The organism is Actinophytocola oryzae (assembly GCF_004364325.1).
Lineage (GTDB): Bacteria > Actinomycetota > Actinomycetes > Mycobacteriales > Pseudonocardiaceae > Actinophytocola > Actinophytocola oryzae.
This window is the reverse complement of sequence record NZ_SOCP01000011.1, coordinates 55260-110745: the sequence shown is the minus strand read 5'-3', so window position 1 is coordinate 110745 and position 55486 is coordinate 55260. Positions and strand designations below refer to the sequence as shown.

Below are 55486 nucleotides of genomic sequence, written 5' to 3'. Positions count from 1 at the left end.
CGGCGACGGTCGAAGGCCGCCTCGACCCCGAGCAGTGGACGCGGGTCAGGGCCGTGCTCGCCGAGGTCATCCGCACCAGGACCCGCGACGAGTGGGCGAGCAGGGCAGAGGGGACGGACGCCTGCCTCACCCCGGTCCTCGACCCGTCCGAGGCCCCCTCGCACCCGCACAACGTGGCGCGGGGGACTTTCGTGACACTCGACGGTGACCCGCAGCCGGCACCCGCGCCCCGGTTCTCGCGCACCGTGCCTGCCGAACCGACCGCGCCCGTGGAGCCGAGGTCGTCCACGAGTGAGGTGCTGACCGGGCTGGGCTACAAGCAGTCGGATATCGACCGTCTGCGTACTGACGGCGTCGTGGCGTAGTCAGGGAAGACCCCGAGGTGTTACCGGTGTGTATCCACATAGTCTCTGCCTCATGACCTCCACAGGGCCTGAGAAATCCTCGCCGGTGACGATCCTCATCGACGGCGCGTCGGGAATCAGCGTCACCGGCATCCTGGACGCCACGACCCTCCCCGAGCTCAACCGGGCGGTGCTCGAGTTCTTCGACCGTGCCGCGGGCTCCGAGATCGACGTGCTGACCCTGGACCTGAGCACCGTCTCGGCCTGCGACGGTGCCGCTTCGGCCGCGGTGCGCCACGCGCAGTCCGTGTGCGCGGACCGGGCGATGGCCCTGCGAGTCGTCCCCAGCGAGGCGGTACGCCAGGTGATGGCCCCCCGCCGCTGACCCCGCGCCTACTCGAACGACCCGTGCCGACCCGCTCCCGCTGTGAAGCGGGTCGCGCCGGCCTCTACTCCCGCCAGAGCTTTTCCGCCGTGCGCGAACTCCGTCGCGAGCGGGTCCGACGCGTCCCACTGCTCGTACACCGACGCCCGGTCGGTCCGCATGCACGTCTGCGGGAACGCGGCCAGCTCCGCCGCGAGCGTTTGCGCGGCCGTCAACGCCGTCCCCTCCGGCACGACACGGTTGGCCAACCCGATCGCCAGTGCCTCCTCCGCCGCCACCGGCCTGCCCGTCAGGATCATGTCCATCGCCCGGCTCTGGCCGATCAACCTGGGCAGCCGGACCGTCCCGCCGTCGATCAGCGGCACGCCCCAGCGTCGACAGAACACCCCGAACACAGCCGTCGTGTCCGTGACACGCAGGTCACACCACAACGCCAGCTCCAAACCGCCTGCCACCGCGTGCCCGTGGACCGCCGCGATCACAGGCTTCGACATTGTCATCCTGGTGGGACCCATCGGGCCGTCACCGTCAGCCACAGGGGTGAGCTGGTTCCCTCTATCGGTACCCACGGCCTTGAGATCCGCCCCCGCGCAGAACGCCGGGCCGATCCCACCGAGCACGGCCACGGACGAGGAGTCGTCCGACTCGAAGGCGCGGAACGCGGCGGCGAGCAGAGCGGCCGTCGGCCCGTCGACGGCGTTGCGCGCGGCGGGCCGGTTGATCAGCACCGTCGTCACGGGACCCGATTTCGTCACAAGAACCGCTTCATCCATGTGTGTCTCCCCTGGGTGATTCGAGTGACGAAGTCGTAGGCTGCTGTGCCTGGAGATGCACGCACCGTAAGCTAGGTGCAGCCATCTGCGTGAACGGAGATAGCGATGAAGGCGAAAAAGGTCCTGATGCTCGTGGCCGTTGCGTTGATCCTGTTCTACGTGATCACGCAACCCGGGCCGGCTGCGGACGCGGTGCAGGGGATCCTCGGGGCGCTCCGCGAGGGCGCGGAGGCGATCATCACCTTCGTGCAGAACCTTTTCGTATAGCACCGCTGACGTCGTGAGGCGCCGCCCGGCAGCTCGCCTGGCGGCGCTTCGCTGTGTGTCCGACCGACGCCTCACGGAGCGTCACCATCGTCCCACGATCCAGCCGCCACATTGGACCGTACGGGTGGATTCTGGCCCCTTAGCCCCAGTTGGCAGGCTTTCCGCGAGATCAGGTCTGGCGAACTGTCGGTGTCGGCCTTTACGGTTCCCGCATCGAAGTGCAGCGGCGTGGTCCGCAGTTCTCGAAGGAGGCAGGATGCTCGACGATCCCGGCGTGGATGACCTGGTGCGGCAGTGGACCGAGGACCACTCGAAGGCCGCCGAGTCGGACGAGATCAACCGCATCGCGTCTGAGTGGCTCGCGGAAGTGCCGGTTCAGCCGCAGGGGATCCCCGGTCAGCGCGCTCGCGGTGGCAACTCGCCGTGGGCCGCCGTCGAGGCGACCGACCCGCGCTTCTTCGCCGCCATGCGTGAGCGGCTCCCGGACGTCCCGGCCGAGCTGATCTCGGCGGCGGCGGGCTGGTGGCAGATGGTCGGCGGTCTCGCCGAGGCCAAGGAGTGGTGGGACGCGGGCATCAGTCCGCTCGACCAGCGCGCGCTCGACTACCGCGCCGCGGGGCTCGCACCGTCGGACCTCAAGCGCAGACTCGGGCCCCTCACCGTCCTCGACCACCTCCGCAGGGGCAGTGCGCCCGCGTGGTGCGTGAACCGGCTCCAGCGCCAGAACGAGCGCCGGTCCGCCTGATACCTACTCGATCGTAACGTCGTGGCCCGGCCGTCGTTGACCTCGTGTGACCGACGGCCAGAAGCCTGATTTACGAGGCGTTTTCCTCCGCATCGGACTTGTGCTGCTGGTCATCGCGGTAGCGGGTAGCGGAGTCTGGCTGCTGCGCTCGGCCTCCGAGCCGGAACAGAGCCCTCTCGAGGTCCCAGCGGCCTCGGTTCCCGTCGCTCACGTCACTCCCGGCGCCGTCGCCCCACCGCAGCCGCAGGCAGGCGCGGTAGGGGAGGACCCGCTGCGCACCTGGGCAGACCGGGTGGCCGGGATCGTCGACGTCCCCGCGCGAGCACTCATGGCGTACGGCAACGCCGAGCTCGTCCTGCGCGCCACCCAGCCGGGCTGCCACATCTCGTGGGCGACCATCGCGGGCATCGGCCGCGTCGAGTCCGACCACGGCCGCTTCGGCGGCGCGCAGCTGCGCGAGGACGGCCGCCCGTCGAGGCCCATCATCGGCGTCCCGCTGGACGGTTCCGAGGGCGTGCGGGCCATCGGGGACACCGACGACGGCCGCTACGACGGCGACGCGCAGGTCGACCGGGCCGTCGGTCCCATGCAGTTCATCCCGTCGACGTGGCGGAAGTGGGCGTCGGACGCCAACCTCGACGGCGTCGGCGACCCCCAGCAGATCGACGACGCGGCGCTGGCCGCCGGCCGCTACCTGTGCGCGGGCGGACGCGATCTGGCCACGCCGAAGGACTGGTGGGCCGCGGTCTTCTCGTACAACAACTCGGTGCCGTACGGGCAGAAGGTCTTCGGTCTGGCCGACGACTACGCCCGCGCCGCGGCAGGCTGACCTCCGGTGGCGCGCCCTCCGCTGTTCGCCTATGATCCGAACAGTTGTTTGATAACCCGGGCTGCCCCACTGGTCAGCCCTTCACAGTGTAGGTAGACAGACGGAGAGGCTCTCCATAATCTCGCTGTCATGGCGGGTACTCCCTCGGACGTTGTCGGCGAGCTGATGGACCGGGTCGGCGAAGGCAGGTGGACCGAGCTGGCCGGTCTCTACGCGGAGGACGCGCTCGTCGAGCACCCGTTGCGCCGCACGTGGGTGGCCGGGCGGACGGCCATCGGGCAGCGGTTCGCGGCACTGGGGAAGGCGGCGCTGAAGTCCTACGACGTCGTGCTGCACGCGACCACCGACCCGGAGGTGGTCGTCGCGGAGTACGGCACCAGGGGACCGGGTTTCACGGCGGCGACCGTGCAGGTCGTGCGGGTCCGGGATGGACTGATCACCCATTCCCGCGACTACCACGACCACCTGCGGATGGCTGTGGCACGCGGCGACGTGGACGAGCTGGCCGAGCGGATCGCCAAGGGCGTGGCCGAGGAGTCGTTCGGTGCCACGCCGGCCACGGCTCCGCCCGCCCGGCCCGTGGCGCCGGGCCCGCCCGTGTCGGAGCCACAGGAAGGCAGCCGGTGCGCGGTCCTGATCCGGCTGCTGGACAGCATCTCGGCACCGAACCCGGCAAGCCGCGCGGACCTCTACGCGGACGATGCCTACGTGACGCACCCCTTCCACCCGACGGCGCCCGCGCTCACGGGCAGGGAGGAACTGCGACAGCACTTCGCCCGTGGTGGCGGCGAAGGCCTGCGGCCGAGGAACGTCGTGTTCCACGAAGGTGTCGATCCCGAGCTGATCATCGCCGAGTTCGAGTACGTCGGCACCGCGGGTACGGGAAACCCCGTACTGGCAACGAACGTCTTCGTGACGAGGGTCCGCGCCGGCCTGATCGTCGAGTCCCGCGACTACGCGGACCACGTCGCGCTGGCGGTGGCGACGGGCCAGCTCCCGGCCCTCGTCGAGGCGACCCGCTCGGTGATGGGCCAGGCCTGACCGGGATTCCCAACCGATGTCCTCCCGGCTGCGATCATCCTCGGTGATCATCTGGGCACGGGAGGTAACCGGGGTGGCGCACACGGGCCCCACGTCCCGACGTCGGAAACTGGCACGACGGCTGCGGGAGCTGCGGGACCGAGCAGGCATGACGCTCGAAGAGGCGGCGCGCATGCTGGACAAGACCCGCAGTTCACTCGGTCGGGTGGAGATGGGCCAGTCGAGGGCGGATGTCCATCTCGTCCGATCGAGGATGGACCTCTACCACCCGGACCTGGTCGACCTGGCGAGGGAAGCGGCCTTCCCCGACTGTTCCGGCAGCGGCGCCTCACCGACGAGGAGTTCCCGCTGGCGTTGACCGCATCGTGTATGAGTCGGCCCTTCGCAAGAAGGTCGGCGATGGAGAGGTCATGGCTGCTCCAGCTCCGGCACCTCGTCGAGGTTGCCGAGTTGCCCTCCGTGACCCTGCAGGTCCTACCGGACGAAGCGAGCCCCATGTAAGCCCGAACGGCGCCTACATCATTCTCAGTTTCCTCGACGGATATCCCAGCCTGCTGTACGTCGCGTATGTGACCGGCGCGCTGCACACCGAGAAGCCGGAGGAGGTTGAGCAGGCTGAACTCTTTAGAACCGGTCCGGCACTCCTCTCGCGTTCGAGGCCACCACGTGGCGGGCGTTCGCGGATGCCCTGAAGCCAAGGCCCTGGCCTCGCTGATGTTCCCGCCACGCCCGCTCTCCTCGGCGGGCGGACCTGACAATCGAGGGCGCGCCGACCGCCGTCCTACTGATGCGGCCGCTGCCCGACCGCGTCCACGATCGCGTGCACGAAGATGGCGGTGTCCTCGGTCCCGAGGAGGACATGGGTCTCCGGGTCGAAGACCAGCGTCACCTCCTCCTGGTCGATCGGCTGTGCCCAGGTGAGACCGATCCCGTGCCGTCCGGCACCGTCGGTGGCGTCCTCGACGATCTCCAGACCGGGGAAGTCGGCCATGACCTCGAACAACGCGGCCATCGACCGGGGCGACACGTACTTCTCCTGGATCGCGAAGTGAAGCAGGACGTCGAAGTCGTTCGGCGTGCTCATCAGGTACTCACGCATCCCGGCGGTGTCGGCTGGTAGGCGGCGGTAGGCGGGGTCCGGCTCGCAGGGCTCGGTCATGCCCATGTCGTAGTCGCCTCGCAGGACCCGTCGGCGACCCTCCTTGCAGCCGGCTGTCGGGATGTCCATGCCCTCCTGCCGGATCATCCCGTCGTGCTCGCCGTCGGCCGAAAGCCAGGCTTCACGGGCCCCCTCGGTCGTCACACCGCGGCTGTAGACGAACTGCTCGGGCAGCGGAGGTGTGGCGGGGAGTTCACGAACGACGTCGGCGGCCCGGTGGAGGAACGCCACAGCCTCGGCCTCGGGCGGCGCGACCCCTATGGGCTCCAGACCACCGAACGCGACAACTCCCGTGATGGCCGCGGCGAGCCCGAGGACGGTGGCACCAGAAAGGACCAGCCTTGTGTTACTCCTCCTCGGCTGCTCGGCAGTCAAGCTGGCGACCAGGCGCTCCCGGGCAGGGGCGAGGTCGGTCGCCTGCGGCAGCGGAGCCTGGGCGACCACGTCCCCAAGGAGGGTCATCTCATCCACGGTTGACGGACTCCTTCACGACGAGCGCGGCACGGACCTGCCTGCGAGCACGACTGAGACGAGAACGAACGGTGCCGACGGGGATGTCGAGAGCCTGCGCGACCTCGTCGTAGGTGAGGTGCTCCCAGGCCACGAGGAGCAGGACGTCCCGATCTCCGCTCGACAGTTCGGCGAGCACCGCACCGAGCAGCTGGTTCATCGCCGCGGCCGTCACCTGTTCGACGACCCGATCGGCATGCCCGTCGACGTTCGGCTCTGGCACGATCGCGGCACGCAGCCGGTACTCCCGCCCATCGTCCCGCTGCCGCCGCCGCACCAGGTTCGTGGCGATGCCGTACAGCCAGGGCCGAGCGTCCGGGCGGTCGAGGTCGTACCTGCTCCTGGTGCCGAACGCCACCAGGAAGGTCTCCGCAACCAGGTCGTCGGCCACCTGCCGGCCCAACCGGTGCACCAGGTACCGCATGATGTGGGGGGCGTGCCGATCAAAGATCACCGCGAACCGCTCTGGCTCCCGCAGGGACCGCCTGATGATCACCGCGTCGTCCTCGTCGGGTGGGGACATGAGCTCCTCTTCCGCCGGCAGCAGGTTCACCCGCTATTCGCGACCCACGGGAAACGAGTTCACACGCCCGGTGAACGATCGGCACAGATCAACACTGCGGTGGGTAGTCCGGAGAACCGGTGCGGCGCTCCTCTCGCGTTCGAGGTCACCGCGTGGCGGCCGTTCGCGAGGGCTTCGGAGGCCGGGTGTTAGCGTCTCGGGTGTGAATGGCGGAGTGATGGCTCGCCGCGTGGGGATTGTCCTGCTCTGCGTGTTGTCCCTCGTCGCGTGTGTCGGGTTGGCCCTGTGGCAGTGGCAGCGCTTCGAGAACGGTGGCACCTGGCAGAACCTCGGCTACGTCCTGCAGTGGCCCCTGTTCGGCCTGTTCCCCGGCTTCATGTTCTGGCGGATGCGCAAGCTGCGGTCCGAACAGGCCAGAGCCGAGACGCGCCCGGCGCCGGTGCCCGCCACGGCCAACGCCGCCGCCGTCGAGCGAGCCGAGTCACACGCGCCACCCCCGACCACAACGGTCACACCGTCAGTCCGGCACCATGCCGTCGACGACGACCCCGAGCTGGCGGCGTACAACAGCTACCTCGCCAGGCTCAACGCACTCGACCAGCAGGAGACGCGATGACCCCCGAGTCCCCCGTCACCGACGAGGAGAACCCCGCACAGGCCGTGGGCGACGCGGGCGTCAAGGGCGCCCTCGCCCGGTTCCGCGTGATGGCCTACATCGTCGGCGTCGGGCTGCTCGCCCTGTGCGTCGCGCTCGTCCTGAACCGCTTCTTCGACCAGGGCCAGTACAGCGCGGTCATCGGGCCGGTGCACGGCTTCTTGTACATCGTCTACCTGGTCATGATCGTCGACCTCGGGCTCAAGGCACGCTGGTCCCTGAAGGGCACGATCCTCGTGATGCTGTCGGGCGTCGTCCCGGTCGGGTCGTTCTTCGCCGAGCGGATGGTCACTCGTCGGGTGCGCGAGGGCATCAAGCTCTAGGGTCACCCGGGTGACGAAGCTGACAGGACAGCAGATCGCCGACGCCGGCCTCCGCGGCTGGGCCAACCTGCTCGGCGGCCTGCAGACACGCGTGCACACGAACGACTTCGCGACCGGTCTGTCCGTGGTGACCGCCATCGGCGCGGTCGCCGAGGACATGAACCACCATCCGGACCTCGACCTGCGCTACACCCACGTCGACGTCCGGCTGACCAGCCACGACGAACACGGCGTGACCGAGCGGGACGTCCGCCTCGCCCACGCCGTCACCAGGATCGCCGAGGCGGCGAGCCTCGAGCAGGAGTCCGCGAGCGTCTCACGGCTCGAACTGGCCCTGGACACCCCGAACAAGGACGCCGTGCTCCCGTTCTGGGCAGCCGTGCTGGCGATGGAACCCCGCGAGGACGACGTCAGCGACCCGGCCGACGCCCTGCCCGTGGTGTGGTTCCAGCCTTCCGGTGACGAGGAGCCCCGTCAGCGGTGGCACCCCGACATCTGGGTGGAGCCAGCCCAGGTGCGACCCCGCATCGACGCCGCGCTCGCCGCGGGCGGCACGCTGGTCAGCGACGACGAGGCGCCCAGCTTCTGGGTGCTCGCCGACCAGGAGGGCAACCGGGTGTGCCTGTGCACCTGGCAGGAACGCGCCTAGTTTCCCGGGGATACTAGCCCTTCTCCGCCATGGGGAACGCCTTCCACGTGCGGTCCAGGCGCTCGTAGGCCTCGTCGAACCACGAGTCGGACAGCGGGACGGAGATCGTCACCGAGGTCAGGGTGCTCTCGTCGTCCCTGACGGTGACGTGCACGCGCTCGTTGTCCGGGTCGTGGGCGACGAGCACCGCGGGGATGCCGCCCTCCTCGCGCCAGGAGATGTCGTAGCCGGCGTCCAGCTCGTCGAGGGCCTCCTGCCACTCCCGCAGGTCCTCCGGGAAGAGCTTGGTCTCCAGGCGCCCGCTCACGAAGTTCGAGGTGACCACCAGCTGGGCCGTCAACAGCTCGTCGTCGGGATCGCCCGCGACCCGCACCACGAGGCTGTTGCCCTCACCCTCAAGGCGGATCAGCTCGATCCACTCGTCGGCCACCAGTGCCCTCCCCAGTCCGCGAAACGTCGACGAACAATAGCGGTCGGTCGGGAAAGCTCTGACGTCAGAGCCCGACGCGCCGCAGCGCCAACGTCACGAACCCACGCATCGACCGGTCCCATCCCGGCGGTGCTGGCGGCGGCTTCTCGTCCACCAGCAGGTCCAGTGCCTGCCCCGGCAGCTCGGCACCCAGCCGGAACGCCAGCGCGACGGCCGCGGTCATCCGCACGTCCAGCGCGGGCGCGTCCAGCAGCTCCGTCAGGTGCTTGTCGACGGACGGGAACCCGTCCAGGTAACCGAGGGTCAGGTTCGCGCTGGCAGGCGCGACAGACCCGAGGAGCGCGTCGACCGTGCGGTCGTCAGCGGGGAAGTAGGCCAGGAACTCGGCGGCCTGCGCGGCCACGAGCGGGTCGGACAGCCAGCCCGCGTAGGACGAGACGTGTGCCTCTCCCGCCCGGTACGCGTCGCCTGCCCATCTGGCGGCCGCCGCGAGGAAGTACTCGGCGGGCGCCTCGTCGAACGGGTTCTTCGACTCGGACAGCAGGCGGGCCACCTCGGCGAGGTCCTCGGTGGACAGCGCGTCCCCCGCGGAGAAGTCCGGTGTGAACGGCAGCGCCGCGTCGCCGAGCACGATCGGGTGCAGCAGGCTGACGATGGACTCGCGGTCCGGCGTGTCCGGATCGTCCACAAGGGCCACCAGGATCGGCACCACGGCGGCGCTTGCCGACCACCGCGACCCCTGCTGGTACAGCGCACCCGACAACCAGGACAGGGCGGTGCCCCGAGTGGTCGCACTGGGGGAGCGAAGCATCCGCAGGCGGTCGGGCACGTCCACAGCCACGCCATGAGCATGATGCAACTGCCGCCATGGCACGTCTGCCAGGTCCGCGAGAGGGTCACGCACACCTTGTTTCTACCCGATCCCCGCCCCGGTTCGCCTCGCAACCTCCGGTTCTCTTCGAGATTCGGCCGCCCAGCGCAACGAAGGCCGCCTTCGTGACGTCGGGCGTCACGAAGGCGGCCATCAGTGCGGACGCGCCTAGTGACCCGAGCCGATGCCGGTCAGGGCGCGCACGGCCATCTCCTTCTGGCGGGCCGGGTCGGCCTTCTCCCTGCTGAGCACCGTGCCGAGGTAACCGGCCAGGAACGACACCGGGATGGACACGATGCCCGGGTTCGTCAGCGGGAACAGGTGGAAGTCGGACCCCGAGAAGATGGACGTCGGCGCCCCGGACACCACCGGGGAGAAGGACACCAGCAGCAGGCAGGACGCCAGCCCGCCGTACATGCCCCAGAGGGTCCCGCGCGTGTTGAACCGCTTCCAGAACAGCGAGTACAGCAGCGTCGACAGGTTCGCCGACGCCGCGAAGGCGAACGCCAGCGCCACGAGGAACGCCACGTTCTGGCCGTTCGCGAGGATGCCGCCGACCATCGCGAGCACGCCGATCACCACGGCGGTCATGCGGGCCACCCTGACCTCGGTCGCGGGCTCGGCCTTGCCGTCGCGGAAGATGTTGTTGAACACGTCGTGGGCGAACGACGCCGACGCCGTCAGGGTCAGGCCGGCCACCACGGCGACGATCGTCGCGAAGGCGACCGCCGCGACGATGCCCAGCAGCAGGGTGCCGCCGATCTCGAACGCCAGGAGCGGGGCGGCCGAGTTCTCCTTGCCCGTGGACGCGAGGATCCGGTCCGACCCGACGAGCGCGGACGCGCCGTAGCCGATCACCAGCGTGGCCAGGTAGAACACGCCCATGCAGCCGATCGCCCACACCACCGAGCGGCGGGCCTGCCGCGCGTTGGGCACGGTGTAGAAGCGCATCAGCACGTGCGGGAGGCCGGCCGCGCCGAGGATCAGCGCCAGGGACAGCGAGATGAAGTCCAGCTGGCTGGTCGCGCTCTTGCCGTACTGGGCACCCGGCTCCAGCACCCGCTGCCCGTTCTTGTTGTGCGCTGCCGCCTCGTCGAGCAGCGAGGTCACGCTGAACCCGAACTTGCCGAGCAGGAACACGGTCATCAGCACGACGCACATCACGAGCAGTGCCGCCTTGATGATCTGCACCCACGTGGTGCCCTTCATGCCGCCGACCAGCACGTAGAAGATCATGATCAGGCCGACGACGCAGATCACCACCGCCTGCCCGCCCTTGCCGTGCACGTTGAGCAGCAACGCGATGAGGCCGCCCGCACCCGCCATCTGGGCGACCATGTAGAAGAACGAGATCACGAGCGTCGACGTGGCCGCCGCGGCGCGCACGGGGCGCTGGCGCATGCGGTAGGCCAGCACGTCGCCCATGGTGAACCGGCCCGTGTTGCGCACAGCCTCCGCGACCAGCAGCAGCGCCACCAGCCACGCGACGAGGAAGCCGATCGAGTACAGGAAGCCGTCGTAGCCGTGCACGGCGATCGCGCCCGCGATGCCGAGGAACGACGCGGCGGAGAGGTAGTCACCGGTGATCGCGACGCCGTTCTTGCGGCCGGTGAAGGCGCTCCCCGCGGCGTAGTAGTCGGCGGTCGAGGCGTTGCGGCTGCTCACCCGGTAGACCAGGAACAGCGTGACGGCGACGAAGCCGCCGAACACGGCGAAGTTGAGCAGCGGGCTGCCGACCTGTTCCGGCTGTGCGGTGATCATGATCATTTCTTGTCGACTCCAGCGGCTGCGCGGATCGCGGCGACCCTCGGGTCGAGCTGGCGCCTGGCGTAGCGCACGTAGCCGTAGGTGATGGCGGCGGTCGAGACGAACTGGAGCAGCCCGAGCACCAGACCGACGGTCACGAGGCCGAACAGCCGGTGGCTCATGAACTCGCGCGCGTACGCGGCGAGCAGCACGTAGGTCAGGTACCAGAGGAAGAACAGCGCGGACACCGGGAAGACGAACCGCCGGAAGCGGCGGCGCAGCGCGGTGAACTCGGGGCTGTCGTGGATCGCGACGAAGTCCGGCGCGCCCGCGTGTGCCGGGGGAGCGGCCGGTTCGCTGGTGATTCCGCCGAAACCCGCGCCCGGTCGGGCTCGTTCCGGCGGGCGGGCCGTAATCGGGGTGTGGACCACCTGGGTCATGTGTTCCTCCGCTGAAGACGGCCGGGGAAATCTGTATGCGCACACGGCCGGGGATTCATATCTGGAGACGGGGCCGGTGGGGATCCGGTGGGCGCCATAGTAACCACGACGCGGGTCAACTCCTAACGGCTCTCGATCCGGGGATCGCGCGAACAGTGGTGAACCTGGCGGCGCCGGTGCACGTTAACACGAGTGTTCCCGATAAATTGCGTGCGTCGTCCGGTGGCCGGGGTAGAGACTACCGATCCGGTAGTTGTCAAACGTTCACTCCTATCAGTGAATCTGTGCGTGACTTTGCGTTGCTTAAGTCGCTCACCGCAGGATCGCCGTCACGCACCGTGTTCGTGCCGAGTGTTCGGACGATGTGGACGGACCCGCGGAAACCCCTTCCAGGCAAGCGATCCGGCGCCCGTGTACCCCTTGGTCACGACTCGTTTCCGCAGCTGAGAGTGATCGTGGCAGGTTCGGGATCGCGCCTGGGTCACCCGTGTCGTCCTGCTCGGCGGCCGACGGGAATGGTGGCTTCGTGGTTCTTGTCGGAGCTTGACCCGATCGTGGTATCAAGTCGTTCCTATCCGGACTCACAGTAGAACATCCATGATCAAAAGGTCGGCATGCGGGGTCGTCTGACCCTCATTCGACAGTTCGCGAGGCGGTTTCCGCAGGTCAACGGCTCCGCTTCGGAATGATTTCCCGGCTTTTCCCCTGCGGTACGATCAACGCTCAGTTCTCCCCGCCGAGACACCCCCGTGCGGCGAACTCGACTGGAATTGTCGTCCCCTCATTCTGAAATGAGGCGCTGCCTTGAAAGCTGCGACGGAACCCGCGTCCCGGTCGTCGGCGCTGCTGAGCGTGCTCGCGAACTGGCGGGACTGGAACATCCCCGTCAAGCTCGCCGCCGTCACGTTCGTGCCCGTCGTCTTCGCGGTCGTGCTCGGCACCATGCAGATCTCCGACCAGGTCGACAAGGCGAGTGACTACCGGCGGGTCGACCGCCTCGTGGTTGTCAACGAGAAGCTGCGGGACCTGGTCGCCGAGCTGCAGACCGAGCGCGACGCCGCGGGCGTGCTGCTCACCACCGACGCGGGCGACGTACCCAGGCGGCTCGCCGCCGAGCAACGCGACACCGACCACGCACGCGCCGAGTTCCTCCGCGCCACGGGCCGGGTCACCCTGGACCACGAGGCGGGCGCCGCGCGCTACGCGGATGTCCTCACCTGGCTCGACGAGCTGACCGACGTGCGCAGGCAGGCCGCACAGCCGGGCTTCGACGCATCCAGTGCCGTGACCCGCTACTCGGCGGTGATCGACGCGCTGCTGCGCTTCGACAGGACCATGGCCGCCGAGGTGATGGACCCGACCCTGGCCTCGACCGCCTCCGCCCTCTACGACCTCGAGGAGATCAAGGAGGAGGTCTCGTTCCAGCAGTCGGTCATCGCGGTCGGCATCGCGCGCGGCAGCCTCGCGGGCCCCGAGGTCGACTCGGTCGCCGCGTCCGTCGGCAGGCAGGCCGACCGGCTCGCCGACTTCTTCTCCGTGGCGGGCGCGAGTCGGAGCCAGCTCTACGACGACTACGTGAGCGGCACCGGCATCGCCGGCCGCAACAACATCGCGGCGGCCGTCGCCGGGCTGCCGGGCGGCGACCCCGTCCCCGCCACCGCCCAGGCCTGGCAGGACAGCTCCGAGCTGACCGTCAACCGCATCGGCCAGGTCGCGGGCGTGCTCGGGCAGGACCTGCACGACCGCTCCACCACCCTCCAGGACGAGGCGAGCGACGGCGCGGGACTCGCGGCCGTGATCCTGCTCGTCGCGCTGGTGGTCGCCATGGCGGTCATGTTCGTCGTCGGCCGCCACCTGCTCTGGTCGCTGGCCTCTCTGCGCCGCGGCGCGCTCGACGTCGCGGAGAAGGCGCTGCCGGACGCGGTCAGCCGGATTCGCGACCGCGGCGAGGAAGCGGGCGACATCGAGCTGGCGCCCATGCCCGTGACCTCCATGGACGAGGTCGGGCAGGTGGCACGCGCGTTCGACGCCGTGCAGAGCCAGGCGCTGCGGCTCGCGACCGAGCAGGCGGGCCTGCGTGCCAAGTACTCGGGTGTCTTCGTCAACCTCTCGCGCCGCAGCCAGGGCCTCGTGCAACGCCAGCTACAGCTGCTCGAACGCCTCGAGCGCGACGAGGAGGACCCGGAGCAGCTCGCGACGCTGTTCCAGCTGGACCACCTCGCGACGCGGATGCGCCGCAACAACGAGAACCTCATGGTCCTGTCCGGCGGCGAGGTCGGCAGGCGCTCCCAGCGGCCGACCGCGCTCGCCGACCTGCTCCGCGCCTCGGTGTCGGAGATCGAGCAGTACCAGCGGGTGGTGCTCCAGCCGCCGCCCTCGGTCGACGTGGTCGGCTACGCGGTGGGCGACCTCGTCCGCCTCGTCGCGGAGCTGCTCGACAACGCGACCGCGTTCTCCGCGCCGGACACCCAGGTCACGATCGCGAGCCACGTCTTCGAGGACGGCACGCTGTGCGTGGTGGTGCACGACGACGGCATCGGCATGAACGCCGAGGAGCTGGAGGAGGCCAACGAGAAGCTGGCCGAGGCGGGCGCGGTCGACGTGTCGACCACCCGCCGGATGGGCCTGTTCGTGGTGGGCCGCCTCGCCGGCCGCCACGGCATCGAGGTCCGGCTCAGCAGCGGCGGCCACGACGGCAGGGGCGTCCAGGCGACCGTGACCGTGCCGCACGAGGTGGTCATCCCGACCAACCGGCCCGCGGAGCCGGAGCGGACACGGCCGCCCCGGAACGGGCGCGGGCCCAACGGCGGGCACCCCGGCGGCCGGTCCCAGGGCGGGACGAGCATGCTCGCGCCGTTCTCGCTGGGCAACCAGGCGAACGGCATCCGCGCCAACGGCGACACCGGCCTGTCCAACAAGCACACCAACGGTCTCATCAAGAGCGGGCTCACCCCGTCCCCTCTGCCCCGCCCCGACCGGCCGCCCGCCCCGGAGCGCGGCGAGAACGACGGCGGCCACCTGCCGCTGCCGCGTCGCTCGCCCGGCGGCAAGGTGCCCGCCGAGCGGCCGCCGGACTCGCAGCGCGGGTTGTTCACCCCGGCACGCCCCGCGGAGGGCACCGGCTTCCGGACCGACCGGGCAGCCATCGAGGAGACCACGCCGATCTTCGACGAGATGGTGTCGGCCTGGTTCCGCGCGGTCAGCGGCGCGCCCCTGATGCCGGACCGTGCCCTTCCCCCGCCACCCGGCGGACCCCGGCACAGCGTGCGGCAGGCCGGCGAGACGAGGAAACCCCCGGAACACCAGCCCCCGAGCAAGGACGAGTCCCGCAACGGCGTCGAAGCGTGGAACTTCGCCGCCGACACCGGCTTCGACGCTGCCCGTGCCGTGTCGAAGGTCGAGCCGTCCACCTACACCTCGGGAGGGCTGCCGCGCCGCAGCCCGAGGCAGCACCTCCTTCCCGGCAGTGCCGCTCCCGGCACTGTTGCCGGGCGGCCTCGGCACGAGCGCGACGCGGACGTCGTACGGAACCGGTTGAGTGACTACCGGAAGGGCGTCCGCAAGGCACGGGATCACCGGCACGGCGTCGAACCCCCTTCGACCCCTCGCGCCGCGCCGGTGACCCCGTCCCGTCTGTCCTCGGCGGACACACAGCGGCTCGACATGCCCGTGGGTGGCTGGCGGTTCGCCGCCGACCTCGGCTGGCAGGCCGCGAACCAGGCGTCCACGTCGACCCCGGTGGACTACACCTCCGGCGGGTTGCCGAGGCGCAGCCCGCGGCAGAACCTCGTGCCGGGCAGTGTCTCCCACTCCGGCAACGGAAACGGCGCAGCTCCCCCGCCCGCCCGGCGGGCGGAGGAGATGCGTGGCCGGCTTGGCAGCTTCCAGAAAGGACTTTCACGCGGGCGCAGGAACCTGGCCGACCGCGCGACGACCGGTGCACACGACTACCCGCAGCAACAGGAGAACGAATGACATCGCCGCAGGCACAACCACATCAGTTCGGTTGGTTGGTCAACGACTTCGCCGAACGCGTCCCTGGTGTGGCACACGCGGTCGTCGTGTCCGCGGACGGGCTCCTGCTCACCGCGTCCGCGCGGCTGCCCATCGACCGCGCCGACCAGCTCGCCGCGGTGGCGTCGGGGCTCATCAGCCTGACCCAGGGGGCCGCACGCTGCTTCGAGGCGGGCGGGGTCAAGGAGACGATCGTCGAGATGGACGGCGGCATCATGCTGCTGATGGCGATCAGCGACGGTTCCGCGCTGGCCGTGCTCGCCTCCCCGCTGTGTGACATCGGGCAGGTCGCCTACGAGATGACCCTGCTCGTCGACCGTGTCGGACAGATCCTCACGCCGGAGCTTCGCGCACAGCTCAAAGGTGCCGGCGGGAGGATGGTTGGGCTGCCGGCGTGAGTATCTCCGACGAAGGGTTCGCCGATGTCCTCAACGGGCTTGCCGGTGGCGGGCGGCGCAAGCGCAAGGACAGACCGGAACCGCAGCCACAGCCGCCGCAGCCTGTCGAGGAGCCGGACCATGACGTCGACCGGTCGATCTGGTCGTGGACCATCCCGTCCTCGGCGCCGGTCGTCACCCCGGCGGCCGCGCCCGTGACCGAGTACGATCTCGGCGACGCGGCTATCGTGCGCCCCTACGCGTGGACCGGGGGCCGCACGAAGTCCACAGTGGACTTCCAGATCGAGACGATGGTGTCCACCAGTGAACACGGCGAGAACATCGACGCGTTGACGCAGACCGAACACCGCTTCGTCGCGGAGCTGTGCGCCGAGCCGAGGTCGGTCGCCGAGGTCGCCACCCTCCTGTCGGTGCCACTCGGCGTCGCCAAGGTGCTGCTGGGCGACATGGCGGGTCTCGGTCTGGTCATCGTGCACAAGACGATCGCGGGTGGCGCCAACAAAGCACATCTCATGTTGATGGAAAGGGTTTTGAGTGGACTCCGTCGGCTTTGACGCGGGCAGTGCCGCTGGGCCATCGATGACGTCGGTGAAAATCGTCGTCGGTGGTGGTTTCGGGGCCGGCAAGACGACTTTCGTCGGTTCGGTCTCGGAGATCATGCCGCTGACCACCGAGGCGGTCATGACCGAGGCCAGCGTCGGCATCGACAACATCGACGCGACGCCGCGCAAACAGACCACCACGGTCGCGATGGACTTCGGCCGCGTGCACCTCGACCGCGACCTGGTGCTGTACCTGTTCGGCACCCCCGGTCAGGAACGCTTCTGGTTCATGTGGGACGACCTGGTCCGCGGGGCGATCGGCGCCGTGGTGCTGACCGACACCCGCCGCCTCGCGGACTCGTTCGCCCCGATCGACTTCTTCGAGGATCGCGGCCTGCCCTACGTCGTCGGGCTGAACTGCTTCGACGGCAAGCAGACCCACGCCGTCGACGAGGTCCGCGACGCGCTCGCGGTCCCCGAGTCGGTCCCGATCGTCGGCTGCGACGCCCGCGACCGCGACTCGGTGAAGAACACCCTGATCACGATGGTCGAGTACTCGATGGAACGGTGGGTGGCGACGCACGGCGCGGGGGTGAGGTAGCCGACGCACTGAAGGACTCCTTCCTGACGCTGGGCGTACCGAAGGACGCCTTCAGTGCGTTTACCGGGTCAGTCGAACGCGGCGAACATGCCAGCCTCGTAGGAACCGCCCTTCTGGTGCAGGACCACGGCGAGCCGGTTGGCCGCGTTGATCAGAGCGACCAGGGAGACCAGCGCGACGATCTGGTCGTCGTCGTAGTGCTTGCGCACCTGGGCCCAGGTCTCGTCGGACACGCCCTGGTAGGCGTCGGCGAGCCGGGTTCCCTCCTCGGCGAGGGCAAGCGCGGCCTGCTCCGCCTCGGTGAACACGGTCGACTCGCGCCAGGCCGCGACCAGGTTGAGCCGGACCGCGGTCTCGCCCGAGGCGGCGGCCTCCTTGGTGTGCATGTCGATGCACCAGCCGCAGCCGTTGATCTGGCTGGCACGCAGGTTCACCAGCTCCTGGGTCGCCTTCGGCAGCGACGCCTGGTCGATCACCATGGCGGCGTTGGCGAACCGCTTGGCGAACTTGGCGCCGATCTCGTTGGCGAACAGGTCGATGCGGGGTTCCATGACTTCGTCCTCCCTCGTGGTGTCACTGGACGACCACGAGATGCCGGTGACCCCGCCGGTGTGACAGCGCGGCTACGTGACGCGCGCCATAGTGACCCGATGTCACAGGAGCGCGGGGCGCGGTGTCTCGTGGGGGACACGGCCGAGCGTGCAGAGGAGTCGCCCATGGCTGCCACCAACCCCGCCACCGAGGTGTTCCTCACCCACCGCAACCTCCTGTTCACGATCGCCTACGAGATGCTCGGCTCGGCCGCCGACACCGAGGACGTCCTCCAGGAGACGTGGCTGCGCTGGGTGGGCGTCGACCTGGACACGGTGCACAACCAGCGCGCCTACCTGGTCCGGATCACCACCCGCCAGGCCCTCACCCGGCTGCGGACCCTGGGCCGCCGCAGGGAGTCCTACGTCGGATCCTGGCTGCCCGAGCCACTGCTCACCGCGCCGGACGTGGCCGAGGACGTCGAGCTGGCCGACAGCGTCTCGATGGCGATGATGCTGGTGCTGGAGACCCTCACGCCGACCGAGCGGGCGGTGTTCGTGCTGCGTGAGGTGTTCGACCTCGACTACGACGAGATCGCCGAGGCCGTCGACAAGAACCCGGCCGCGGTCCGCCAGATCGCCCACCGGGCACGGGCACACGTCGCCGCACGCAGGCCGCGAGGCGAGATCTCCCCGGCCGACACCAGGGACGCGCTCGACGCGTTCCAGCGGGCGGCCGAGACCGGTGACCTGCAACAGCTGCTCGACATCCTCGCGCCGGACGTCGTCTTCCTCGGTGACGGCGGCGGGATCAAACAGGCCGTGCCCCGGCCGGTCGTCGGCGCGGACAAGGTGGGCCGCCTGCTGGCGCTCGGGATGGGCAGGATCGGCGAAGGGTCGCTGCGGCGGGTGCAGGTCAACGGCTACCCGGCGCTGGCGCTCCGGTTCGACGACGAGCTCGACACCGTCATAGCGTTGCGTGTCGACGAGGGCCTCATCACCGGCTTCTACGCCGTGCGCAACCCCGAGAAGCTCTCGCACATGGCGCGGGAGACCGCGCTGCGCCGGTGAGTGCTCACGCCCACGTGAGCAGCCGGCGCAGGTGTGGGTCCGGTTCGCCGGTGACGATCCGGGGCGAGCCGACGACCACGTCGCCGGACGTGCCGTCGATCGCGATCAGCGTGCCTTCAGGCAGCTCCCGTCCGCCCGCGCGGATCGACGTGCCCTCGACGACCAGGTCGGCAGCCACCACCGCCGGTTTGCCCATGGCCCTGGCCACGACCGCCGCGTGGCTCGCGAGGCCGCCGGTCGCGGTCACGATGCCGGTCGCCGCCGCCAGGCCGTGCATGTCCAGGGGCGACGTGTGCGGGCGCACCAGGATCACCGGCGGCGGCATCCGCACGGCCGCGTCGGCGGTCGTCGCCACCGCGCCGACGGCGACGCCCGGTACCGCGCCGAAACCCCGGGCGAACACCTCCGCGGCGTCGATCCGCGCCACGTCGGCGACGTCGTGGTGTGCGCGCCGCACGGCCTCGGCGCGGGTGATCACGCCTGCGTCGGCCAGGTCCACCGCCACGCGGACCGCGGCCCTGCCGGTGAGGCCGCCTGCCCGCACCTGCAGCAGCCACAGCCTGCCCGACTCGAACGTGAACTCCACCGAGCACGCGTCCCGGTAGTGCTCCTCGATCCGGTCCAGGAACGCCACGAGGTCGGCCCACACAGCGGGCTCCCGGTCGGCCAGCTCGGCGAGCGGCGACGTGGCCGACTCGCCCGACACCACGTCCACGCCGTGGTGTCCGAAGAGGACGTCGCCGAACGGCGTCGGCTCGCCGGTGTTCGGGTCGCGGCTGAACGCGACGCCCGCGCCGCTGTGTTCGTCGCGGTCACCGAACACCATGGCCTGCACGGTCACCGCGGTCCCGAGGTCGTGGGGGATGCCGTGCAGCTCCCGGTAGGTCCGCGCCCTCGGGGTGTGCCACGACGAGAACACCGCCTCGACCGCCGGTGCCACGTCGGCGGGTGCGACGTCCAGGACCGTGTTCATCATGCCGGGCATCGACACCGCCGCACCGGAGCGCACCGACACCCGTTCGGCGCCGAGCGTGCGGAGCGCCGTTGCCAGCTCGGTGTCCAGGCCGTCCGGGACGTGGCCGTCACGCAGGAAGTCGCGGCACGCCGGTGAGCCGACGACGAAACCGGCCGGGACCGGCAGACGCAGGCGGCGCAACACGATCAGCCCGGCGGCCTTCGCGCCGAGGACGTCGGCGTCCTCGGCGGTGTCGGGGGAGAGTGGGCGGATCCACCTCACCGCGGGATGCCCAGTGTTGTGAGCAGATCCTCGTGGAGCTGGAACCACACCGTGTGGTAGGCCTCGAGGTCGTCGGCCACGAACCGCTCGTCGCCCGCGCGGACGCGGTCCAGTGCGGTCGCGAGCCGCGTCCGGTACCGGCCGAACTGCGGCGGCAGGGCCGCGAGCACGGAGTCGGCCCTGGCGTGGAAGTCCGTGAACAGTCGCAGCACCACCCGGCGGTCCGCTCCCGTCTGCCACGCGGTGCAGAGGTCGAGCAGCTCGGGGTTGAGCACGAGGAAGTCGTTGTAGCCCTTGGTGATCACCGCTCGCACGGCGTCGTCGGCCAGTGCCGCGCCCGCTCGTCTCGCGTCCTCGGCCCGGCCCGCCTCGGTGAGGCCCCAGCCGCCGAAGACACCCGTGGTACGGGTCACGAGCCCGGCGACCGCGAGGTCGATCAACTCGGACTCCACAGTGGACTCGTCGAGGCCGGTGGCGGCCGCGATCCGCCCCGGACCGGTGAAACCCATGCAGCGCAGGGCGTGCAGCACGTCGGTCATCGCCGGGACCGGCTCGCGCCGACCGCGTGGCCGGCGCCGTGGCCGGACGCCCTCGCGACGACGGCTCCCGCCTCGACCCGCACGGCGGCCTCGGTGTCGTCGGCCTCGCGTGCCCCGACCGCCGCCGCGACCGTGCCGTGCGTGTCCAGCACCATCCGGGGCCACGACCCCGCGCGCACGCACCCGGCGAGGTCGCGGGCCCGCAGCCGCACGAGCCGGCCCAGCTCCTCGTGGTCTCCGGTCACCACGGCGACCGTGACCCGCTCGCCCGCCCGCACGGCCTCCTCGACCGCTCCCAGCCGGTGGACGCCGAGCACCACGAGCAGCCCGTCCCCGGCGAAGTCGACCGTCTCGCCCGTGACCAGGTCCGACAGTGCCCCCGGCGGTGTCCAGTCCTCGTGCACGGCCTGCGCGGGCGACACGAACGGCAGGTGCGGCGGGTCCCACGTGTCGCCGAGGTCGAGGCTCGCCAGGTGCCGGCACGCGCGGACCACGTCGAACGGGTCGCCGAGGCCGGGGGCCTTCTCCGCGAGGTGCGTGGCGCCGGTCAGCGTCGTGAGCACCAGTTCCGCGAGCCGCACCCGCCGCCCGCCCCTGGGCACGCACGACTCGAACGCCAGCCCGAGCAGCACCGACTCCAGACGCATGACCTGCGTGAGCGCGGCGCGACCCCGCTCGTCGTCGAACACCCCGGACAGGGACCGCAGGCGCAGGTGCTTGCCCGCCGACTGGTCACCCGTCAGCGGCAGCCGTTCGAGCCACACCCTGGCGAACGCGGCGACGGCATCGTGCAGTGCGGGCGCGTCGGCCGGCACGGCGGCGGCAGGGGAGAGCGCCTCGAGCAGGACCGCCAGGTAGAGGGCGCGCTTGCTGGGGAAGTTCGAGTAGACCGCCCCACGCGTCAGCTCGGCCCGCTCCGCGATCCGGTCGACCTTGGCGTCCGCGTACCCGCGCTCGGCGAACTCGTCGCGGGCTGCGGCCAGCACGGCGTCCCGGTTTCGTTCCTGCTGCTCAGCCCGCGTCAGCCTGACCATCGACACCCCTTCCGGATGCTTCGAGCATCCAGATGACGATAACATCTGCTTCGAAGTGGAGTGGCATGCTGTGGCGCATGGAGAGCGTCTACGAAGCTGCGGGCGGTGACGCGGGCCTGCGCCGCCTCGCCGAGGCGTGGCACGAACGGGTGCTGGCCGACGAGGTGGTCAGCCACGCCTTCAGCCACGGTTACCACCCCCAGCACAGCGAGCGGCTCGCCGCGTACTGGGCGGAGGCCCTGGGCGGGCCCACCACCTACTCCGACGACTACGGCGACGAGACACTGGTCGTGCGCATGCACAGCGGCAACGGCCCGCACGACGAGATGGACCGGCGCGCCATCGAGTGCTTCGACCAGGCCCTGGACGACGTGGGGCTGGCCGACCCGACGCGGCAGGTCCTCCACGACTACTTCGCGTGGGCCACCACGACGACCATGTCGCGCTACCACGGCTCGAAGGACGACGTCCCCGCTGGAATGCACGTCCCGCACTGGTCCTGGAGTGGAGCTTGCGGAACGGCCCACGATGCGGAGCGACCGAGCGAGAGTCGGTCGTGGGAGGGCCTGCGGCCCGGGGACGCCGCCGCCCCCGGGCCGTCCGCCACTACGGGGTGAAGTAGCCGGCGAGGTCCGCGATCAGGTTGATCCCGCCCGCGTTGTTGAACAACCACACGTCGGTGTGCGTGCCGGTCGCGACCGACACCAGGTTCGGCACGGTCTGCCCCGCGACCAGGTTGAGGTTCGACGAGCCGGGGCGCGTCGGTGTGGTGCCCGTCCTCGGGTACACCGACACGAACGTGTCACTCGTGGGCGCGATACCCGTGACGTTCAGGATCACGCCGGTCGCGCTGGCAGGCACCGGGTTGAGCATCGGCAGCGCGAGTGCGTTCCCGCCGCCGCCGACCGCCGTCCAGCTCGCGCTGCCGCTGCGCGAGTCCACCAGGCGTTGCGGCGGCACGGCGATGAACCGCGAACCGGAGTCGGGGGAGTAGTAGCCGGCGAGGTCGGCCAGCAGGTGCGTCGAGCCGGCGTTGTTGAACAGGCTGACCGACCGGTTCGTGCCGAGCTTCACCGTGACGAGGTTCGGTGTCGCGTTGGCGTTGCCCAGGTTCAGGCTCGACACGTTCGGCCGGGCCTCGCCGGTCGGCCAGGCCGACACGAACGTGCCGCTGGTCGCGCCGACGCCGGTGAGGTTGATCGTCACCGCGGTGGCGTCCGACGGGACCTTCGACGACAGGTCGAGCGTGAGCGTGCCCTGCGCGCCGAGCGGGGTGCCCGCGCCGGAGCGGGTGTCGAGCACGCGCTGCGGCGACAGCGCGGTGTGCAGGCCGGTCGCGTCGGTGGCGTACCAGCCCGCGAGGTCGGCGAGCAGATGTGTGTTGCCCGCGTTGTTGAACAGGGAGATCTTGCGGTCAGGCCCGACCTGCACGGTCACCAGGTTCGACCGGACGTCGCCCGCGACCAGGTTCAGGTTGGAGGCGTTGGGCCGCGCGCGGCCGCCCGGCCAGACCGTGACGTACGTCGTCGCCGTCGCTATGCCGGTGACGTTCAGGACCGCGGCTGTCGCGGTGGCGGGTAACCGACCCGACAGGTCCACGGTGACCACACCGCCCGCGCCGAGCGGGGTGGTCGTGCCGACACCGGTGGCGTTGCGTGTGTCGAGTACCCGGGTCGGTGTCGCGGCGGTGTAGCCGGCGGCCTTGGCCGCGAGTGAGTCGAGCGCGGCCTCACCGCCGCTGACGTAGTTGCCGTCCACGTCGCCCGAGATGCCCGGCACGGCGGTGGACTTGCTGTACTGCCAGAACGTCCAGCCGCCCCAGGCGCTGGGCACGGTCGGCGCGGCGACCCCGTAGTTGGCTATCCACAGCGGGTGCGCGGCGAAGGCGGTGCTGTTGGCCGTGCAGTCGCTCCAGAAGGTGGGCGCGGTGTAGATCATCGCGGTCGCGCCCGTGCGGACCTTGACCTCGCCGACGAAGTCCTGGATCCACGTGACCAGCTCGGCGGGTGTCTTGTCGTAGCAGACGTTCGCGGTGTCGTACGGGTTGTACTCCATGTCCAGTACGGGACTCAGCGTCCTGCCGTCCGGTGTGTACCCGGCGCGGTCGACGAAGTAGTCGGCCTGCGCGACACCGCCGGAGTCGTTGGGGGTGCCGAAGTGGTAGGCGAACGCGTACATCCCCGCGGCACGCGCGGCGTCCTGGTCGTCCGCGAAGTAGGGGTTCTCGTAGTAGTCGCCCTCGGTGGCCTTGACCCCGACGAACCGGATGCCGCTACCGGCGACCTGCGACCAGTCGATGTCGCCGCCGTCGTGCTGGTAGCGCGCGACGTCGATGCCCCGCACGTAGTCCTCGGCGGGCGCCTCTGCGCGCCTGCCTGAGGAGCCGGCCTCGGTCAGCGGGCTGTGTGCCTTGTCGACGTTGTCCCGCACCACCCCGCCGACGACCGGATAGTCGTGTTCGGCTGTGTCGGCCGCCGCGGTCGCGGTGACCGTCCCCGCTGCCGTGACCGCCGCGAGCACGGCAACGAGCAGCTGTCTGTGTGATCGCAAAGTGGACTCCCCTGGAAGATCTCGGCGAGAGTCCATTATCGCGTTCAGGCGTTGGCGTGGCGCAGGCGTTCGGCGTCACGACCGGGTGGAAGACCGAACTGGCGCCGGTACTCTCGGCTGAACTGTGAGGCGCTCTCGTAGCCGACGAGGTAGCCGACCGTGGTGACGTCGTGGGTGCGGTCCACGAGCAGCAGCCGGGCCTCGTGCAGCCGGATGCTCTTCTGGTACTGCACCGGGGTCATCGCGGTGACGGCACGGAAGTGGCGGTGGAACGATGTCGTGCTCATCCGGGACAGCCGCGCCAGCTCCTCGATCCGCAGCGGTTCGGCGTGGTGTTCCCGGATCCACCTGATCGCGCGGCCGACGTGGGTGAGCGTGCTGTCGGCCAGTCCGATCTGGCGCACCATCGCGCCCTGCGGCCCGGTGATCAGCCGCCAGACGATCTCACGTTTGATCATCGGGGCCAGGACCCGCAGGTCGTCGGGCCGGTCGAGCAGCCGCAGCAGCCGGGTGAACGCGTCGATCAGCTCGGGGGAGGCGTCGCTGACCGCGATGCCGGGGTGGTTGGCGGCACGCGTGACGGACCGGTCGGTGTCGAGCAGCAGCTCCGCGATCGCCGAGGGCTCCAGCCACAGCCCGATCCCGAGGAACGGCGCCTCCGTGTACGTGCTGGTCACCGGCAGGTCGACCGACACGGCCAGGTACTGCCCGGCGCGGTAGTCGTAGGTCCGGTCGCCGAGCGCGGCCCGCTTGGCCCCCGCCGCGACGAGCCCCACGGCCGGGCCGGTCAGCAGCGGCGTCGGCTCGCCGACCTCGTCGGTCCGCGCCAGGAAAAGCCAGTCGACGTCGTCCCGTCCGTGGTTGGCGGCGATCAACGAACACAGCTCGGGGAGGCTCACGGAACCAGTATGGCAGGATCGTGCACTCCACCGACCGGATCGGACGCGCGAACCACCTGCTCAGCACGCTTGACTTGAGGACGTCACCGAAACTCGGACCTCTTGGAGTGCATCGATATGGCACTGGACTCGTACGTCACCCTCGGCCGCTCCGGCCTGCGCGTCAGCCCCTACTGCCTCGGCGCGATGAACTTCGGCGACGGCGAGGGCTTCAGCGCCGACGTCGAGGAGTCGGACCGGATCCTGCGGGCCTACCTCGATCGCGGCGGCAACTTCGTCGACACGGCGAACTTCTACACGAACGGGCGATCCGAGCACATCCTCGGCGACTTCTTCGCGGCGGAGCCGGGCAGGCGCGACCGGGTCGTCCTGGCCACGAAGTTCTACACCAACCTCCACCTCGGCGACCCGAACGGCGGCGGCGCGGGCCGCAAGGCGATCGTCTCGCAGCTGGAGGCGTCGCTGCGCAGGCTGCGCACGGACTACGTCGACCTGTACTGGCTGCACAACCACGACCGGACGACGCCGCTGGAGGAGACGCTCCGGACGCTCGACGACCTGGTGACCGCGGGCAAGATCCGTTACGTCGGCTTCTCGAACACCCCGGCGTGGTACACCGCGCAGGCACACACGACGGCACTGCTGCGGGGGTGGACACCGGTGACCGCGCTGCAGGTCGAGTACTCGCTGCTGGCCCGCACGGTCGAGGGCGAGCTGGTGCCGCTGGCACTGGACACGGGCATGGCGGTGCTGCCGTGGAGCCCGCTGCGGAGCGGGTTCCTGTCCGGCAAGTACACCCGGGCGGGCACCGGCGCCGACGTGCGTCGCGCCGAGGTGCTGGGTGCCCCGACCGACGCCGAGTACGACGTGATCGAGGCGGTCGCCCGGGTCGCGGACGAGGTCGGGTCGACGCCGGCGGCGGTGGCGTTGGCGTGGCTGCTGGGTAGGCCGTCGGTCACGTCTGTGCTGATCGGCCCGCGCCGCTTCGACCACCTGGAGGGCAACCTCGCGGGCCTGGGGATCACGCTGACCGACGCCCAGCGTGCGCGGCTCGACGAGGTGTCCGCCCCGACGCTGAACTACCCGGCCCCGCTCAACGACCAGGTCGGCGCGATGCTGATGTACGGCGGCGCCACGGTCGACGGCCGTGAGTCGCCGGTCTACCCGCCGTTGCTGGCGGGCGTCCAGCACTGAGGGGTCGTGTGGTGTGCCCGGCTTGGGTCTCCTCGGTGAGGTTTCGGTCGGGTTCGGCGTTTCGGTGGGTGCTGTCCTGGTGGAACGCGGGGGTGCGGCCCCGACCCAACGTACTGAAGGCGTCCTTCAGTACGCCCGGCGTTAGGAAGGCGTCCTTCAGTGCGCCCAGCGTTGGGAAGGCGTCCTTCGGTGCGGTCGGCCGGGCGGTCGGGGGCGGGTGCGCGACGTAGGGTGCGGTCATGGATCTTTCGCTCAGCGAGGAGCAGGCCGCGCTCCGGGAACTCGCGCGGGACTTCATCGACCGGGAGGTCGTGCCGCACACCCGCGAATGGGACCGCAACGAACAGGTGGACCGGGCCATCGTCGGCAAGCTCGCCGGCGTCGGGTTCCTCGGCATGACGGTGCCCGAGGAGTACGGCGGCTCCGGCGGCGACCACCTGTCCTACTGCCTGATGATGGAGGAGCTGGGCCGGGGCGACTCCGCCATCCGCGGCATCGTGTCCGTCTCGCTCGGGCTCGTCGGGAAGACGATCCTCGTCTACGGGACCGAGGAACAGAAGAAACACTGGCTCACCCGACTGTGCACCGGCGAGTCGCTGGCGTGCTTCGGGCTCACCGAGCCCGACACCGGCTCCGACGCGGGCAACCTCGCCACCAAGGCCGTCCGTGACGGCGACGAGTGGGTCCTCAGTGGATCGAAGATGTTCATCACCAACGGGACGTGGGCGGATCTCGCGCTCGTGTTCGCTCGGACGGGTGAGGCGGGGCCACGCGGGGTGACGGCGTTCCTCGTGCCGACGGACTCGGACGGGTTCACGCACCGGGAGATCAAGGGGAAGCTCGGCCTGCGGGGCCAGTCCACCGGCGAGCTGGTGCTCGACGGCGTACGGGTCGGCGACGACGCGGTGCTCGGCGACCTCGGCCAGGGTTTCAAGATCGCGATGGCGGCACTCGACAAGGGCCGGATGTCCGTGGCCGCGGGCTGTGTCGGTCTCGCCCGGGCGGCACTGGAGGCCTCGGTCCAGTACGCGGGGGAGCGCCACCAGTTCGGCAGGCCGATCGCCGGTTTCCAGCTGGTGCAACAGATGCTGGCCGACATGGCGGTCGGCACGGACGCCGCGCGGCTGCTCGTCTGGCGTGTCGCCGACCTCGTCGACCGTGGCGAGAAGTTCTCCGGCGAGGCCTCGATGGCCAAGCTGTACGCGAGCGAGAACGCCGTCGCCGCCGCGAACCTGGCGATCCAGGTCTACGGCGGCTACGGCTACCTCGACGAGTACCCGGTCGCGAAGATCCTCCGCGACGCCCGCGTGATGACCCTCTACGAGGGCACGAGCCAGGTCCAGAAGCTCCTCATCGGCCGCGGGCTGACCGGGATCAACGCCTTCACCTGAGCCGACGACAGTCGCGGCACCGCCGAACCCCCAGAACCGGCGGTGCCGCGACTCCCCCGACATCCTCAGGGCCGCACTCACGCACCGAGCACGACGAGCACCAGCAGATGGCTCTCCATGTCACGCCTCCCTCTTCGGTCCGACCTGCGGGAAACCCGGAGAGACGACGCGGAATCAGACTCGGACACCGAGAATGAGGCCCAACACGACACCGATCGTGAACAACCAGAATCCGAGCCGCACGACGGTGGAAACCGTCACGAAGTACCTCATGTCCGTCCCCCCGAACCTCATCCCGTTTCTCCGGGCACCATTAGGTTCGTACGGAACGGAATTCGGGACAGCGCAGGGTGACGTCCCCGCTAGGTGCCATCTGGCACATTCCCGGCGAGGCGGCGGAGCACCTCGAGCGCGGACAGCACGAACGTCCGCCTGCCGGTGACGAGGATCCCCCGCTCGCGGAACGTCTGGAGCGCACGGGCCACGGCACGCCGTGAGCCCCCAATGCTGTTCGCGATGTCCTGCTGTGTCAACGGCATCCCGACGAGCACGCCGTCGGGGGTCTCGGTGCCGTGCAGGTCGGCCAGCCGCACGAGGAACGCCGCCACCCGCTGTGCCACGTCCATGGTCGCGAAGCCGACCCTCGCCCCGTCCGCCTTGCGCAGCCGCACCGCCATCTGCCGCAGCAGCGCGACGCCGACGGCCGCCCGGTCGTGCAGGCAGGACAGGAAGGCATCGTGTGAGAACTGCGCGAACTCGGTCTCGTGCAGGGTGTCCACGGTCGCGGTGCGCGGCCAGCCGTGCAGCACCGCGAGGTCGCCGATGACCTCGCCGGGACCGCACAGCGAGAACAGCACCACCTGCCCGTCGCGGGCGTTGATGTAGACCCGAACCCAGCCGGAGAGCAGCACCAGCACGTGGTCGGTCGGGTCGCCCTCGTGCATGAGCGTCCTGCCGGTCGCCAGCTTGCGGATCGTGGCACGGCCGAGCAGGAACTCGCGGTCCGCCCGCTCCAGGTAGTACAGGAACGAGCCCTGCACCGGTGGTTCCATCACGGCGCCGACCAGCGCATGCCGTAGCTGAGGCCCTGGTGCAGCCTGGAGAACTCGAGCCCGACCTCGCCGAGGCGGTCCGGTTCGAGCAGCCCGTCGGCGGGCTCGAAGTCGTCGATGGCCCGGGGCGGGATGCCGTTCAGCCGCCAGATGCGCTTGGGCACGTCGGCGCCGAAGCGCACCCGCACGGTGAACCGCTCGCACGGCTGCAGTGGCGTCAGCACGAAGAACGGCGGCATGATCGCGCGCGGCGGCACGGCGACCCGCACACCGAGCTCGTGCCGCTCACCCGAACTGAGCGTCCTGGGCAGCCGCACGGCGTACCGCGCGTGGCTCGGGGTCACCTGCTCGGCCTCGATGATCTCCCCGCCGTACAGCATGGTCGCGCCCGCGGCCACCGGCTCGTGCTGTGCCGACCTCGTGTAGCGCAGCTCGATGCCGTCGAGGTGGTCGGCAGAGGCGGCGATCACCCGGTCCTCCACCAGGTGCGGTGGGTCGATGTCCAGCCGCAACAGCGCGCGCATCGAGCCGACGTGCCAGCCTGCGTGCAGGTTGGGGTCGGAGACCAGCTCGTCGAGCTGCTCGGCGAGGATCCGGAAGCCGATCTTCATCCGGCGCACCGCCGCCCTGGGGTGGTCGCGGTTGATCTGCCGCGCGGCCCACCCCATCCGGTCCTGCATGAACTGGTGGTTGGCCTGCGGGTGCAGTGCGAGTGCGGCGAGCACCGAGACCCGCAGGTCCTCCGGCAGCCGCTCGCACAGCTCGGCGAGACGGCCCGCGACCTTGCGCCGCACCGTGGCCGGCGAGTCGGCCGAGGTGACCCCGCACGCCGTGCGCAGCCCCGGGCCGACCCGGTCGGCGACGTCCCCGGCCTGCATGCCCCGGCCACGCGGGATATCCAGGAGCTCGTCGAAGGTACTGCGCACCACCATCCGAACATCGTTACAGATTGCCGAATGTCAAGTCCACCGGCACACTGTCCAATAATTGTCGGCGTCCCGAACAGGGGACATATCTTTGACAAATTGGCGCGGCATCCCCAGGTAAAAACGTGGACGGCTACCGTCGAAATCAACGGGTTCGGCCGAGCGTGGGGCGTGGGGATGTCGACGGAGCGCAGCGTGCGGAGCGACCACGCTCGTGGGCGCGACGACACGACGCGGTACCTCTGTGCCGCGGCGCACCTCGACGACCGGTTCGCCGACCGGGCGATCAGGGAGTTCCTCACGGAACCGACCCGCGCCGCGCCGCCCGTCGCAGGGGTGCGGGCAGGCGCCGTCCTGGCCGAGGCGGTCGCCGCCCGTGCCCGTCGGAAGGTCCGGGACACGCTGGTGGTGACGCTGTTCGCCGGTGTCCTGGTGACGTTGTCGCTGAGTCTGCTCGTCGGGTGGCTGCTCGTCGGGGTGATCGTCTTCCTCCGGCGGTCCACCCCGGGCCGGGGAGCGCTGCCCGCGGTCGGTGGTGGGCTCGTCGCGATCGCGTTGCTGATCCTGCTGTTCCGGACTTCCGAGGACGTCACGAGCTACTCCTACGGCGTGGGGCTCACCGCGGCCGCGGTGCTCGCCGTCGGGTTGCTCGTCGTGTTGCTCGCGGTCCTGGTGGTCGACGAGTACGTGGTGTGGCACCACATCGAGGTCCGGTTCCTGCGTGGGTTCCTGCTCACCGACCCGAGCCCGGACGCGCTGTCGTCCCGGTCGCGGCGGGTGTTCCTCTTCGGCGCAGAGCACTTCCTCGCGCAGCTCCGCCGCTGCCTTCGCCGGCACCAGTGGATGGCCGACCCGGCGACGCCGGACGACGCCGTCCAGGTGGTCGTCACACGTGGCCCGCGCGTGTTCGTCGGCGCTGGCGAGCCGCACGGGCCGTGGTCGCTCGCGGTGCCGCTGCGGCCCCGGTCGAGCGCGGAGGACGTGCGGCCGCTGTGCGCGGGGGCGCTGTACGAGGGCGTCGCGCGTGCCGTGCGGGCCCTGCGTGGCGAGTTCGCCGACCTGCGTGTCACCGAACGGGTGGTGGTGGCCGCGGCGGGCCTCGTCGAGAACGTCGAGCGGGCGGGGGACTTCCTCGCGGACCCGGGGGCGGCCCCGTACCCGTTGCTGAGGGGTCAACGGGTACGGGAGCTCCGGGACCGGCCGCTCGGGTGGGCCGCCTACTACCTGGTCTTCCAGTTCGAGGCGCGTGACCGCGACGTCGTCGTCTCCACGTTCCTGCACCTCGCGGTGCGTGACGCGACCCTGCACGTCGAGTGGGTGCCGTGCGTGCTGCCACCGCTGAAGAGGGAGTACAGCGCGATCGACACCACGCCGGACTCGCCGCTGCTGCCCGTCGTGCGGGCGGTGCTGCGGTTCCTCGTCCTGCCCATGACCGTGCCGGCCCGCCTGCGGACGGTCTGCTCGGTGATCCGCCCGAGGCGCAGGGCGCCGGGCACGCTCACCGCCGACATGTACGGCGTCGCGCACAGCCTGCGTGAGCTCGCCGCCGACACCGGCTCGCGGAGCCACCCCGGGCCCGGCGACCGGGTCAAGGTGCTGGAGGGCAGGCTCACCTCGGTGCTCCGCGAGTCGCTGGCCGAGGCGGGTTACGAGGCCGTCGTGCCGGGCGGCGGCGGATACCCGGGCAGACGGCCGGCGGACCCGGCGGGGACGGCTTCGTGATGTCGGGCGCCTGGGGGCCGCCGGAGGTCGCCGAGCACCGCCGGGCGAACCGGCTGGGGTTCGTGGTGGACGTGGTGAGCTACGGGCAGCGGACGGTGTCGGACCAGGAACGGATCTCCCGCCGGCTGGAGGCGTTGCTGAGGGCCGTGGTCGCCGACGTCGGCGACGACTTCGACGAGGTCGACCGGGACAGCGGCTCGGGAGACGGCCTCGTGGTGTTCCTGCCGACCGCCAGCGACCCCGTCGAGCGGCTGCCCGCCCTGTTGCGGTCGGTCGCGGCGCGGCTGGCCGAGGACAACCGGGCCGCCGCCGACCGGATCCGGCTGCGCATGACCGTCGGCGCCGGGCCGGTCGCGCGGGGCGGTCCCGTGTTCGCCGGGCCCCTGGTCGTCAACATCTCCCGGCTCGTCGACAGCGAGGCCCTGCGCCGCGCGGTGGCCGACAACCCGGACGCCGACCTGGTGGTGCTGGTGCTCGACGTGCCGCGCACCGACGTCGTGGCACCCGGCTACACCCCGCTCGCCGCGGACCGCGTCGGGCTCGTCGACGTCGCGATGAACGAGTTCGTCGACCGGGCGTGGCTGTGGGTGTCCACCCCGGGGTAGTCGGGGTGGCGCGGGCCACACGAACACGAATCGTTGTTGCAAATCCCTGGTGATAGCCGGTCTCTGGTATCTAGGGTGGTGTTCGTGTCCCAATCCGTAGCCATGCACATGAGTGACGGCCTGATCAACGCCCCGACGTCGGTCATCTTCGGCGGTGTCGCGGTGGTCGGGATGGCGGTCGCGATGGTCGGCGCACGCCGTGACCTCGACGACCGGACGGCGCCGATGGCGGGCCTGGTCGCCGCGTTCGTGTTCGCCACCCAGATGCTGAACTTCCCGATCCTGCCCGGCGTGAGCGGTCACCTGCTCGGCGGCGCACTGGCCGCGATCCTGGTCGGCCCGTTCGTCGGCGCCCTGTGCGTGGGCATCGTGCTCGTCGTGCAGGCGCTGGTCTTCGCCGACGGCGGGCTCACCGCGCTCGGCGCGAACATCACCAACATGGCGTTGATCGGCACCGCGGCCGGCTACCTCATCGCCGTGGCGCTGCGTCCGCTCGCGACCCGAGGTCGAGGCGGTCTCGCCGCGACCGCGTTCGTCGCGGCGTTCTGCAACACCGTGATCGCCTCGCTCGGCTTCGTGCTGGAGTTCGCCATCGGCGGTGACGCTGCGTTCTCGCTGGGTGGCGTGGCGGCGACGATGGTCGGCCTGCACGCGCTCATCGGCATCGGCGAGGGCGTGATCACGGCACTGACCGTCACCGCGGTCGCCGCGGCCCGTCCCGACCTCGTGCAGCTGCTGCGGGGCACGGCGAAACCCCTGGAGGTCCGGACGTGAGGCGGCAGTGGAAGTTCCTCCTCGGGTTCGCGCTCGTGGCGCTGGTGTGCGCGGGCGTGCTGTCCTACTTCGCCGACTCCGACCCGGACGGCCTGGACAGCGCCACCCTCAAGGGCTGCGAGGTGGTGGAGACCGACCAGGGCGAGGAGCTGACGGGGAGCTGCATCGCCCAGCGCGGCGGTGACCACCACCTGGCCGACAGCCCGCTCGCGGACTACGCCGTCGGCGGCGACAGCCGCTTCACCGGCGTGGCGGGCGTGGTGGGGGTCCTGGCCACGGCGGTGCTCGCGGGTGGGTTGTTCTGGCTGCTGCGCAGGCGCCCCCGTGACCGCGAGAAGACATGAGCGGAGCTTGCGGAGCAGGCGCGGGGGCGGCATGAGCGGAGGACACGCCCAACACCTGCTCTACCACCCCGGTGACTCTCCGGTACACCGGTTGCCCGCCCAGGTGAAGATCGTCGCGGCCCTGCTCACCGTGTTGTGTGTGGTGGCCACGCCGCGTACGGAATTCTGGGCGTTCGGGGCGTACCTCGTCCTGGTCGTGGCGGTCGGGCGGGTCGCACACGTGCCCGTGGGCCACTTCGCGAAGCGGGCGTTCATCGAGGTCCCGTTCGTGCTGGTGGCGATCCTCATGCCGGTCCTCGGCGGCCAGGCGGGCGCGCTCGCCGGGTGGAACATCCTCGCCAAGGGCACCCTCGGCGTGCTCACCTCGCTCACCCTCGCCGCGACCACCACCCCGCGTGACCTGATCGTCGGCCTGCAACGCCTGCGCACCCCGGCCGTGCTGACCACGATCGCGACCCTCATGCTGCGCTACCTGGAGGTCATCGCCGCCGAGGCGCGGCGGATGCGGCTCGCCAGGATCTCCCGCGGCCACGACCCGCGTTTCCTGTGGCAGGTCGGCGCGACCGCGCGGGGCGTCGGCGCGTTGTTCGTCCGCAGCTACGAGCGTGGCGAGCGGGTGCACCTGGCGATGCTGTCGCGGGGCTGGACGGGCGCCATGCCGGAACGCGGCGTCGCGGCGGGCACCAGCACGTGGCTCGCCGGCCTCACGCCGGTGCTGGCCACGGCCGCCGTGCTCGGCACGGCAGTATTGGTCCCGTGACACCCGCGCTCGTGGTCAAGGGCCTCGCCTTCGCCTATCCCGACGGCCACCAGGCGCTCTACGGCGTGGACCTGCGGATCGAGCAGGGGGAGCGGGTCGCCCTGCTCGGCCCCAACGGCGCGGGCAAGACCACGCTCGTCCTGCACCTCAACGGCGTGCACACCGCGGGTGCCGGGCACATCGAGGTCGCGGGCCTGCCGGTCACCAAGGCCAACCTGCACGAGATTCGCCGCCGCGTCGGCATCGTCTTCCAGGACCCGGACGACCAGCTGTTCATGCAGACCGTCGGCGAGGACGTCGCGTTCGGGCCCGCGAACTTCGGCCTGCGGGGTCCGGCGCTGGACGAGCGGGTCCGTCAGGCCCTCGACGCAGTCGGCATGGCCGAGCACGCCGACCGGTCGCCGCTGCACCTGTCCGGCGGGCAGCGCCGCCGCGTCGCGCTCGCGACCGTGCTGGCCTGCGACCCGGAGATCCTCGTGCTCGACGAGCCGTCCGCGAACCTGGAGCCGGTCGCGCGCCGCGAGCTGGCCGAGGTGCTGCTCTCGCTGGGGCGCACCACGCTGATGGTCACCCACGACCTGCCCTACGCGCTGCAGCTGTGCCCGCGCAGCGTCCTGATCGACGACGGCGTCGTGGTCGCGGACGGCCCGACCCGCGAGCTGCTGGCCGACACCGCGCTGCTCGCCGCCCACCGCCTCGAGCTTCCCTACGGTTTTCACCTCTAGCGAGCAACCCCACCCGGCCCGGGCCGCGTTCCAGCCCGTGTAGAGGCGATGACGTCGGGGAGGCATGGGTGAAACGGTCCGAGGAACACGCGTACCGCGAGTACGTGACCGACCGGATGGAGGTCATGCGGCGTACCGCGTACCTCCTGTGCCGTGACTGGCACACGGCCGACGACCTCGTGTCGATCACCATCGCGAAGCTGTACCGGCACTGGTCGAGGGTCGGTGGCGCCGCCAGTCTCGACGCGTACGTCCGCAAGGCGCTGCTGCGCACGTGGCTGGACGAGAAGCGCAGGCCGTCGCACCGCCGCGAGCAGGTGGCCGGCGAGTTGCCGGAGCTGCCGACGGCCGAGGAGTTCGCCGTGGTCGACCGGGCGCAGCTGCTCGACCTGCTCGACGGGCTGCCGCCGAGACGACGCGCGGCCGTCGTCCTGCGCCTCTACCTCGATCTCTCGGTGGAGGAGACCGCCGAGATCCTCGGCTGCTCGACGGGCACCGTGAAGAGCCAGACCGCGCGGGGGCTCGACACGTTGCGCGCCAAGGCGGCCGAGGCCGAATGAACGGAGAGGTGCGGGACATGCACAGGGAGCTTTTCGACGACGCGATCGGGGAGGCACCGCGCTCCACGGTCGACGTGGACGCGGTCATCACCCGCGGCCGCCGCGCGGCACGGGTCCGCCGCGTCGCCAACCCGGCGGTCGCCGCGGGGGTCGCGGTGGTGGCGCTGGTCGGCGCGATCACGTTGACCATGGGCGGGGACGACGGCGGCGGCGTGCCGGTCGGGCAACCGCCGAGTCCGACGAAGACGTCCCCGTCGTACGGCGTGCCCACCGACGTCGCGACGCCCGCGTGGTGCGTCAGCGCCGACCTGGAGTCGGTGTCGGCGATCAACCACCGGCTGACCCAGGCGGCGACCGAGGCGTTCCAGGCGAGGCTGCCCGGCGCGCGGCTCGACACCAACCCCATGAGCGAGTACCCGGACGGTGTACAGCACGGGCCGTTCGAGTTCTTCCAGGCGACACCGGGGGACACGATCAACGACGCGCCCGTCTGCGGCGGCGAGAAGGTGTACTTCCTGTCCCGCGCGTCCGTCCACACGGAGGCGGGCGACGGGAGCATGCTGGTCTACCTGCAGCCGGTCTACGTGCCGTCGAAGTCGATCGTGAACTGCGGCGACGGCCTGGTCTACTGCGCCGTGGTGGACGGGCCGCAAGGCGAGCGCATCGTGAAGTCGAGCCACGTGGCCGAGGGCGGGGTGACCGAGAACCGGGTCGACGTGACCCGGGCGGACGGCACCTACGTCACCATCACCGCCCAGAACATCGGGACCGACGTCAAGGTCGGCGGGCCGCCGACCTCCCCGGCTCCGCCGCTGGACCTCGACCAGCTGGCGACGATGGCTCTGGAGCCAGGGATGACGCTGGCCCCGTAGGTTCCCCTGATGCTCCGGTGGGGCAGGATCTGGGCCATGAGCACACTCTCGCCGCTTGACGACGTGCACACCGGGCTCGGTGCGTCGTTCACCGACTTCGCAGGGTGGTCGATGCCGCTGCGCTACGGCAGCGAGCTCGCCGAGCACAGGGCGGTGCGGGAGGCCGCCGGTCTGTTCGATCTCTCCCACATGGGTGAGATCGAACTGACCGGCCCCGAGGCCGGGCGTGCGCTGGACTACGCGCTGGTCGGCAACCTCTCCGGGGTGAAGCCGGGCCGCGCCCGCTACACGATGATCTGCGACGGCGAAGGCGGCGTGCTCGACGACCTGGTCGTCTACCGCATCGGCGAGGACCACTTCATGGTGGTCGCGAACGCCTCCAACGCGTCGCTGGTGTTCACCGAGCTGTTCTCCCGTGCCGAGGGCTTCGCGGTGGAGGTGGTGGACCGGTCGACCGCGTGCGCGTTGATCGCCGTGCAGGGCCCGCGTGCGCAGGAGATCCTCGGCGCGGTGTGCGACGCTGACCTGCCGGCGCTGCCGTACTACGGCTGTGTGCCGACGGTCATCGGCGGCCACGACATCCTCCTGGCCCGCACGGGTTACACCGGTGAGGACGGCTTCGAGATCTACGCCGAGGCACCGCACGCCGCGGACGTGTGGCGGACGGTGTCGGAGTTCGACTTCCTGGTGCCCTCGGGCCTGGCGTGCCGCGACACGCTGCGCCTGGAGGCGGGCATGCCGCTCTACGGCAACGAGCTGACCTCCGACATGACCCCGTTCGACGCGGGCCTCGGCCGGGTGGTGAAGTTCGACAAGTCGGCGGACTTCATCGGCCGCGCGGCACTGGAACGCCGCCGCGACGAGGGCAACGCCGCCCAACAGGTCCTGGTCGGCCTCGTCTCGGAGGGCCGCCGCGCCGCCCGCCACGGCTACCCGGTGCTGGACGGCGACCAGCAGGTGGGCACGGTGACGAGCGGAGCCCTGTCCCCGACCCTCGGACACCCCATCGCGATGGCGTACGTGCCGCCGGCCCTCACCACCCCCGGCACCGAGCTGACGGTGGACATCCGCGGCAAGGCCATGCCGGTGTCGGTGGTGAAGCTCCCGTTCTACAAGCGCGGCTGACCCAACGCACTGAAGGCGTCCTTCGTAACGTCGGGTGTACTGAAGGACGCCTTCGTAACGCTGTGCGTACTGAAGGCGTCCTTCAGTACCGTCAGGAGGCGGCGGCGGTCTGCTGGGCCTCGGCGACGGCCTTGGCCAGTTCGTCGCGGGTCATCTTGGAGCGGCCCTTGATCTCCAGTTCCTTCGCCAGCTTGTCCAGTTCCGCCTTGGTCAGGTCGTCCAGGGAGGGCGCGGGCGTGGCGCTGCGGCCCTTCTTGCGGCTCTCCACGCTCCGTGACAGGGCCTCGAACAGGTCGACCACCTTCGTGGGCTCCGACGGCTCGGCCTCGGCGACGATCTCCTTGCCATCGCGCTTGGTCTCGATGAGCTTCTCGACCTGTTCGGTGTAGTTGTCGTGGTAGTCCTCCGGGCGCCATTCGTCCGACATGGACTCCACGAGGCTCACCGCCATGTCCAGCTCCTTGCCGCGAGCCGTGGTGACCTCCGGCAGCGACTTCAGCTCCTTGGCCGGGTCGCGGATGTCCTCGGGGAACAGCAGCGTGTTCAGCACGAGCATGCCGTCACCCGCCCGTACCGCGGTGAGGTACTCCTTGCCGCGCATGACGAACGACGCCACGCCTGCCCGGTTGGTCTTCTCCATCGCCTGCAGCAGCAGGGAGTACGACTTGCCGTACTCCTCTTTGGCCGGTGCGAGCCAGTACGTCTTCTGGAAGTGGATCGGGTCGATCTCGTCCAGGTCCACGAACGAGTTGATGTCGATCGTCCGGGAACGGCCGGGCGCGATGGCGTCCAGCTCCTCCGGCTCGATGATCACGTACTCGCCGCCGCCGAGGTCGGCGCCCTTGACGATGTCGGAGAACGCGACCTCCTTGCCGGTGCGTTCGTTGACCCGCTTGTACCGGATGCGGTCCGAGGTGCCCCGCTCGAACTGCCGGAAGCTGATCGTGTGGTCCTCGGTCGCGCTGTACAGCTCAACGGGGATCGTCACCAGCCCGAAGTTGATGGCCCCGCTCCAGATAGGTCGCGCCACAGTACCGCCCCTCCCGTCGTCCCGGTGGTCATCATGGCCCCTTCCAGCGACAACGCACCACCCCGTGACTTGGACCACGGTGGTTTGCGCCGCGAATTCCTCGGGTACCACCACGGCAGAGAGGCCACGCACAGCGTTGATGGAGGAGCACTGCCATGGTGGACGTTTCCCGGCTGCCGGGTCCTGTAGCGGAGACCTGGGACTGGCAACGGCTGGCTTCGTGCCGCGGCCAGAACAGCGACATGTTCTTCCACCCGCGCGCCGAGCGCGGCCAGGCCCGCGAGGAGCGTGTGGCCAGGGCGAAGGAGGTCTGCCGCGGCTGCCCGGTCATCGTGCAGTGCCGCCACCACGCGCTCACGGTCTACGAGCCCTACGGCATCTGGGGCGGCCTCGACGAGGGTGAGCGGCGCGTGGCCTACGCCCACCGCAAGCAGCTCGAGGTCAGCTGACCAGGTCGACGACGGCGCCGACCACGCGAGACCCGGCGAGCAGGATCGGGTCGTTGTGGTCGGCGTCCGGTATCTCCACCACCGTCACCGGCCCCGCCGCCGCGTCGGCGACCGCCCGGCTCTGCGCGGGCGGCACGACCGCGTCGGCCGCGCCGTACACGACGAGGGTCGGCACCCGGACCCGGCGCACGTTCTCCGCCACGGGGAACCGGTCACGCAGCAGCAGGCGCACCGGCAGGAACGGGTAGTGCTCGGCGGCCGTGTCGGCCAGCTCGGTGAACGGCGAGCGCAGCACGAGCGCGGCGGGCGGGTACTCGACGGCCAGCTCGGCCACCACGCCGCCGCCGATGCTGTCGCCGAAGTAGACCAGCCGGTGCCCGGGCACCCGCAGGTCGCCGACGAGGTGGTCGCGGGCCGCCCGCACGTCCAGTGCCAGCCCGTCCTCGCTCGGGCTGCCCGCGTTGCCGCCGTAGCCCCGGTAGTCGAACAGCAGCACGTCGAAGCCCTTGGCGCGTAGCGCCGCGGCCAGGTCGGCCCGGTGCAGGCGGCTGCCGCCGTTGCCGTTCGCGACCAGGACCGTGTAACCGAGGTCGCGGCCGGTCGCCGGCACGAACCATGCCCCGAGCATGAGCCCGTCCGAGGTGGTCAGCGTGACGTCACGGGCACCGGGCAGCACCTCGGCCGCCTCCGGCACCGGCTCGTCGGATGGCAGGTAGACGAGGCGGCGCTGGCACAGGTAGGCGACCGTGACCAGCACCAACACGACCAGTACGAGGCCGACGAGCACCCTGACGATCACGGCGGCGGCTCCGGCACGGGGAAACCGTACGGCGGAGTCGGCGCGGCCATGGCGGCACGCCGCCGCCTCGCCAGCAGCGCGACCCCCGCGGCACCCGAGAACACGGCGATGCCCGCACAGGCGACGATCAACGCGACCAGGAGCCCGTTGTCACGGCCGTGACCGCCGCGCCCGGCGGCGAGGTCGCGCAGGCGCCGTGCCTGCGGGCTCGGCGCGGCGGCCAGCACTGCGTCCAGGTACTCGACCGCGGTGTCGTACTCGCCGTCGTAGTAGGCCTCGACGCCGGTCCGGTAGTCGCGGTCGGTCGGCCCGAGGCCCGGGGCGATGCCCTTGCCGCGCAGCAACCCGGTGAGCGTCGTGGCCGCGGTGGCGAGGTTGGACGACCGCGGCGTGCCCGGCAGCCGGCTGACCAACCCGACGAGCCTGCCCCGCGTGTCCACGACCGGGCCGCCGCTCATGCCGGGTGCGACGGCCGCGCTGATCTCCAGGAAGGGGGGCCCGTCCCGCGCGCCGGAGATCCGCCCGTTCCTGCCGCTCGGCTCGGCGACCTGCTCGCTGGCGGCCGGGTAGCCGATGGCGACCACGGGTGTGCCCGCGGCGACGTCGGCGTCGGTGACTTCCAGCGCCGGCAGGTTGCTGCGCGGCACCTTCAGCACCGCGACGTCCCCCTCGGCCGCCACACCGACGACCGACGCGGGCGCGACGTCGGTCCTGCCGGTGCCGGTGGCCCGCTCGACCTGGACGCGCCGCGTGACGGGGCTGCCGGTCCGTGCGCCCTCGACGACGGCGTTGTCGGCGAGCTGCTGCCGTGCGGCGGCCCTGTCCCGCACGCGGCCGAGGGAGGCCAGCTCGGCGACCGCCATGTCGATCAGGCCGTCGTCGCCGTCGACGCAGTGGCCCGCGGTGGCGACGTACCCGTCCCCGTCGACCACCGCGCCGCTGCACGACGAGGTGAACGTGTAGCCGCCGGCGCCGCCGAACACCTCGCCGGTCCGCGCGTCACGCACCCAGCCCTGCCAGGAGGCGCTGACGTGCACGACGGCGGGCTGGGCGATGGCGGCGGCCCGCACCTCGGGGCTCGCGGGCTGCCCGGCCGAGAGGAGGAGCAGGGCGACGGCGACGCGGATCATCCGTACACCCCGTAGTCGCCGGTCCGCTGCCAGGTAGCGCTGTAACCACTCTCCCGGGTGCCGCTCTCGACGACCTGGTTACCCGTGCAGCTGATGTCGTCGGTCTCCTCGATGCTCGGGTCGGGCGTCTCGGTGCCGGGGTCGAGCCTGCCGCGCCGGTCGTAGTAGTCGACGACGAGCGAGGTGGCGGCGAGCGAGTGGTAGGTGAGGGTCCTCTCGGTTGCGGACCAGGTGAGGACCCGCTCGCCGTTGCGCACGGTCCTGACCTCCTGGCCCCGGTGGTTGCCGACCATGGTGAAGTCGACGTCGCGTTCCACGACCTGCCCGTCCGGCCGGAACTCGTAGGACCGGTGGCCGCCCCCGTAGGTGAACGGCAGCGGGTCCGCGTCGATGTAGAACTTGATGACCTCCCGCTCGGCCACCACCTGCCACGACCCGACGAGACAGCTGGGCAGCCCGCCCTTCCGCCTGGCGGGCGCCACCCTTTCAGGTGACACAAGCGAAGCGGGGTCGACGACCGCGCAGCTCCGGCACGACTCCGGCCCACCCCGCTCCACCACGACGACGGTGAGAGTGGCCGCGGCGGTCCCCGCCACGACGGCGAGCGCGAACGCGAGCCGGGGCCTCATCCGTACACCCCGAAGTCGGTGGTCCGGTCCCACGTCGAGCGGTACCCGTTGTCACCGGTCTCCACGAGCCGCGTACCGGCGCACGCGTAGTGCTTGACCTCGTTGCGTCGCGGGTCGAGTGGCTCCGGTTGGCTGCTGACGAGCCCGCGCTGGTCGTAGTAGGACCACGTGAGGGCCGCGTTGGTGATGGCGACGAAGGTGAGCGTGTCCGCCGTACCCGTCCAGGTGAACTCGCGCCAGCCGTCGGCCACGAGCCGGGTCTCGTTGCCCCGGTGGCTGCCGACGAAGGTGATGTCGTCGTTGCGCTCGATCCCGGTGCCGTCCGGCCGGAACTCGTAGTAGCGCCCGCTCGTGGTGAAGAGGAACGGGTCGACGTCGGCGTAGAACTTGACCGGGACGGTCTCCTCGACCGTGCGCCACGACCCGACGAGGCAGTGGTCGACCCCTGGCTCGCGGGCCTGTTTCGGCAGGGGAGCGGGGGAGGGCAGCGCGGCGGGGTCGGCGACCGGACAGCTGCGGCACGACGCGGGCTCGGCCGAGCCGAGCAGGGGAACGGCCAGCCCTGCGCACGCCACGAGGGCTGTCGCGCACACCACGAGCAGTGCGGTGTGGATCCTGATCATCGGCACCTCAGTCCGGCGCACGCTCCAGAACCGGTATCGGGGGTCAATGTTATGGCCGGTGAGACGCCCGTGTGCAAGGGGAGATTTCCGCGATATTAGGGTTGTAGGGGTGCTGACCATGCAGGATGCGTTGCTCGCCTTGACCAGGTACTGGACCGACCGGGGTTGCATGATCGTGCAACCGTTCAACACCGAGGTCGGTGCAGGCACCCTCAACCCCGCGACCATTCTTCGTGTGCTGGGTCCCGAGCCGTGGCGGGTGGCCTACGTCGAGCCGAGCGTGCGTCCCGACGACTCCCGCTACGGCGAGAACCCGAACCGCCTGCAGACGCACACGCAGTTCCAGGTGATCCTGAAGCCGGACCCGGGCGATCCCCAGGAGCAGTACCTGGAGAGCCTGGCGGCGCTGGGCATCGACATCCACGCCCACGACATCCGGTTCGTCGAGGACAACTGGGCGAATCCCGCCACCGGCTCGTGGGGCCTCGGCTGGGAGGTGTGGCTGGACGGTCTGGAGATCACCCAGTTCACGTACTTCCAGCAGGCGGGCGGCATGAGCCTGGACCCGGTCTCGGTGGAGATCACCTACGGCGTCGAGCGCATCATCATGGCGCTGCAGGGTGTCAGTCACTTCAAGGACATCCAGTACGCGCCCGGCATCACCTACGGCGAGGCGTTCGGCCAGGCCGAGTACGAGATGAGCCGGTTCTACCTGGACGACGCGGACGTCGACACGCAGAAGCGCCTGTTCGAGGACTACGCGAACGAGGCCCGCCGCATGCTCGACGCGCGCCTGCCGGTCCCCGCGCACCTGCACGTCCTGAAGTGCTCGCACACGTTCAACATCCTGGACTCGCGCGGTGCGGTCTCCACCACCGAGCGCGCGAAGGCGTTCGCGAGGATGCGCGGCCTCGCGCGCGAGGTGTCGGCCCTGTGGGCGGAACGCCGAGCCGAGCTGGACCACCCGCTGGGGCTGGCGGAGCTGCGCCCGGCGGCGGGGATCCCCACGACGTTCGCGACGGTCGACTCGCCCGCCCCGCTGCTGTTCGAGATCGGCACGGAGGAGCTGCCACCCCACGAGGTGACCCGCAGCGCGGCAGCCGTCCGCGAGGCGGTGACCGCGAAGCTGGCGGCGACCCGCCTGTCCCACGGCGACATCGAGGTCCTGGCGACGCCGAGGCGCATAGTGGTCCTCGCCGACGACGTGGCCCCGGCGGAGCCGGACGCGGAGCGTTTCGTGAGGGGCCCGCGCGCGAGCGCCGCGTTCGACAAGGACGGCGAGCCGACGAAGGCGGCGGCGGGTTTCGCGCGTGGCCAGAAGATCGACCCGTCCGCGCTGGAACGAGTGGACGTGGACGGCGTCGAGTACGTGGGCGTGACGAGGACCGAGCACGGCAGGGGCGCGCTCGAGGTGTTGACCACGGTGCTGAGCGAGGTGGTCAACGAGCTGCGAGCCGACAAGAACATGCGCTGGAACGACCGCAAACTGTCGTTCACGAGGCCGGTCCGCTGGCTGGCCGCGCTGCTGGGCACCGAGCTGGTCCCGGTGACGGCGTCGTCCCTGACGGCGGGCCGCACCACGAGGGTCCACCGAACGGCGGAAACCCCGGTGGTGGAGATCCCGACGGCGGCGGGCTACCCGGAGTTCCTGGCAGGCCACGGGATCACGGCGTCGGTGACTCTCCGTCGCGAGGAGATAGTCACAACGGCGGGCGAACTGGCCGGCAGTGTCCACGGCACCATCGACGTGGACACGGAAAAGTCCCTGATCGACGAGATAGCAAACCTGGTGGAGCAGCCGAACGCGATTCTGGGCAGCTTCTCGGAGACCTACCTGGAACTGCCGCAGGAAATCCTGACCACCGTAATGCGCAAACACCAACGCTACCTCCCGGTGCGAACCGCGCAGGGTGCGCTGCTCCCACATTTCGTGGCGGTGGCAAACGGCAACTGCGACAGGGACGCCGTAAGGTCGGGAAACGAAGCGGTACTCCGCGCGAGGTACGAGGACGCGAGCTTCTTCTGGCGCGCCGACCTGAAAGTGGCCCCGGAAACAATGAAAGCAGGCCTGTCCCGCCTGGCTTTCGAGGAAAAACTGGGCTCAATGGCCGACAGGGCCTCGCGAATAGCGGCAGTAGCGGCAAACCTGAGCGACAGTCTGTCCACACAGGACAAGGCGACGCTGGAGCGCGCGGCGGCACTGGCCAAGTTCGACCTGGCCAGCCAGATGGTCATAGAACTGACCAGCCTCGCAGGCGTGATGGCCCGCGAGTACGCGGCCCGCTCCGGCGAACCGGAAGCGGTGGCCGAGGCCCTGTTCGACATGGAACGCCCAAGGTCGGCAGGCGACAAACCCCCGGCGACGATCCCCGGCGCGGTACTGGCACTGGCAGACCGCTTCGACATGCTGGTGGGGCTGTTCGCCGTGGGTGCCGCCCCGACAGGCAGCTCGGACCCCTTCGGCCTGAGGCGAGCGGCGGCTGGGGTGCTGACGATCCTGCGTGCGCACCCGGCGCTGGAGGGCATCACCCTGCCGAAGGGCCTGGCAGCGGCGGCGGCGCAGGTAAGGACCCAGGGCATAGAGGTCCCGGACAAGACCCTGGCGGAAGTGGCGGACTTCGTAACCCGGCGCTACGAGCAGCAACTCCTGGACGCAGGCCACGACCACAGGCATGTGGCGGCGGTCCTGCCACTGGCCGAGGCCCCGGCGGCAGCGGAAGCCACCCTGCGCGAGATCGAACAACGTGTGGGGGACAAGGACTTCGCGGCACTGGTGGCGGCACTGCAACGAGTCCGCAGGATCGTCCCGGCGGACACAGAAGCGGTCTACCACCCGGAAAAGCTGACGGAACCGAGCGAGGCGGCCCTCCATGCGGAGCTGACGAGGGTGAAGGACGAACTGCGCAACAGGTCGCTGGCGGACTTCGTGCTGGCGGTAGCGCCACTGACGGACCCGATCAACAAGTTCTTCGACGACATCCTGGTGATGGCGGAGGACAAGGAGCTGAGGGCAGCCCGCCTGGGCCTGCTGGCAACGATCCGAGACCTGGCCGCCCCGGTACTGGACTGGCAGGCCCTGGGCACAAGCTTCACCACGGACTAGCGCCCTCGGTCCCCGCACTGAAGGACTCCTTCCTGACGCTGGCCGTTACGAAGGAGTCCTTCATAACCGGGCCGCGGTATCCGCCGAGGGGCCGCGCCACGTGCACTGAAGGACTCCTTCCTGACGCTGGGCGTTACGAAGGACGCCTTCCTGACGGAGGCCGTGCGGTCCGGCGGCGGGACGCTTCGCGCGCTGCCCGCACTGAAGGACGCCTTCCTAACGCTGAGCGTTACGAAGGACGCCTTCATAACATGGACGCGGGGCCGTGATGAGGTCCCGTACCGGACTGCATCGGAGGGCGCCTTCGTGGCGCTGAGCGTCGAAGAACGCCTCACGCCAAGGGCAAGCTGCGGAAACGCGCCTCACGATGGACGCACAGAGGCCGCCTCGCAGAGCCGGCCACGAGACCGACGGCGGATGCCCTCTCACCTCCGACAACGCTGCAGGATCAGCTCATGCGCCGCCTGGGCTGCGCGGCAACAGCTGGCGCCGCCGCTCAACGGATGAAGCCGGCAGGCGCCCGCAAAGCGGGCGCCAAACCCCCAAACACGACAAAGCTACCCCACCCAACCCGCCCCCATTACCAACCCGAGCCCACACCCCACCCCTCGACCCACCCAACCCCGCCCCTAAAACCCACAAGAAGAGAATCAGAGAAGAACAACCTCCCGAGACCCCTCAGACCCCTTGACAATCAACTGCTCCCGATTCTCCCGAACCGCGCGATAAACAAAATCTCCATACCCGACAAGACGTCGCAAAGCCTCCGTAAGCGTAACGCCCTCACGCTCAATCACGTTCTCGAGAGCACGGACAGTATCCGGCGATACGGCAACGTTGATCCTCTTCGGTTCTGCCTTCGCGGACGTTGGCTGCCCATCGGACTCGGTCCGTGCGCCCTTAGCCGACATGGTCACATCCAGTGCGTGAGGTTCGGGCAATCGGGTTAAGTGTATGTGGGGTGCTGGTGCGGATGCAACACGAGAGCTACACGTAATCGACACTTACCGAGTGTTGTCATCCTGTGCTCGGAAGGTTACGCTCAGGGCGGGACAGCCTTGCTGACCTGCACGGACAGCCCGTGGCGGCCCCCGGTGTCACGAGGGAACACCGGGCGCCGGGGAGGGGCGTAAAGCATGCCTGACACCAGCTCCGCCCGCCGGCACGCGGAGCGACCACCGCTGCGCGTGAGCGGGATCGAACCCGTTGACGGGACCTGGTTCGAAACCGGCGACGAACCGCCCGCGGACCTGCCGCTCCTCGTTCTGCTGCCGGTCCCGCCGTTCACCGGTCCCGATCTCGGTCGAACCGGTTCGGGTTGACGTTCGCGCCCGAGCCGAAGAAGGCGCCGACGATCGTGGCGGCCGCACCCAGCAGGATCGGCAGCACGGTGCGGGTCAGCTCGGTCGCGAACTCGGCCGAGATCGCGCCCACCCACAGGCCGAGCACCAGCGCCAGCACGGTGAGCAGGATCAGCGCGCCCACACCGAAAAGCACCCACTTCTGCATCCGCAGGTAGTGCCTTCGCGCGGCGCTCTTGGCCTCCAGCTCGGCCTGGCGCTCGCGCAGCTCCAGCTCCCTGCCGCGCGCGATCAGCTCACGGTTGCCCGGCGGCGACCGGTCTATCCACGTGCCGTCGTCGGTCAGCTCGCCCGCGGCCGGGTAGCGCCGGTGCCGCCGTGGCCGGACGGTCATCGCTCGTCCGGCAGCGGGATCGTGGCGATCAGCGGGTCGTCGACGGGCCCGCCGGCACACTCCTCGTACCAGGTGTTCCTCGCCTCGTCGTCCGACGCGCGGCGGCGCTTCGACTCGTCGTCGCGGGGCGTCCTGGTGTCCCTCATGACGTTCCTTCGTGGGGCCGGAGCCGGGGTGTTCGCATGGCGAACAGTCACTCTCAGGAGCAGCGTAACTCCGGATTGCCACATAAACAACACTGTTTACGTGGTAGTACAATGTTGCTTATGTGTATGACCCGTGCCAAACTTGACAGACGGTCTGACAAGGCAGGGAAGTGATGTGGTCATGCTGGGTAACCGCACGGACGTTGAGGAGGCTCTCGAAGGACGCCTCGCCACTGATCCGCGACGCATCAACGTCGCCATCTCACCGGATACCGTGCGTGCGCTCGAACGGCTGATCGAGTGCGAGGACGTGACGCTCACCGAGGCGTTGCGCCGACTGGTCGGCTACGGCGACTTCGTCTACCGCGCGATGCGTGACCGCGGCGAGCAGCTCTTCCTCACCGGCCCCGACGGGCCGCGGGAAGTCGTGCTCCTCTGACCCGGGAGGGAAGGGCCCGGGGTCTCCACAAAGTCCTGGGAGGCGTCTTCGACCAGCGCCCCGAACACGCCTTCCAGGACAACCCGGCCACCGAGACCGTCCAAGCGAAACGCCGTGACCAGGCGTTTCGTGGCCTGGCGCGCTGCCCCGACGTGGGTTCCCCGGGGCGGTGGGCCCGGACGTCCTGAAGAGGTGCCCTCGGGCATCCCTTCAGGACGTCAGAACTTCGGCGTGCGCCGGTGCGGCTCGCGGCCCTTCGGCTGGCCGGGTGCCTCCCGGGGCGTGAGCTCCTCGATCGCCCGCCGCTCCGCCGCACCCTTCGTCAGCTCCACCGGCTCGCCGTGGTGCCGCACGGTCAGCGACGGCCCGTCGAGCAGCGTGTAGCTCGCGCCCGACTGGTCGATCTCCACCGCGAACCGGCTCCCGCGGTAGGACAGCCGGAACGCCAGCCGCGTCAGGGCAGAAGGCAGCCGCGGCGCGAACGCCAGCGCGCGGTCGTGGTCACGCATGCCGCCGAACCCGGCCACCGCCACCAGCCACGCCCCCGCGAGCGACGCGATGTGCAGCCCGTTGCGCACGTTCGCGTGCAGGTCGTGCAGGTCCGTGAGCGCGGCCTCCGCGAAGTAGTCGTACGCCAGGTCCAGGTAGCCGACCTCGGCCGCGAGCACCGCCTGGACGCACGCCGACAGCGACGAGTCCCGCACGGTCAGCGGCTCGTAGTAGTCGACGTTGCGGCCCTTCTGCTCCGGGGTGAACGCGTCGCCCCGCGTGTACATGGCCATCACGAGATCGGCCTGCTTCACGACCTGCTTGCGGTACAGGTCGAAGTACGGGTAGTGCAGCAGCAGCGGGTAGTTCTCCTGCGGCGTGGCGTCGAAGTCCCAGCGGGCGTGCTCGGTGAACCGCTCCGACTGCGGGTGCACGCCGAGCATCTCGTCGTAGGGCACCACCATCTTCGACGCGGCGTGCTGCCACGCCGCCGTCTCCTCGTCGGTGACCCCGAGCCTCGCCGCCACCGAGGGCTGCCGCTCACACGCGGCCGCGGCCTCCCGCAGGTTCCGCTGTGCCATCAGGTTCGTGTAGACGTTGTTGTCCACGACCGCCGTGTACTCGTCCGGCCCGGTCACCCCGTCGATGCGGAAACCGCCGTGCACGTCGTGGTGGCCGAGCGACCGCCACAGCCGCGCGGTCTCCACCAGGATCTCCACCGCGTGCTCGCGCTCGAAGTCCTCGTCGTCGGTCGCGGCGAGGTAGCGGGCGACCGCGTCGGCCACGTCCGCCGACACGTGGAACGCCCCGGTGCCCGCGGGCCAGTACGCCGAGCACTCGGCGCCGTCGATGGACCGCCACGGGAACGTGGCGCCCTCGAGCCCCAGCGCCTGCGCGCGTTCGCGTGCCTTGTCGAGCGTGCCGTGGCGCCAGCGAAGGGCGTCGCGGGCGGACTCCGGCATCGTGTACGTCAGCACCGGCAGCACGAACGTCTCGCTGTCCCAGAAGGAGTGCCCGTCGTAGCCGGGGCCGGTCAGGCCCTTGGCGGGGATGGCCCTGCTCTCGCCGCGCGCCCCGGCCTGCAGCACGTGGAACAGCCCGAACCGCACGGCCTGCTGCAACTCCGCGTCGCCCTCGATCTCGACGTCGGCGTTGGCCCAGAACTCGTCGAGGTACGCGCGCTGCTCGTCGAGCAGCCCCTGCCAGCCGGTCTGCCTGGCACCCGCGAGCGCGGCGTGGACCTGTGCGCGCAGCGCGGGAACGGACCGGCGCGCCGACCAGCCGTAGCCGATCAGCTTGGTGACCGCGAGCCGCGAGCCGCTCGGCACGTCGATGGCCGCGCTGAGCCGGGCGAGGTCGTCCTCGACGTGCATCTCGCACGCCATGCCGTCGCCGGCCTCGAAGCTGTGGTACATGCCCGCGGCGACCCGCAGCTTCGAGCGGCGGGTCTGGTGGACGAGCACCGCGTGGAGGCCGTCACCCTCGCCGTGCTCCGCGACGAGCGGTGCGTCGAGCGCGGAGCCGACGCGCGGGTCCTTGGTCGCGGACTCGACCGGTTCGTTGGCCAGCAGGTCGGACTGCAGCACGAGCTGGATGTCGCCGTCCAGCGGCTCGACCTCGTAGTGGATCGCGGCGACGGCGCGCTGCGTGAACGACACGAGCCGCTCGGAGCGCACGCGCACCCGCCGCCCGGTCGGCGACTCCCAGACGGTGTCGCGGCGCAGTGTGCCGGACCGGAAGTCGAGCACGCGGTGGTGCTCAATGGCACGGCCGTACCGCATGTCGAGCGGTTCGTCCTGCACGAGCAGTCGGATGATCTTGCCGTCCGTGACGTTGACGACCGTCTGGCCGTCCTCCGGGTAGCCGTAGCCCGCCTCGGCGTAGGGGAGTGGGTGCCGCTCGTAGAAGCCGTTGAGGTAGGTGCCGGGCAGGCCGCGTGGCTCACCCTCCTCGAGCGTGCCGCGCATGCCGATGTGACCGTTGGACAGCGCGAAGATCGACTCGGTGCGTTCGAGCGCATCGAGGTCCAGCGTGTCCCACCGCAGCTCCCAGGGAGCCACGGAAAACCCATGCGTCACGACGCCCCCTCGCCCGCCCTGCCCGACGCTACCCACATGGCAACGAGCGGGCCGTCCATTCTGCTCCCGCGACCCGTGCGAGAGTCCCACTCGTGCGACCTGAAGCCGTGCGAAAGTCCCACTCGTGCGGCCAGTCGCGGGTGAGCTGCCATCTCGGACCTCCCTGAGGATGCTCCGCAAACTCCGAAAGCTTCGCTCACGGCCTAGTCCTCCAACAGCTCGGCGAGGTCCTGGACCACGACGTTCGCGCCGTGGGCCCGCAGCTCCTCTGCCTGGCCCACCCGGTCGACGCCGACGACGTAACCGAAATGTCCCGCCTTGCCCGCCTGCACCCCGGACAGCGCATCCTCGAACACGACGGCGTTGGCGGGGGTCGTGCCGAGCGCCTCGGCGCCCGCGAGGAAGGAGTCCGGCGCAGGCTTGCCCCGCAGCTTGCGGTCGGTGATCACCACGCCGTCGATGCGTGCCTCGACGTACTTCGTCAGCTCCGCGGCGTCGAGCACCATCTTGGCGTTCGCCGACGAGGTGACCACGGCGATGCGCAGCCCGGCGGCCTTGCACGCCTCGACGTACCGCATCGAGCCCGGATAGGGCTGGACGCCGCGCTCGGCGATGATCTGCTGCACCCGCTCGTTCTTGCGGTTGCCGACACCCTGGACCGAGTCGTCGGAGGGCGGGGCGTCCGGCGGTGCCTCCGGCAGGTCGATGCCACGCGAGTGCAGGAACTCCCGCACCCCGTCGAAGCGGGGCCTGCCGTCGACGTGGTTGTTGTAGTCGGCGTCGGTGAACGGGGGTTGCCCGTGTTTCTCGAGCACCGGGTCGAACGTCTCCTTCCACGCGGCACGGTGGAGCGCGGCGGTGCCGGTGAGGACTCCGTCGAGATCGAACAGACAGGCGGTGATGTGATCAGGCAGGCCAAGCACGATGTGCACGCTACCCAAACCGGGGGTCAGGCGCTTGGCACCGTGAAGGTCAGTTGGGGAAGCTCTCGGCCGACACGGACCGCGGACGGGGACGAACCGGTCCTGATCGCCCCCATCGCGAGGTAGAACTTCTCGGCGAACGGGTCGGAGTCGATGGTGAACCTCCGCAGGCCGACGGTCCGCGCGGTCACGACGGCGTGGTCCCACAGCTCGCGCCCGATCCCCTCCCGCAGGTGGTCGGGGTCCACGAACATCAGGTCGAGCACGCCGGCGGGCGGTTCCCCCTCGAGTGCGTAGAACCCGAGGATCGTCCCGTCCCGCTCCGCCACGGTCACCCGCCGCTCGGCGACGTCCTGTGGTCGCACCGCGAGCTGGACGCGACTGCCCGCGAGGAACTTCTCGTCGTAGCCCCAGTACGCCTTCGACCGCACGGCCAGGTCGGAGATGAAGACGGCCTCGTCCGGCCGGGCGGATCGCAGTCGCATGGGGACAGCTAATCGATTTCGAGCCTGGCCCTCAAGAGCTTCTGGAACCGGTCGTCGAATTCCTCGTATCGGGTGCGCAGGCGCGGGCCCGGCCAGTCGGCCGGCAGCAGTTCGGCGGGCAGGAGCGGGTCCGCGAGGAAGTGGCGCAGGACCGCGGCGGCGAGCATGAAGCTCGACAGCAGGTCCGCCGCCTCGTCCAGCCCCGCCTCCAGCTCGCGGGCCGTGCTCGCCCAGCCCGCCAGGTCCCACAGCTCGTCCGCGAGGCCCGGTCGCTCGGGGCGCCCGGTGAGGAACGTGCACTGCTCGGTCACCAGCGCGGGGCGCTCGGTGGTGAGGTTCGCCGGGCGCAGCCACGTGCCCTCGCGCAGTTCCGCCAGGCGCAGCTCGGTCATGGCGGCGCGGAAGGCCGTGCGTTCCGTCGGGGAGCGGCGGGCGGCCGTCACCACGGCGATCTCCCACTCACCCGTCCACGGCCGCGTCGACGGCGTCCGGCTCTGGTCCTGGCGCGCCTGGCGGTCACGCAGCCGCCTCGTCAGCTGGTAGTCGCCGTTGACCTGGGTGAGGTCGCCCGCGGCGACCATCCGCGACAGTGCCACCCGGATGGTGCCCTCCGCGATGCCGAACATGTCGCCGACGCGGACCAGGCTGCGTGCGGGCAGGCGGGGCGGGTGGGCGCCGAGCAGGGTGCTCAGCACCGCCGAGCGTGCCGTCAGTGGCCGAAGCCCCGCAACCATCGCACCGCCTTACGCTCTAGCCTCACGTGTCGTAAGAATGTAACATCGGCCGCATGCCGGCTACCCACGTGGTCACCAACCAGGTCCCGCCGCTCGTCGGGCACGACGTCGCCGCCGACGCGGCCCTCCTCGACGGCCTGCACCGCCACGGTGCCGGCTGGGCCGAGCCGGAGCTGCACGAGCTGGGACAGCTCGCCGGGTCCGAACAGGCCCAGGAGTGGGGCCGCCTCGCCAACGCCTACCCGCCGGTGCTGCGTACGCACGACCGCTACGGCAACCGTAGCGACGAGGTCGAGTACCACCCCGCCTACCACGAGCTGATGACCGTCGCGGTCCGGCACGGCATGCACGCCGCGCCGTGGCGGGACGAGCGGCCCGGCGCGCACACGGCCCGCGCGGCACGCTTCTACACGTGGACCCAGGTCGAGGCGGGCCACGGCTGCCCGATCTCCATGACCTACGCGGTGGTCCCGGCGCTGCGCCACAACGCGGCCATCGCCGACCGGTACGAGCCCCTGCTGACCTCGCGGTCCTACGACCCGGGCCTGCGCGTCCCGGACACCAAGCTCGGCCTGACGGCAGGCATGTCCATGACGGAGAAACAGGGCGGCTCGGACGTCCGCGCGAACACGACCGCCGCCGTGCCACAGGCTGACGGCAGCTACCTGCTGACCGGACACAAGTGGTTCACGTCCGCGCCGATGTGCGACCTGTTCCTGGTGCTGGCGCAGGCGCCGGGCGGCCTGACGTGCTTCCTGCTCCCGCGCGTGCTCCCCGACGGCACCCGCAACCGCATGCACCTGCAGCGGCTGAAGGACAAGCTGGGCAACAGGTCGAACGCGTCGTCGGAGGTCGAGTACGACGAGGCGGTGGCGTGGCCGGTGGGGGAGGAGGGCCAGGGCGTCCGCACGATCATCCAGATGGTCAACATGACGCGCCTGGACTGTGTCATCGGGGCGGCCGCCGGCATGCGCCAGGGTGTCGTGCAGGCGGTGCACCACGCGACCCACCGCCAGGCGTTCGGCTCGTACCTGGTCGACCAGCCCCTGATGGCCAACGTCCTCGCCGACCTCGCGGTGGAGTCCGAGGCGGCGACCACGCTGGCGATGCGCCTGGCCGCGGCGACCGACAGGGCGATGGCCGGTGACGAGGCCGAGACCGCCTTCCGGCGGCTGGGGCTCGCGGTGAGCAAGTACTGGCTGTGCAAGCGTGCCGCCGTGCACGCGAACGAGGCGCTGGAATGCCTCGGCGGCAACGGTTACGTCGAGGAGTCGGGCATGCCGAGGCTGTACCGCGACGCACCGCTGAACTCGATCTGGGAAGGCTCAGGGAACGTGGCGGCGCTGGATGTGTTGCGTGCCATGGCATCCGGCGGCACGGAGGCGTTTTTCGCCGAGCTGGCCACGGGTGCAGACACGCGCCTCGACGCGGCGATCAGCGACCTGCGCAGGCGCCTGCCGGAGGCGGACCAGTCGTCGGCCCGCCGCGTGGTGGAGCGGATGGCGTTGGTACTGCAGGGATCGCTGCTGGTCCGGCATGGACACCCGGCGGTGGCGGACGCCTTCTGCGCGTCCCGTCTCGGCGGGGACTGGGGTGCCGCGTTCGGCACCCTCCCGTTCGGCGTGGACACCGCGGCGATCGTGGCGAGGGTGGGCGTCAAGTGAGCTGGACGAGGTCCCACCGGTTGCCGTAGAGGTCGCGGAAGATGGCCACGGTCCCGAAGACCTCGTGCCGGGGCTCCTCCTCGAAGCGGACGCCGTGCTGGCTCATCCGCATGTGGGTGGCCGAGAAGTCGTGCACGTTGAGGAAGAACCCGACCCGGCCGCCGTGCTGGTCGCCGACCCTGGCCTGCTGTTCGTCGCCGACGGCCCTGGCGAGCAGCAGGCCCGTCTCGCCACCGGGCGGATCCACGACCACCCAGCGTTTTCCGTTCCCCTGATCGAGGTCCTCCCTCAGCGTGAATCCCAACGCACCGGTGAAGTACTCGATCGCTTCGTCGTAGTCGCGGACGAGCAGCGCGACCAGTCCCAGGTATGCCACCCCACGAATCCTGCCCTACCGCCGGCGGGCGCCTTCGCCGGCGGGGTTCGGGGATCAGCAGCAGCCGGTGCCGCAGCAGTCGTCGGTCATGGGATCACCTCCTCTCCCGGTGCGCACCAGGACGTGCCGGGAGCCGGGTCCTGGCAGGGGCCGTCGGGGACCGAGGCCACCATGGCCGTCAGGTCGGTGCGCAGCGCGGCGAGGCGGGCCATCTCGGCGTCGATCTCCGCCAGCCGGTGGCGCAGGAGGTCCGCGGCCGGTTCGCAGGGGCACTCGCCGGTGTCGCGGACCGACAGCAGCTCGGCTATCTCCTTCAGGCGCAGCCCCAGCCGCTGACACCCCTGGATGAAGCGGAGGCGGTCCACCGCGGACGGAGGGAAGGTCCGGTAGCCGCCGGAGGTCCTCGGCGGCGGGGCCAGCAGGCCGCTGCGCTCGTAGTACCGCACCGTGTCGGGTGCCACCCCGGCCGCCGCGGCCAGTTCTGCCACACGCATGTCCCGACGGTAAACCTTGGACCGGACTCCAGGGTCAAGGCCGCCTGGCGTGCCGACTAGCCGGACGGGTACCCCATACGGCATCGTCAACCGCGCAGAACAACTCGCCGCTGGGAGTGATCGTTGATGCCGGGTACCGAGGTCGATGTCGTCGTGGTGGGTATGGGCCCCGGTGGGGAGGACGTCGGTGCCAGGCTCGCGCGTGCCGGGCTGGACGTCGTGGGCGTCGACGGGCGGCTGGTCGGCGGCGAGTGCCCGTACTACGCCTGCGTGCCGACCAAGGCGATGATCCGCGCCACCGACGCCCTCCAGGAGGCCAGGCGGGTGCCGCGGCTGGCGGGCGAGGTCAGCGTCACCCCGGACTGGGCGATCGTCGCGGCCCGCATCCGCGAGGAGATCACCGCCAACTGGGACGACCAGGCCGCCGTCGACCGGTTCGAGGACGCGGGTGGGAAGTTCGTGCGCGGCTGGGGCAGGCTCACCGCACCGCGCGAGGTCACCGTCAAGCGGCCGGACGGGTCCGAAGAGGTCTTCACCGCGCGGCGCGGCGTCGTGCTCAACACCGGCACCGATCCGGCCGTGCCGCCCGTGCAGGGCCTCGCCGAGACGCCCTACTGGACCAACCGCGACGTCGTCGCCGTCGAGGAGGTGCCCGGCTCGCTGGTGGTCCTCGGTGGCGGGCCCGTCGGGTGCGAGCTGGCGCAGGTGTTCTCCCGGTTCGGTGCCACGGTCACGATCGTCCAGCACGCCGAGCGGCTCGTGCCCGCCGACGAGCCGGAGGCCGGCGACGTGCTCGCCGAGGCGCTCCAGGCCGAGGGGATCACCGTGCGGACCGGGCTGGGTGCCGCCCTCGTCAGCTACGAGACCGGCCAGTTCAACGTCAAGCTCGACAACGGCGAGGTCGTCGTCGCCGACCGGATGCTCGTCGCCGCGGGCAGGCGCACGGACATGAAGGCACTCGGCGTCGGCACGGTCGGCCTCGACGAGACCGCCCGCGGCGTGACCGTCGACGAGCGGATGCGTGCCGCCGACGGCCTGTGGGCGA

The 55486-nt window shown here is 70.6% G+C and carries 61 protein-coding genes (2 of these 61 only partly in view); 33 read left to right on the top strand and 28 right to left on the bottom strand.

Annotated elements, in window-relative coordinates; translation table 11 throughout:
• Together CLV71_RS27835 and CLV71_RS27830 are read left to right on the top strand one after the other, a co-directional pair.
• A protein-coding gene (locus CLV71_RS27835; RefSeq protein WP_133905824.1) for a CaiB/BaiF CoA transferase family protein crosses the window boundary here: on the top strand, positions 1-365 show its end. Its footprint begins 772 nt before the window's first position; 365 of the gene's 1137 nt are visible here — the last part of the coding sequence; its start codon lies off the left edge, out of view; it ends in the stop codon at positions 363-365.
• 52 nt (positions 366-417) lie between these two features.
• Positions 418-729, top strand: a complete 312-nt coding sequence (locus tag CLV71_RS27830) for an STAS domain-containing protein (protein ID WP_133905823.1) — start codon at positions 418-420, stop codon at positions 727-729.
• Positions 730-737: 8 nt separating this feature from the next.
• Here CLV71_RS27830 and CLV71_RS27825 read toward each other — a convergent pair whose 3' ends face one another.
• Entirely contained in the window at positions 738-1502 is a 765-nt protein-coding gene (locus CLV71_RS27825; protein WP_133905822.1) for a crotonase/enoyl-CoA hydratase family protein, read from the bottom strand.
• A 105-nt stretch (positions 1503-1607) separates the two neighbouring features.
• Between CLV71_RS27825 and CLV71_RS47975 the strand changes: the two genes are divergently transcribed.
• From CLV71_RS47975 to CLV71_RS50710, 6 genes are all read left to right on the top strand, one after another.
• Positions 1608-1769: a hypothetical protein gene (locus CLV71_RS47975; RefSeq protein WP_166664285.1), complete on the top strand. Its 162-nt coding sequence runs from the start codon at positions 1608-1610 to the stop codon at positions 1767-1769.
• Positions 1770-2025: 256 nt separating this feature from the next.
• A complete protein-coding gene (locus CLV71_RS27820; RefSeq protein ID WP_133905821.1) occupies positions 2026-2514 on the top strand; it encodes a helix-turn-helix transcriptional regulator in 489 nt (162 codons plus the stop codon).
• A 46-nt stretch (positions 2515-2560) separates the two neighbouring features.
• Positions 2561-3343: a murein transglycosylase gene (locus CLV71_RS27815; protein ID WP_133905820.1), complete on the top strand. Its 783-nt coding sequence runs from the start codon at positions 2561-2563 to the stop codon at positions 3341-3343.
• A 129-nt stretch (positions 3344-3472) separates the two neighbouring features.
• Positions 3473-4384: a nuclear transport factor 2 family protein gene (locus tag CLV71_RS27810; protein WP_133905819.1), complete on the top strand. Its 912-nt coding sequence runs from the start codon at positions 3473-3475 to the stop codon at positions 4382-4384.
• A 148-nt stretch (positions 4385-4532) separates the two neighbouring features.
• Positions 4533-4742, top strand: coding sequence for a hypothetical protein (locus CLV71_RS48725; RefSeq protein WP_208297787.1), 210 nt, complete (start codon positions 4533-4535; stop codon positions 4740-4742).
• On the top strand, positions 4739-4885 hold the full coding sequence (locus CLV71_RS50710; protein ID WP_424923910.1) for a Scr1 family TA system antitoxin-like transcriptional regulator: 147 nt from the start codon (positions 4739-4741) through the stop codon (positions 4883-4885). Before CLV71_RS48725 ends, CLV71_RS50710 begins: the two co-directional genes overlap by 4 nt.
• Before the next feature lie 280 nt (positions 4886-5165).
• On the opposite strand, the gene CLV71_RS27800 is transcribed toward CLV71_RS50710, so the two are convergent.
• Positions 5166-6005, bottom strand: a complete 840-nt coding sequence (locus CLV71_RS27800; RefSeq protein ID WP_133905817.1) for a CU044_5270 family protein — start codon at positions 6003-6005, stop codon at positions 5166-5168.
• Position 6006: 1 nt separating this feature from the next.
• Complete coding sequence (locus tag CLV71_RS27795) at positions 6007-6576, bottom strand: RNA polymerase sigma factor (protein WP_133905816.1); 570 nt, start codon at positions 6574-6576, stop codon at positions 6007-6009.
• Positions 6577-6826: 250 nt separating this feature from the next.
• On the opposite strand from CLV71_RS27795, the gene CLV71_RS27790 reads away from it, so the two are divergent.
• Genes CLV71_RS27790 through CLV71_RS27780 form a run of 3 tightly spaced genes read left to right on the top strand, consistent with a single transcriptional unit; the run spans position 6827 to position 8203 of the window.
• The gene (locus tag CLV71_RS27790) at positions 6827-7192 is read left to right on the top strand and encodes a hypothetical protein (RefSeq protein WP_341771675.1); all 366 of its coding nucleotides are present in this window, start codon (positions 6827-6829) and stop codon (positions 7190-7192) included.
• Positions 7189-7554 carry a DUF3817 domain-containing protein gene (locus tag CLV71_RS27785; RefSeq protein ID WP_133905814.1) on the top strand — a complete coding sequence of 122 codons (366 nt, stop codon included), beginning with the start codon at positions 7189-7191 and terminating at the stop codon, positions 7552-7554. The genes CLV71_RS27790 and CLV71_RS27785 overlap by 4 nt, the downstream gene beginning before the upstream one ends.
• Before the next feature lie 10 nt (positions 7555-7564).
• Complete coding sequence (locus tag CLV71_RS27780) at positions 7565-8203, top strand: 4a-hydroxytetrahydrobiopterin dehydratase (protein ID WP_133905813.1); 639 nt, start codon at positions 7565-7567, stop codon at positions 8201-8203.
• Positions 8204-8216: 13 nt separating this feature from the next.
• On the opposite strand, the gene CLV71_RS27775 is transcribed toward CLV71_RS27780, so the two are convergent.
• From CLV71_RS27775 to CLV71_RS27760, 4 genes are all read right to left on the bottom strand, one after another.
• On the bottom strand, positions 8217-8633 hold the full coding sequence (locus CLV71_RS27775; protein ID WP_133905812.1) for a DUF5959 family protein: 417 nt from the start codon (positions 8631-8633) through the stop codon (positions 8217-8219).
• Positions 8634-8697: 64 nt separating this feature from the next.
• Positions 8698-9474, bottom strand: coding sequence for a hypothetical protein (locus CLV71_RS27770; protein WP_133905811.1), 777 nt, complete (start codon positions 9472-9474; stop codon positions 8698-8700).
• A 198-nt stretch (positions 9475-9672) separates the two neighbouring features.
• The gene (locus CLV71_RS27765; protein ID WP_243866743.1) at positions 9673-11265 is read right to left on the bottom strand and encodes a solute symporter family protein; all 1593 of its coding nucleotides are present in this window, start codon (positions 11263-11265) and stop codon (positions 9673-9675) included.
• Between the two features lie 2 nt (positions 11266-11267).
• Positions 11268-11690 (bottom strand): DUF485 domain-containing protein, encoded by a 423-nt coding sequence (locus CLV71_RS27760; protein WP_133905809.1) that lies wholly within the window; start codon positions 11688-11690, stop codon positions 11268-11270.
• Positions 11691-12494: 804 nt separating this feature from the next.
• On the opposite strand from CLV71_RS27760, the gene CLV71_RS27755 reads away from it, so the two are divergent.
• Genes CLV71_RS27755 through CLV71_RS27740 form a run of 4 tightly spaced genes read left to right on the top strand, consistent with a single transcriptional unit; the run spans position 12495 to position 17245 of the window.
• Complete coding sequence (locus CLV71_RS27755; RefSeq protein ID WP_133905808.1) at positions 12495-15665, top strand: sensor histidine kinase; 3171 nt, start codon at positions 12495-12497, stop codon at positions 15663-15665.
• Positions 15662-16102 carry a roadblock/LC7 domain-containing protein gene (locus CLV71_RS27750; protein WP_133905807.1) on the top strand — a complete coding sequence of 147 codons (441 nt, stop codon included), beginning with the start codon at positions 15662-15664 and terminating at the stop codon, positions 16100-16102. Before CLV71_RS27755 ends, CLV71_RS27750 begins: the two co-directional genes overlap by 4 nt.
• Complete coding sequence (locus CLV71_RS27745; RefSeq protein WP_243866742.1) at positions 16099-16656, top strand: DUF742 domain-containing protein; 558 nt, start codon at positions 16099-16101, stop codon at positions 16654-16656. Before CLV71_RS27750 ends, CLV71_RS27745 begins: the two co-directional genes overlap by 4 nt.
• Entirely contained in the window at positions 16637-17245 is a 609-nt protein-coding gene (locus CLV71_RS27740) for a GTP-binding protein (protein WP_424923909.1), read from the top strand. Before CLV71_RS27745 ends, CLV71_RS27740 begins: the two co-directional genes overlap by 20 nt.
• A gap of 68 nt (positions 17246-17313) precedes the next feature.
• On the opposite strand, the gene CLV71_RS27735 is transcribed toward CLV71_RS27740, so the two are convergent.
• Positions 17314-17796, bottom strand: coding sequence for a carboxymuconolactone decarboxylase family protein (locus CLV71_RS27735; protein WP_133905805.1), 483 nt, complete (start codon positions 17794-17796; stop codon positions 17314-17316).
• 165 nt (positions 17797-17961) lie between these two features.
• Between CLV71_RS27735 and CLV71_RS27730 the strand changes: the two genes are divergently transcribed.
• On the top strand, positions 17962-18846 hold the full coding sequence (locus CLV71_RS27730) for an RNA polymerase sigma-70 factor (RefSeq protein WP_208297786.1): 885 nt from the start codon (positions 17962-17964) through the stop codon (positions 18844-18846).
• Between the two features lie 4 nt (positions 18847-18850).
• Here the strand turns inward: CLV71_RS27730 and CLV71_RS27725 are convergent, their stop codons facing one another.
• From CLV71_RS27725 to CLV71_RS27715, 3 genes are read right to left on the bottom strand one after another with little or no spacing between them, the layout of a single operon-like run.
• On the bottom strand, positions 18851-20083 hold the full coding sequence (locus CLV71_RS27725; RefSeq protein ID WP_133905803.1) for a PEP/pyruvate-binding domain-containing protein: 1233 nt from the start codon (positions 20081-20083) through the stop codon (positions 18851-18853).
• Positions 20080-20622, bottom strand: a complete 543-nt coding sequence (locus tag CLV71_RS27720; protein ID WP_133905802.1) for a transcriptional regulator — start codon at positions 20620-20622, stop codon at positions 20080-20082. The genes CLV71_RS27725 and CLV71_RS27720 overlap by 4 nt, the downstream gene beginning before the upstream one ends.
• Positions 20619-21656 (bottom strand): TetR/AcrR family transcriptional regulator, encoded by a 1038-nt coding sequence (locus CLV71_RS27715; protein WP_133905801.1) that lies wholly within the window; start codon positions 21654-21656, stop codon positions 20619-20621. The genes CLV71_RS27720 and CLV71_RS27715 overlap by 4 nt, the downstream gene beginning before the upstream one ends.
• Positions 21657-21733: 77 nt before the next feature.
• Between CLV71_RS27715 and CLV71_RS27710 the strand changes: the two genes are divergently transcribed.
• Positions 21734-22273: a group II truncated hemoglobin gene (locus tag CLV71_RS27710; RefSeq protein ID WP_133905800.1), complete on the top strand. Its 540-nt coding sequence runs from the start codon at positions 21734-21736 to the stop codon at positions 22271-22273.
• Here CLV71_RS27710 and CLV71_RS27705 read toward each other — a convergent pair.
• Together CLV71_RS27705 and CLV71_RS27700 are read right to left on the bottom strand one after the other, a co-directional pair.
• Positions 22263-24206 (bottom strand): GH25 family lysozyme, encoded by a 1944-nt coding sequence (locus tag CLV71_RS27705; protein ID WP_166664284.1) that lies wholly within the window; start codon positions 24204-24206, stop codon positions 22263-22265. The genes CLV71_RS27710 and CLV71_RS27705 overlap by 11 nt on opposite strands.
• A gap of 44 nt (positions 24207-24250) precedes the next feature.
• Positions 24251-25105 (bottom strand): AraC family transcriptional regulator, encoded by an 855-nt coding sequence (locus CLV71_RS27700; protein WP_133905798.1) that lies wholly within the window; start codon positions 25103-25105, stop codon positions 24251-24253.
• A gap of 117 nt (positions 25106-25222) precedes the next feature.
• Here CLV71_RS27700 and CLV71_RS27695 point away from each other — a divergent pair, with 117 nt between their 5' ends.
• Positions 25223-26299 (top strand): aldo/keto reductase, encoded by a 1077-nt coding sequence (locus CLV71_RS27695; RefSeq protein WP_133905797.1) that lies wholly within the window; start codon positions 25223-25225, stop codon positions 26297-26299.
• A 239-nt stretch (positions 26300-26538) separates the two neighbouring features.
• Complete coding sequence (locus CLV71_RS27690) at positions 26539-27690, top strand: acyl-CoA dehydrogenase family protein (protein WP_133905796.1); 1152 nt, start codon at positions 26539-26541, stop codon at positions 27688-27690.
• 362 nt (positions 27691-28052) lie between these two features.
• Here the strand turns inward: CLV71_RS27690 and CLV71_RS27685 are convergent, their stop codons facing one another.
• Together CLV71_RS27685 and CLV71_RS27680 are read right to left on the bottom strand one after the other, a co-directional pair.
• Complete coding sequence (locus tag CLV71_RS27685) at positions 28053-28742, bottom strand: Crp/Fnr family transcriptional regulator (RefSeq protein WP_243866765.1); 690 nt, start codon at positions 28740-28742, stop codon at positions 28053-28055.
• The gene (locus CLV71_RS27680) at positions 28742-29674 is read right to left on the bottom strand and encodes a hypothetical protein (RefSeq protein ID WP_133905794.1); all 933 of its coding nucleotides are present in this window, start codon (positions 29672-29674) and stop codon (positions 28742-28744) included. The genes CLV71_RS27685 and CLV71_RS27680 overlap by 1 nt, the downstream gene beginning before the upstream one ends.
• Before the next feature lie 189 nt (positions 29675-29863).
• On the opposite strand from CLV71_RS27680, the gene CLV71_RS27675 reads away from it, so the two are divergent.
• From CLV71_RS27675 to gcvT, 9 genes are all read left to right on the top strand, one after another.
• The gene (locus CLV71_RS27675) at positions 29864-31390 is read left to right on the top strand and encodes a hypothetical protein (protein WP_133905793.1); all 1527 of its coding nucleotides are present in this window, start codon (positions 29864-29866) and stop codon (positions 31388-31390) included.
• Positions 31387-31995 (top strand): hypothetical protein, encoded by a 609-nt coding sequence (locus tag CLV71_RS27670; RefSeq protein WP_133905792.1) that lies wholly within the window; start codon positions 31387-31389, stop codon positions 31993-31995. The genes CLV71_RS27675 and CLV71_RS27670 overlap by 4 nt, the downstream gene beginning before the upstream one ends.
• A gap of 84 nt (positions 31996-32079) precedes the next feature.
• A complete protein-coding gene (locus tag CLV71_RS27665) occupies positions 32080-32769 on the top strand; it encodes an energy-coupling factor ABC transporter permease (RefSeq protein ID WP_208297785.1) in 690 nt (229 codons plus the stop codon).
• Complete coding sequence (locus CLV71_RS27660; RefSeq protein WP_133905791.1) at positions 32766-33113, top strand: PDGLE domain-containing protein; 348 nt, start codon at positions 32766-32768, stop codon at positions 33111-33113. The genes CLV71_RS27665 and CLV71_RS27660 overlap by 4 nt, the downstream gene beginning before the upstream one ends.
• 31 nt (positions 33114-33144) lie before the next feature.
• On the top strand, positions 33145-33873 hold the full coding sequence (locus tag CLV71_RS27655; protein WP_133905790.1) for an energy-coupling factor transporter transmembrane component T family protein: 729 nt from the start codon (positions 33145-33147) through the stop codon (positions 33871-33873).
• Positions 33870-34598 (top strand): energy-coupling factor ABC transporter ATP-binding protein, encoded by a 729-nt coding sequence (locus CLV71_RS27650; protein WP_133905789.1) that lies wholly within the window; start codon positions 33870-33872, stop codon positions 34596-34598. Before CLV71_RS27655 ends, CLV71_RS27650 begins: the two co-directional genes overlap by 4 nt.
• Before the next feature lie 68 nt (positions 34599-34666).
• Positions 34667-35158, top strand: coding sequence for a SigE family RNA polymerase sigma factor (locus CLV71_RS27645; RefSeq protein ID WP_133905788.1), 492 nt, complete (start codon positions 34667-34669; stop codon positions 35156-35158).
• A gap of 17 nt (positions 35159-35175) precedes the next feature.
• Positions 35176-36030: a hypothetical protein gene (locus CLV71_RS27640; RefSeq protein WP_133905787.1), complete on the top strand. Its 855-nt coding sequence runs from the start codon at positions 35176-35178 to the stop codon at positions 36028-36030.
• A gap of 36 nt (positions 36031-36066) precedes the next feature.
• Complete coding sequence (gcvT, locus tag CLV71_RS27635) at positions 36067-37155, top strand: glycine cleavage system aminomethyltransferase GcvT (protein WP_133905786.1); 1089 nt, start codon at positions 36067-36069, stop codon at positions 37153-37155.
• A gap of 91 nt (positions 37156-37246) precedes the next feature.
• Here gcvT and ku read toward each other — a convergent pair whose 3' ends face one another.
• On the bottom strand, positions 37247-38185 hold the full coding sequence (gene ku, locus CLV71_RS27630) for a non-homologous end joining protein Ku (protein ID WP_133905785.1): 939 nt from the start codon (positions 38183-38185) through the stop codon (positions 37247-37249).
• Between the two features lie 155 nt (positions 38186-38340).
• Here ku and CLV71_RS27625 point away from each other — a divergent pair, with 155 nt between their 5' ends.
• Positions 38341-38634, top strand: coding sequence for a WhiB family transcriptional regulator (locus CLV71_RS27625; protein ID WP_133905784.1), 294 nt, complete (start codon positions 38341-38343; stop codon positions 38632-38634).
• On the opposite strand, the gene CLV71_RS27620 is transcribed toward CLV71_RS27625, so the two are convergent.
• Genes CLV71_RS27620 through CLV71_RS27605 form a run of 4 tightly spaced genes read right to left on the bottom strand, consistent with a single transcriptional unit; the run spans position 38627 to position 41815 of the window.
• Complete coding sequence (locus tag CLV71_RS27620; RefSeq protein ID WP_208297784.1) at positions 38627-39433, bottom strand: alpha/beta hydrolase; 807 nt, start codon at positions 39431-39433, stop codon at positions 38627-38629. The two genes, CLV71_RS27625 and CLV71_RS27620, sit on opposite strands and share 8 nt — an antisense overlap.
• On the bottom strand, positions 39430-40563 hold the full coding sequence (locus CLV71_RS27615) for a S1 family peptidase (RefSeq protein ID WP_133905783.1): 1134 nt from the start codon (positions 40561-40563) through the stop codon (positions 39430-39432). The genes CLV71_RS27620 and CLV71_RS27615 overlap by 4 nt, the downstream gene beginning before the upstream one ends.
• On the bottom strand, positions 40560-41192 hold the full coding sequence (locus CLV71_RS27610) for a hypothetical protein (protein ID WP_133905782.1): 633 nt from the start codon (positions 41190-41192) through the stop codon (positions 40560-40562). Before CLV71_RS27610 ends, CLV71_RS27615 begins: the two co-directional genes overlap by 4 nt.
• A complete protein-coding gene (locus tag CLV71_RS27605) occupies positions 41189-41815 on the bottom strand; it encodes a hypothetical protein (protein ID WP_133905781.1) in 627 nt (208 codons plus the stop codon). The genes CLV71_RS27610 and CLV71_RS27605 overlap by 4 nt, the downstream gene beginning before the upstream one ends.
• Before the next feature lie 118 nt (positions 41816-41933).
• On the opposite strand from CLV71_RS27605, the gene CLV71_RS27600 reads away from it, so the two are divergent.
• A complete protein-coding gene (locus CLV71_RS27600; protein ID WP_133906045.1) occupies positions 41934-44918 on the top strand; it encodes a glycine--tRNA ligase in 2985 nt (994 codons plus the stop codon).
• A 1284-nt stretch (positions 44919-46202) separates the two neighbouring features.
• On the opposite strand, the gene CLV71_RS27595 is transcribed toward CLV71_RS27600, so the two are convergent.
• Positions 46203-46613 carry a hypothetical protein gene (locus CLV71_RS27595; protein ID WP_133905780.1) on the bottom strand — a complete coding sequence of 137 codons (411 nt, stop codon included), beginning with the start codon at positions 46611-46613 and terminating at the stop codon, positions 46203-46205.
• A complete protein-coding gene (locus tag CLV71_RS47970) occupies positions 46610-46759 on the bottom strand; it encodes a hypothetical protein (RefSeq protein WP_166664283.1) in 150 nt (49 codons plus the stop codon). The genes CLV71_RS27595 and CLV71_RS47970 overlap by 4 nt, the downstream gene beginning before the upstream one ends.
• Positions 46760-46934: 175 nt before the next feature.
• Here CLV71_RS47970 and CLV71_RS27590 point away from each other — a divergent pair, with 175 nt between their 5' ends.
• Positions 46935-47198, top strand: coding sequence for a hypothetical protein (locus tag CLV71_RS27590; RefSeq protein ID WP_133905779.1), 264 nt, complete (start codon positions 46935-46937; stop codon positions 47196-47198).
• A 218-nt stretch (positions 47199-47416) separates the two neighbouring features.
• Here the strand turns inward: CLV71_RS27590 and CLV71_RS27585 are convergent, their stop codons facing one another.
• The 4 genes from CLV71_RS27585 to CLV71_RS27570 all read right to left on the bottom strand — a co-directional run bounded on the left by CLV71_RS27585 (position 47417) and on the right by CLV71_RS27570 (position 51907).
• The gene (locus CLV71_RS27585) at positions 47417-49747 is read right to left on the bottom strand and encodes a glycoside hydrolase family 65 protein (RefSeq protein ID WP_243866741.1); all 2331 of its coding nucleotides are present in this window, start codon (positions 49745-49747) and stop codon (positions 47417-47419) included.
• A 221-nt stretch (positions 49748-49968) separates the two neighbouring features.
• Positions 49969-50688 carry an HAD family hydrolase gene (locus CLV71_RS27580; protein WP_133905777.1) on the bottom strand — a complete coding sequence of 240 codons (720 nt, stop codon included), beginning with the start codon at positions 50686-50688 and terminating at the stop codon, positions 49969-49971.
• A gap of 26 nt (positions 50689-50714) precedes the next feature.
• Complete coding sequence (locus CLV71_RS27575) at positions 50715-51173, bottom strand: GNAT family N-acetyltransferase (RefSeq protein WP_133905776.1); 459 nt, start codon at positions 51171-51173, stop codon at positions 50715-50717.
• An 8-nt stretch (positions 51174-51181) separates the two neighbouring features.
• A complete protein-coding gene (locus CLV71_RS27570; protein ID WP_133905775.1) occupies positions 51182-51907 on the bottom strand; it encodes a PaaX family transcriptional regulator C-terminal domain-containing protein in 726 nt (241 codons plus the stop codon).
• 53 nt (positions 51908-51960) lie between these two features.
• On the opposite strand from CLV71_RS27570, the gene CLV71_RS27565 reads away from it, so the two are divergent.
• Entirely contained in the window at positions 51961-53571 is a 1611-nt protein-coding gene (locus CLV71_RS27565) for an acyl-CoA dehydrogenase family protein (RefSeq protein WP_133905774.1), read from the top strand.
• Here CLV71_RS27565 and CLV71_RS27560 read toward each other — a convergent pair.
• Both CLV71_RS27560 and CLV71_RS27555 read right to left on the bottom strand, forming a co-directional pair.
• The gene (locus tag CLV71_RS27560) at positions 53564-53947 is read right to left on the bottom strand and encodes a VOC family protein (protein WP_133905773.1); all 384 of its coding nucleotides are present in this window, start codon (positions 53945-53947) and stop codon (positions 53564-53566) included. The genes CLV71_RS27565 and CLV71_RS27560 overlap by 8 nt on opposite strands.
• 86 nt (positions 53948-54033) lie before the next feature.
• On the bottom strand, positions 54034-54441 hold the full coding sequence (locus CLV71_RS27555; RefSeq protein ID WP_133905772.1) for a MerR family transcriptional regulator: 408 nt from the start codon (positions 54439-54441) through the stop codon (positions 54034-54036).
• A 126-nt stretch (positions 54442-54567) separates the two neighbouring features.
• On the opposite strand from CLV71_RS27555, the gene CLV71_RS27550 reads away from it, so the two are divergent.
• Positions 54568-55486, top strand: the 5' portion of a protein-coding gene (locus CLV71_RS27550; protein ID WP_133905771.1) for a dihydrolipoyl dehydrogenase family protein. It continues 461 nt past the right edge of the window; only the first 919 of its 1380 coding nucleotides appear in the window; it begins with the start codon at positions 54568-54570; the stop codon falls past the right edge of the window.

Bases quoted from the DNA above. Each gene is read 5' to 3' on its own strand.
- CLV71_RS27750 (WP_133905807.1), top strand. From the start codon at position 15,662: ATGACATCGCCGCAGGCACAACCACATCAGTTCGGTTGGTTGGTCAAC.
- CLV71_RS27825 (WP_133905822.1), bottom strand. From the start codon at position 1,502: ATGGATGAAGCGGTTCTTGTGACGAAATCGGGTCCCGTGACGACGGTG.
- CLV71_RS47975 (WP_166664285.1), top strand. From the start codon at position 1,608: ATGAAGGCGAAAAAGGTCCTGATGCTCGTGGCCGTTGCGTTGATCCTG.
- CLV71_RS27610 (WP_133905782.1), bottom strand. From the start codon at position 41,192: ATGAGGCCCCGGCTCGCGTTCGCGCTCGCCGTCGTGGCGGGGACCGCC.
- CLV71_RS27820 (WP_133905821.1), top strand. From the start codon at position 2,026: ATGCTCGACGATCCCGGCGTGGATGACCTGGTGCGGCAGTGGACCGAG.
- CLV71_RS27655 (WP_133905790.1), top strand. From the start codon at position 33,145: ATGAGCGGAGGACACGCCCAACACCTGCTCTACCACCCCGGTGACTCT.
- CLV71_RS27690 (WP_133905796.1), top strand. From the start codon at position 26,539: ATGGATCTTTCGCTCAGCGAGGAGCAGGCCGCGCTCCGGGAACTCGCG.
- CLV71_RS27565 (WP_133905774.1), top strand. From the start codon at position 51,961: ATGCCGGCTACCCACGTGGTCACCAACCAGGTCCCGCCGCTCGTCGGG.
- CLV71_RS27600 (WP_133906045.1), top strand. From the start codon at position 41,934: ATGCAGGATGCGTTGCTCGCCTTGACCAGGTACTGGACCGACCGGGGT.
- CLV71_RS27595 (WP_133905780.1), bottom strand. From the start codon at position 46,613: ATGACCGTCCGGCCACGGCGGCACCGGCGCTACCCGGCCGCGGGCGAG.
- gcvT (WP_133905786.1), top strand. From the start codon at position 36,067: ATGAGCACACTCTCGCCGCTTGACGACGTGCACACCGGGCTCGGTGCG.
- CLV71_RS27785 (WP_133905814.1), top strand. From the start codon at position 7,189: ATGACCCCCGAGTCCCCCGTCACCGACGAGGAGAACCCCGCACAGGCC.
- CLV71_RS27810 (WP_133905819.1), top strand. From the start codon at position 3,473: ATGGCGGGTACTCCCTCGGACGTTGTCGGCGAGCTGATGGACCGGGTC.
- CLV71_RS27800 (WP_133905817.1), bottom strand. From the start codon at position 6,005: ATGACCCTCCTTGGGGACGTGGTCGCCCAGGCTCCGCTGCCGCAGGCG.
- CLV71_RS48725 (WP_208297787.1), top strand. From the start codon at position 4,533: ATGACGCTCGAAGAGGCGGCGCGCATGCTGGACAAGACCCGCAGTTCA.
- CLV71_RS27765 (WP_243866743.1), bottom strand. From the start codon at position 11,265: ATGATCACCGCACAGCCGGAACAGGTCGGCAGCCCGCTGCTCAACTTC.
- CLV71_RS27730 (WP_208297786.1), top strand. From the start codon at position 17,962: ATGGCTGCCACCAACCCCGCCACCGAGGTGTTCCTCACCCACCGCAAC.
- CLV71_RS27625 (WP_133905784.1), top strand. From the start codon at position 38,341: ATGGTGGACGTTTCCCGGCTGCCGGGTCCTGTAGCGGAGACCTGGGAC.
- CLV71_RS27735 (WP_133905805.1), bottom strand. From the start codon at position 17,796: ATGGAACCCCGCATCGACCTGTTCGCCAACGAGATCGGCGCCAAGTTC.
- CLV71_RS27720 (WP_133905802.1), bottom strand. From the start codon at position 20,622: ATGACCGACGTGCTGCACGCCCTGCGCTGCATGGGTTTCACCGGTCCG.
- CLV71_RS27760 (WP_133905809.1), bottom strand. From the start codon at position 11,690: ATGACCCAGGTGGTCCACACCCCGATTACGGCCCGCCCGCCGGAACGA.
- CLV71_RS27795 (WP_133905816.1), bottom strand. From the start codon at position 6,576: ATGTCCCCACCCGACGAGGACGACGCGGTGATCATCAGGCGGTCCCTG.
- CLV71_RS27710 (WP_133905800.1), top strand. From the start codon at position 21,734: ATGGAGAGCGTCTACGAAGCTGCGGGCGGTGACGCGGGCCTGCGCCGC.
- CLV71_RS27830 (WP_133905823.1), top strand. From the start codon at position 418: ATGACCTCCACAGGGCCTGAGAAATCCTCGCCGGTGACGATCCTCATC.
- CLV71_RS27640 (WP_133905787.1), top strand. From the start codon at position 35,176: ATGCACAGGGAGCTTTTCGACGACGCGATCGGGGAGGCACCGCGCTCC.
- CLV71_RS27685 (WP_243866765.1), bottom strand. From the start codon at position 28,742: ATGGAACCACCGGTGCAGGGCTCGTTCCTGTACTACCTGGAGCGGGCG.
- CLV71_RS27575 (WP_133905776.1), bottom strand. From the start codon at position 51,173: ATGCGACTGCGATCCGCCCGGCCGGACGAGGCCGTCTTCATCTCCGAC.
- CLV71_RS27605 (WP_133905781.1), bottom strand. From the start codon at position 41,815: ATGATCAGGATCCACACCGCACTGCTCGTGGTGTGCGCGACAGCCCTC.
- CLV71_RS27555 (WP_133905772.1), bottom strand. From the start codon at position 54,441: ATGCGTGTGGCAGAACTGGCCGCGGCGGCCGGGGTGGCACCCGACACG.
- CLV71_RS27570 (WP_133905775.1), bottom strand. From the start codon at position 51,907: ATGGTTGCGGGGCTTCGGCCACTGACGGCACGCTCGGCGGTGCTGAGC.
- CLV71_RS47970 (WP_166664283.1), bottom strand. From the start codon at position 46,759: ATGAGGGACACCAGGACGCCCCGCGACGACGAGTCGAAGCGCCGCCGC.
- CLV71_RS27695 (WP_133905797.1), top strand. From the start codon at position 25,223: ATGGCACTGGACTCGTACGTCACCCTCGGCCGCTCCGGCCTGCGCGTC.
- CLV71_RS27680 (WP_133905794.1), bottom strand. From the start codon at position 29,674: ATGGTGGTGCGCAGTACCTTCGACGAGCTCCTGGATATCCCGCGTGGC.
- CLV71_RS27715 (WP_133905801.1), bottom strand. From the start codon at position 21,656: ATGGTCAGGCTGACGCGGGCTGAGCAGCAGGAACGAAACCGGGACGCC.
- CLV71_RS27615 (WP_133905783.1), bottom strand. From the start codon at position 40,563: ATGATCCGCGTCGCCGTCGCCCTGCTCCTCCTCTCGGCCGGGCAGCCC.